Origin of the sequence: Paracoccus amoyensis, assembly GCF_014490725.1 — a bacterium.
Taxonomy (GTDB): Bacteria; Pseudomonadota; Alphaproteobacteria; order Rhodobacterales; family Rhodobacteraceae; genus Paracoccus; species Paracoccus amoyensis.
This window is the reverse complement of the sequence record NZ_JACOQL010000003.1, coordinates 569906-626526: the sequence shown is the minus strand read 5'-3', so window position 1 is coordinate 626526 and position 56621 is coordinate 569906. Positions and strand designations below refer to the sequence as shown.

56 protein-coding genes and 1 pseudogene (2 of these 57 running past the window's edge) are annotated in these 56621 nt (G+C 58.7%); 16 read left to right on the top strand and 41 right to left on the bottom strand.

The window, feature by feature from the left end:
• From H4P12_RS12105 to H4P12_RS12085, 5 genes are all read right to left on the bottom strand, one after another.
• Window positions 1–1283: the 5' portion of a type I secretion system permease/ATPase gene (locus tag H4P12_RS12105; protein WP_187793909.1), read on the bottom strand. Its footprint begins 433 nt before the window's first position; only the first 1283 of its 1716 coding nucleotides appear in the window; its start codon is at window positions 1281–1283; its stop codon lies beyond the left edge, outside the window.
• A 106-nt stretch (window positions 1284–1389) separates the two neighbouring features.
• A complete protein-coding gene (locus H4P12_RS19190; protein ID WP_187793908.1) occupies window positions 1390–3042 on the bottom strand; it encodes a transposase in 1653 nt (550 codons plus the stop codon).
• A 748-nt stretch (window positions 3043–3790) separates the two neighbouring features.
• On the bottom strand, window positions 3791–3982 hold the full coding sequence (locus H4P12_RS12095) for a hypothetical protein (RefSeq protein ID WP_187793907.1): 192 nt from the start codon (window positions 3980–3982) through the stop codon (window positions 3791–3793).
• Window positions 3983–3984: 2 nt separating this feature from the next.
• Window positions 3985–4614 carry an alpha/beta hydrolase gene (locus H4P12_RS12090; protein WP_187793906.1) on the bottom strand — a complete coding sequence of 210 codons (630 nt, stop codon included), beginning with the start codon at window positions 4612–4614 and terminating at the stop codon, window positions 3985–3987.
• Window positions 4615–4709: 95 nt separating this feature from the next.
• Window positions 4710–5546, bottom strand: coding sequence for a hypothetical protein (locus tag H4P12_RS12085; RefSeq protein ID WP_187793905.1), 837 nt, complete (start codon window positions 5544–5546; stop codon window positions 4710–4712).
• Window positions 5547–5598: 52 nt separating this feature from the next.
• On the opposite strand from H4P12_RS12085, the gene H4P12_RS12080 reads away from it, so the two are divergent.
• Entirely contained in the window at window positions 5599–5739 is a 141-nt protein-coding gene (locus H4P12_RS12080) for a hypothetical protein (RefSeq protein WP_187793904.1), read from the top strand.
• A 182-nt stretch (window positions 5740–5921) separates the two neighbouring features.
• On the opposite strand, the gene speB is transcribed toward H4P12_RS12080, so the two are convergent.
• The 3 genes from speB to hppD all read right to left on the bottom strand — a co-directional run bounded on the left by speB (window position 5922) and on the right by hppD (window position 8646).
• Window positions 5922–6962 (bottom strand): agmatinase, encoded by a 1041-nt coding sequence (gene speB, locus H4P12_RS12075; protein WP_187793903.1) that lies wholly within the window; start codon window positions 6960–6962, stop codon window positions 5922–5924.
• Between the two features lie 180 nt (window positions 6963–7142).
• Window positions 7143–7496, bottom strand: a complete 354-nt coding sequence (locus H4P12_RS12070) for a Rieske (2Fe-2S) protein (RefSeq protein WP_187793902.1) — start codon at window positions 7494–7496, stop codon at window positions 7143–7145.
• 37 nt (window positions 7497–7533) lie between these two features.
• A complete protein-coding gene (hppD, locus tag H4P12_RS12065; RefSeq protein WP_187793901.1) occupies window positions 7534–8646 on the bottom strand; it encodes a 4-hydroxyphenylpyruvate dioxygenase in 1113 nt (370 codons plus the stop codon).
• A gap of 134 nt (window positions 8647–8780) precedes the next feature.
• Here hppD and H4P12_RS12060 point away from each other — a divergent pair, with 134 nt between their 5' ends.
• Complete coding sequence (locus H4P12_RS12060; protein ID WP_223115792.1) at window positions 8781–9242, top strand: Lrp/AsnC family transcriptional regulator; 462 nt, start codon at window positions 8781–8783, stop codon at window positions 9240–9242.
• 1 nt (window position 9243) lies between these two features.
• On the opposite strand, the gene H4P12_RS12055 is transcribed toward H4P12_RS12060, so the two are convergent.
• From H4P12_RS12055 to H4P12_RS12025, 7 genes are all read right to left on the bottom strand, one after another.
• Window positions 9244–9729, bottom strand: a complete 486-nt coding sequence (locus H4P12_RS12055) for a MarR family winged helix-turn-helix transcriptional regulator (protein ID WP_187793900.1) — start codon at window positions 9727–9729, stop codon at window positions 9244–9246.
• Between the two features lie 80 nt (window positions 9730–9809).
• Window positions 9810–11120, bottom strand: a complete 1311-nt coding sequence (locus H4P12_RS12050; protein ID WP_187793899.1) for a TRAP transporter large permease — start codon at window positions 11118–11120, stop codon at window positions 9810–9812.
• Complete coding sequence (locus H4P12_RS12045; protein ID WP_187793898.1) at window positions 11117–11632, bottom strand: TRAP transporter small permease; 516 nt, start codon at window positions 11630–11632, stop codon at window positions 11117–11119. Before H4P12_RS12045 ends, H4P12_RS12050 begins: the two co-directional genes overlap by 4 nt.
• On the bottom strand, window positions 11629–12633 hold the full coding sequence (locus tag H4P12_RS12040; protein ID WP_187793897.1) for a TRAP transporter substrate-binding protein: 1005 nt from the start codon (window positions 12631–12633) through the stop codon (window positions 11629–11631). Before H4P12_RS12040 ends, H4P12_RS12045 begins: the two co-directional genes overlap by 4 nt.
• Window positions 12630–13316: a maleylacetoacetate isomerase gene (gene maiA / locus H4P12_RS12035; protein WP_187793896.1), complete on the bottom strand. Its 687-nt coding sequence runs from the start codon at window positions 13314–13316 to the stop codon at window positions 12630–12632. Before maiA ends, H4P12_RS12040 begins: the two co-directional genes overlap by 4 nt.
• The gene (gene fahA, locus H4P12_RS12030; RefSeq protein ID WP_425498217.1) at window positions 13313–14524 is read right to left on the bottom strand and encodes a fumarylacetoacetase; all 1212 of its coding nucleotides are present in this window, start codon (window positions 14522–14524) and stop codon (window positions 13313–13315) included. The genes maiA and fahA overlap by 4 nt, the downstream gene beginning before the upstream one ends.
• A 206-nt stretch (window positions 14525–14730) precedes the next feature.
• Window positions 14731–15162: a MarR family winged helix-turn-helix transcriptional regulator gene (locus H4P12_RS12025; RefSeq protein WP_187793894.1), complete on the bottom strand. Its 432-nt coding sequence runs from the start codon at window positions 15160–15162 to the stop codon at window positions 14731–14733.
• Window positions 15163–15306: 144 nt separating this feature from the next.
• On the opposite strand from H4P12_RS12025, the gene hmgA reads away from it, so the two are divergent.
• Together hmgA and H4P12_RS12015 are read left to right on the top strand one after the other, a co-directional pair.
• On the top strand, window positions 15307–16674 hold the full coding sequence (gene hmgA, locus H4P12_RS12020) for a homogentisate 1,2-dioxygenase (RefSeq protein ID WP_187793893.1): 1368 nt from the start codon (window positions 15307–15309) through the stop codon (window positions 16672–16674).
• 204 nt (window positions 16675–16878) lie between these two features.
• Window positions 16879–18294, top strand: a complete 1416-nt coding sequence (locus tag H4P12_RS12015) for an APC family permease (RefSeq protein ID WP_187793892.1) — start codon at window positions 16879–16881, stop codon at window positions 18292–18294.
• Between the two features lie 68 nt (window positions 18295–18362).
• Here the strand turns inward: H4P12_RS12015 and H4P12_RS12010 are convergent, their stop codons facing one another.
• Genes H4P12_RS12010 through H4P12_RS11995 form a run of 4 tightly spaced genes read right to left on the bottom strand, consistent with a single transcriptional unit; the run spans window position 18363 to window position 21981 of the window.
• Window positions 18363–19877: a tripartite tricarboxylate transporter permease gene (locus tag H4P12_RS12010; RefSeq protein ID WP_187793891.1), complete on the bottom strand. Its 1515-nt coding sequence runs from the start codon at window positions 19875–19877 to the stop codon at window positions 18363–18365.
• A gap of 1 nt (window position 19878) precedes the next feature.
• A complete protein-coding gene (locus H4P12_RS12005) occupies window positions 19879–20310 on the bottom strand; it encodes a tripartite tricarboxylate transporter TctB family protein (RefSeq protein ID WP_187793890.1) in 432 nt (143 codons plus the stop codon).
• The gene (locus H4P12_RS12000) at window positions 20307–21272 is read right to left on the bottom strand and encodes a Bug family tripartite tricarboxylate transporter substrate binding protein (protein WP_246449265.1); all 966 of its coding nucleotides are present in this window, start codon (window positions 21270–21272) and stop codon (window positions 20307–20309) included. The genes H4P12_RS12005 and H4P12_RS12000 overlap by 4 nt, the downstream gene beginning before the upstream one ends.
• A gap of 34 nt (window positions 21273–21306) precedes the next feature.
• Window positions 21307–21981, bottom strand: coding sequence for a GntR family transcriptional regulator (locus H4P12_RS11995; protein WP_187793888.1), 675 nt, complete (start codon window positions 21979–21981; stop codon window positions 21307–21309).
• A 76-nt stretch (window positions 21982–22057) separates the two neighbouring features.
• On the opposite strand from H4P12_RS11995, the gene H4P12_RS11990 reads away from it, so the two are divergent.
• From H4P12_RS11990 to H4P12_RS11975, 4 genes are all read left to right on the top strand, one after another.
• Window positions 22058–23011 (top strand): hydroxymethylglutaryl-CoA lyase, encoded by a 954-nt coding sequence (locus tag H4P12_RS11990; RefSeq protein WP_187793887.1) that lies wholly within the window; start codon window positions 22058–22060, stop codon window positions 23009–23011.
• Window positions 23004–24206 carry a CaiB/BaiF CoA transferase family protein gene (locus H4P12_RS11985; RefSeq protein ID WP_223115791.1) on the top strand — a complete coding sequence of 401 codons (1203 nt, stop codon included), beginning with the start codon at window positions 23004–23006 and terminating at the stop codon, window positions 24204–24206. Before H4P12_RS11990 ends, H4P12_RS11985 begins: the two co-directional genes overlap by 8 nt.
• A gap of 183 nt (window positions 24207–24389) precedes the next feature.
• Window positions 24390–25019, top strand: a complete 630-nt coding sequence (locus H4P12_RS11980; RefSeq protein WP_187793886.1) for a glutathione S-transferase family protein — start codon at window positions 24390–24392, stop codon at window positions 25017–25019.
• Window positions 25020–25164: 145 nt separating this feature from the next.
• Complete coding sequence (locus H4P12_RS11975; protein WP_187793885.1) at window positions 25165–25479, top strand: GNAT family N-acetyltransferase; 315 nt, start codon at window positions 25165–25167, stop codon at window positions 25477–25479.
• Window positions 25480–25578: 99 nt separating this feature from the next.
• Here H4P12_RS11975 and H4P12_RS11970 read toward each other — a convergent pair whose 3' ends face one another.
• The 6 genes from H4P12_RS11970 to H4P12_RS11945 all read right to left on the bottom strand — a co-directional run bounded on the left by H4P12_RS11970 (window position 25579) and on the right by H4P12_RS11945 (window position 31713).
• Window positions 25579–26700: a Gfo/Idh/MocA family protein gene (locus tag H4P12_RS11970; protein WP_187793884.1), complete on the bottom strand. Its 1122-nt coding sequence runs from the start codon at window positions 26698–26700 to the stop codon at window positions 25579–25581.
• A gap of 14 nt (window positions 26701–26714) precedes the next feature.
• Window positions 26715–27461, bottom strand: a complete 747-nt coding sequence (locus H4P12_RS11965; protein WP_246449264.1) for a sugar phosphate isomerase/epimerase family protein — start codon at window positions 27459–27461, stop codon at window positions 26715–26717.
• Between the two features lie 39 nt (window positions 27462–27500).
• Complete coding sequence (locus H4P12_RS11960) at window positions 27501–28577, bottom strand: ABC transporter ATP-binding protein (RefSeq protein ID WP_187793883.1); 1077 nt, start codon at window positions 28575–28577, stop codon at window positions 27501–27503.
• Between the two features lie 12 nt (window positions 28578–28589).
• Entirely contained in the window at window positions 28590–29507 is a 918-nt protein-coding gene (locus tag H4P12_RS11955) for a carbohydrate ABC transporter permease (protein ID WP_343069818.1), read from the bottom strand.
• Window positions 29500–30387 carry a carbohydrate ABC transporter permease gene (locus H4P12_RS11950; protein WP_187793882.1) on the bottom strand — a complete coding sequence of 296 codons (888 nt, stop codon included), beginning with the start codon at window positions 30385–30387 and terminating at the stop codon, window positions 29500–29502. The genes H4P12_RS11955 and H4P12_RS11950 overlap by 8 nt, the downstream gene beginning before the upstream one ends.
• A 111-nt stretch (window positions 30388–30498) precedes the next feature.
• Entirely contained in the window at window positions 30499–31713 is a 1215-nt protein-coding gene (locus H4P12_RS11945; RefSeq protein WP_246449262.1) for an ABC transporter substrate-binding protein, read from the bottom strand.
• 488 nt (window positions 31714–32201) lie between these two features.
• Here H4P12_RS11945 and H4P12_RS11940 point away from each other — a divergent pair, with 488 nt between their 5' ends.
• The 4 genes from H4P12_RS11940 (at window position 32202) to H4P12_RS11925 (ending at window position 35427) form a co-directional block, all read left to right on the top strand.
• Window positions 32202–33269 carry an ornithine cyclodeaminase gene (locus H4P12_RS11940; RefSeq protein WP_187793881.1) on the top strand — a complete coding sequence of 356 codons (1068 nt, stop codon included), beginning with the start codon at window positions 32202–32204 and terminating at the stop codon, window positions 33267–33269.
• Between the two features lie 120 nt (window positions 33270–33389).
• Entirely contained in the window at window positions 33390–34031 is a 642-nt protein-coding gene (locus H4P12_RS11935; protein ID WP_187793880.1) for a TetR/AcrR family transcriptional regulator, read from the top strand.
• Window positions 34028–34435 carry an organic hydroperoxide resistance protein gene (locus H4P12_RS11930; protein ID WP_187793879.1) on the top strand — a complete coding sequence of 136 codons (408 nt, stop codon included), beginning with the start codon at window positions 34028–34030 and terminating at the stop codon, window positions 34433–34435. Before H4P12_RS11935 ends, H4P12_RS11930 begins: the two co-directional genes overlap by 4 nt.
• Window positions 34435–35427: a zinc-binding dehydrogenase gene (locus H4P12_RS11925; RefSeq protein WP_343069817.1), complete on the top strand. Its 993-nt coding sequence runs from the start codon at window positions 34435–34437 to the stop codon at window positions 35425–35427. Before H4P12_RS11930 ends, H4P12_RS11925 begins: the two co-directional genes overlap by 1 nt.
• A gap of 38 nt (window positions 35428–35465) precedes the next feature.
• Here the strand turns inward: H4P12_RS11925 and urtE are convergent, their stop codons facing one another.
• From urtE to urtA, 5 genes and pseudogenes are all read right to left on the bottom strand, one after another.
• A complete protein-coding gene (urtE, locus tag H4P12_RS11920) occupies window positions 35466–36173 on the bottom strand; it encodes an urea ABC transporter ATP-binding subunit UrtE (protein ID WP_187793878.1) in 708 nt (235 codons plus the stop codon).
• A 3-nt stretch (window positions 36174–36176) separates the two neighbouring features.
• A pseudogene (urtD, locus tag H4P12_RS11915) lies at window positions 36177–36916 on the bottom strand (urea ABC transporter ATP-binding protein UrtD).
• On the bottom strand, window positions 36913–38148 hold the full coding sequence (gene urtC / locus H4P12_RS11910; RefSeq protein ID WP_187793877.1) for an urea ABC transporter permease subunit UrtC: 1236 nt from the start codon (window positions 38146–38148) through the stop codon (window positions 36913–36915). Before urtC ends, urtD begins: the two are co-directional and overlap by 4 nt.
• Before the next feature lie 3 nt (window positions 38149–38151).
• The gene (urtB, locus tag H4P12_RS11905) at window positions 38152–40065 is read right to left on the bottom strand and encodes an urea ABC transporter permease subunit UrtB (protein WP_187794002.1); all 1914 of its coding nucleotides are present in this window, start codon (window positions 40063–40065) and stop codon (window positions 38152–38154) included.
• 90 nt (window positions 40066–40155) lie between these two features.
• On the bottom strand, window positions 40156–41442 hold the full coding sequence (gene urtA, locus H4P12_RS11900; RefSeq protein WP_187793876.1) for an urea ABC transporter substrate-binding protein: 1287 nt from the start codon (window positions 41440–41442) through the stop codon (window positions 40156–40158).
• Window positions 41443–41721: 279 nt separating this feature from the next.
• Here urtA and H4P12_RS11895 point away from each other — a divergent pair, with 279 nt between their 5' ends.
• Window positions 41722–42225, top strand: a complete 504-nt coding sequence (locus H4P12_RS11895; RefSeq protein WP_187793875.1) for an isochorismatase family protein — start codon at window positions 41722–41724, stop codon at window positions 42223–42225.
• Here H4P12_RS11895 and H4P12_RS11890 read toward each other — a convergent pair.
• Entirely contained in the window at window positions 42222–44258 is a 2037-nt protein-coding gene (locus H4P12_RS11890) for an NADH:flavin oxidoreductase (protein ID WP_187793874.1), read from the bottom strand. The genes H4P12_RS11895 and H4P12_RS11890 overlap by 4 nt on opposite strands.
• A 115-nt stretch (window positions 44259–44373) precedes the next feature.
• On the opposite strand from H4P12_RS11890, the gene H4P12_RS11885 reads away from it, so the two are divergent.
• From H4P12_RS11885 to H4P12_RS11875, 3 genes are read left to right on the top strand one after another with little or no spacing between them, the layout of a single operon-like run.
• Window positions 44374–45027, top strand: a complete 654-nt coding sequence (locus H4P12_RS11885) for a TetR/AcrR family transcriptional regulator (protein WP_187793873.1) — start codon at window positions 44374–44376, stop codon at window positions 45025–45027.
• Entirely contained in the window at window positions 45020–45823 is an 804-nt protein-coding gene (locus H4P12_RS11880; protein WP_187793872.1) for a pyrroline-5-carboxylate reductase family protein, read from the top strand. The genes H4P12_RS11885 and H4P12_RS11880 overlap by 8 nt, the downstream gene beginning before the upstream one ends.
• Before the next feature lie 35 nt (window positions 45824–45858).
• Entirely contained in the window at window positions 45859–46062 is a 204-nt protein-coding gene (locus H4P12_RS11875; protein WP_187793871.1) for a hypothetical protein, read from the top strand.
• An 18-nt stretch (window positions 46063–46080) separates the two neighbouring features.
• On the opposite strand, the gene H4P12_RS11870 is transcribed toward H4P12_RS11875, so the two are convergent.
• From H4P12_RS11870 to H4P12_RS11825, 10 genes are all read right to left on the bottom strand, one after another.
• Entirely contained in the window at window positions 46081–47370 is a 1290-nt protein-coding gene (locus H4P12_RS11870; protein WP_187793870.1) for a hemolysin family protein, read from the bottom strand.
• 51 nt (window positions 47371–47421) lie between these two features.
• Window positions 47422–48132 (bottom strand): exopolysaccharide biosynthesis protein, encoded by a 711-nt coding sequence (locus H4P12_RS11865; RefSeq protein WP_187793869.1) that lies wholly within the window; start codon window positions 48130–48132, stop codon window positions 47422–47424.
• Window positions 48133–48246: 114 nt separating this feature from the next.
• Window positions 48247–49257 carry a TerC family protein gene (locus H4P12_RS11860; RefSeq protein WP_187793868.1) on the bottom strand — a complete coding sequence of 337 codons (1011 nt, stop codon included), beginning with the start codon at window positions 49255–49257 and terminating at the stop codon, window positions 48247–48249.
• Window positions 49258–49440: 183 nt separating this feature from the next.
• On the bottom strand, window positions 49441–49860 hold the full coding sequence (gene mnhG, locus H4P12_RS11855) for a monovalent cation/H(+) antiporter subunit G (protein WP_187793867.1): 420 nt from the start codon (window positions 49858–49860) through the stop codon (window positions 49441–49443).
• Window positions 49857–50138 (bottom strand): K+/H+ antiporter subunit F, encoded by a 282-nt coding sequence (locus H4P12_RS11850; RefSeq protein WP_187793866.1) that lies wholly within the window; start codon window positions 50136–50138, stop codon window positions 49857–49859. Before H4P12_RS11850 ends, mnhG begins: the two co-directional genes overlap by 4 nt.
• Entirely contained in the window at window positions 50135–50620 is a 486-nt protein-coding gene (locus tag H4P12_RS11845; RefSeq protein ID WP_187793865.1) for a Na+/H+ antiporter subunit E, read from the bottom strand. Before H4P12_RS11845 ends, H4P12_RS11850 begins: the two co-directional genes overlap by 4 nt.
• The gene (locus H4P12_RS11840) at window positions 50617–52257 is read right to left on the bottom strand and encodes a monovalent cation/H+ antiporter subunit D (protein WP_223115789.1); all 1641 of its coding nucleotides are present in this window, start codon (window positions 52255–52257) and stop codon (window positions 50617–50619) included. The genes H4P12_RS11845 and H4P12_RS11840 overlap by 4 nt, the downstream gene beginning before the upstream one ends.
• Window positions 52254–52601, bottom strand: coding sequence for a Na+/H+ antiporter subunit C (locus tag H4P12_RS11835; protein ID WP_187793864.1), 348 nt, complete (start codon window positions 52599–52601; stop codon window positions 52254–52256). Before H4P12_RS11835 ends, H4P12_RS11840 begins: the two co-directional genes overlap by 4 nt.
• On the bottom strand, window positions 52601–55489 hold the full coding sequence (locus tag H4P12_RS11830; protein WP_187793863.1) for a monovalent cation/H+ antiporter subunit A: 2889 nt from the start codon (window positions 55487–55489) through the stop codon (window positions 52601–52603). The genes H4P12_RS11835 and H4P12_RS11830 overlap by 1 nt, the downstream gene beginning before the upstream one ends.
• A gap of 274 nt (window positions 55490–55763) precedes the next feature.
• A protein-coding gene (locus H4P12_RS11825; RefSeq protein ID WP_187793862.1) for an MFS transporter crosses the window boundary here: on the bottom strand, window positions 55764–56621 show its 3' portion. 474 nt of this gene lie beyond the right edge of the window; 858 of the gene's 1332 nt are visible here — the last part of the coding sequence; its start codon lies off the right edge, out of view; its stop codon occupies window positions 55764–55766.

The window sequence follows — 56621 nt, the reverse complement described above, 5'->3', positions numbered from 1 at the left end:
ATGTTCTCGCGAATGGTGCCGGTAAACAGCTCGGTGTGCTGTGGCAGAAAGCCGATCAGATCCGCGCGAGTTTGCGGGGCCAATCGCGACAGTTCGACATCGCCCATTCGGATCTGTCCGTCACGCGGCGACAGGACGCCAACCAGCAGCCGGGACAGCGTGGTTTTGCCGGTCCCGGCAGTGCCGGTCACGACCAGAATTTCGCCCGGCGCAAGGTGCAGGGACAGGCGATTGAAGATGTAGGAACGCTCCGAGGGATGACGATAGCTCATCTGGTCAAGGACCAGTGGCGCATCCTGCGTGCCGTTCAGAACCGAGACCTGAATTGTTTCATCGGGGTCCAGACGCCTTTTCATCGCCTGATAGGCCGTGCGCGTTTCGCGCAGGTTGCGATAATTGCTGATTGCGTCATTGGCCAATGAAAAGCCGAAACCTGCCATGATCCTTGCCGCGAAAATGCCGCCAAAAGTCAGTGAGCCGATGACCACCAGCCAGATGCCCGCTGCAATCATGGCGATGCGCAGAAACTGTCCAATGCCACGGCGCAAGGTCTTGAACAGAATCTGCCGGTCCTGCACGCGCTGCTTTTCCTGCAACCGGGCCGAGGCCGTGCGCCGCCAACGTTCCGTCAGCGTGGCGCCCATGGAAAAGGCACCGACGCTTTCCTTGTTCTGCCCGGCCGCCTGAACAAGGGCAGCCTGTTCGCGATAGGCCGCGCCAGATGCGCGGCGCCCGTCGCGGGTCAGTGAATCGCTAAGGATGCCGACAACCGCCAGCGCGACCAAAGACAACAGGCCAATCACCCCTAGCAATGGATGGATCAGGAAGATTGCGATAAAAAACAACGGCGCGAAAACAACATCCAGCCACGATACCAGCGGCCCCGATACAAAGCCGCGCAGCGTTTCCAGATAACCAAGCGATTCATTGATCTCGGCCGTCTGATCTGATGATCCGTTACCGCCCAGCCCCTGATCGACAAGATAGGGGCCAAAGCGCCGCTCGATCCATATGCCCCAACGAACAAGCATCCGGCGTCGCAAGACATCCAGCGCCATCCCGCAGGCAATGGCAATGACGACCATAACCGTCAACATGACCAGCGTTTCAATGCTGCGGCTGGCAGGCACCCGGTCCAGTGCCTGGATCAGATACAGCGGCATTGCAAATTTCAGCAGGTTGAAGCAGGCAGTGAATATCACCACGACGCCCAGACCGGGGCGAGAGATGCGCCACGCCGTGCTGAGCGCCGAGACCGTGCCTGCTTTTCTTCGTTTTGCCATCGGGCGAATACACTCGCTACATGAACATGCCCAAGCCGGATCAATTCAGGTGAGTAGGCTTGGGCTTTGGTCTGGCCGACAAAGACAGATCGTCGGCCAAAGTCGCTTATTCGGCAGCGGCGATGCTGAACCTGCGCTGAAACGCCTGACCAATGTCAGAGTCAGCATATTCGGCGTCGCCATCCAGATTACCCATCATGCCCGGGGCGCCGTCGAGTATTTCATCTTCGTCCAACCCGTCATATTCTGGCGCGGTGATCATTGGCCAAGGGCTGTCTGCAGTGCGGCCTTGCAGGTTCAGAAGACCGGCATTCGCCATGATGTCGCTGACGGATACCAGCAAATCACCAATGTCGTCATAGCGGTGACGGTGCGTTGTCAGACTGGAAAGCAGCGCCGTTACGGTGGTCTGCAATTCGGTCGGACGCGCGTCGATGACGCCTTTGATCGCGGCCACAGGGGGCGTTGCACGCTGCAGGAAGGCGGGCGTGTAGTCAGTCTTTTTCAAACGCGGGATCTGCAGTTCAATCGTGCCGAAATCCGTGACCCAGTTTTGCAGTCGAATACCATTGCGCCAATCACTGCGCTTTCTGTCGTGCCTGCCATAGGCGACACCACAAATCCTGTTGGCATCGGCCTGCATCACGTGATGCGCGGCAAGGTCAAGGATGTCGCGGGCCAGCGATGCGCCTGTCACAATTGTCCGTTGTCCATCGCCCCTGACAGGCCCCAAGGCAACCATATTGCCCAATTCAATGCTTGCCGGAACAACCGTTTGGGACAGCGTCTTCAGCGACGGCTGATCTGCGCCTTTGGTTGCATAGGCCTTGGCCGCGCGATCGCGAATGGCCGTCATCAGCGCCCCCTCCTGCAACTCCAGGGGAGAGAAAACACGAAGCCCGGTTGTGGTCTCGGCTTCTCTTACGCCCAGAGGCGAACGTCCCAGACAACCGCTGATGCCCAGAACATCGTGACCCGCGCGTGTCAGAAGATCGACACCATATTTCGCGCCCATGGCATCATAGGCGGCGAAGACCGTGCCGATGGTAAAATCCATGATCCGCTGACTGTGGATCAGTTGCGAGGTTTCAAGCTGTTGCAGGCCATCCGCAATCTCGATCACGGCAACATCGCATCCCTGTGCTGCGGCATAGTTCATCAACCGGCAGGCGGCATCTTCGATGTCTGAAATGCCAACCAGATAGGTGCTTGCATGGCCGGCATCCGTGAAATCCAGCGAAATATCGGCACCTGCATCACGAACAATCCACATATCGCCACCGGCACCCGTTCCGGTAATCTTCAGCGCGGCCACCTTGTGCCCCATCCGTTTAAATCCACGCACCAGCGAGGTTGCCGTCAGCGTTTTGCCGGCGTTCATGGATGTGCCCAGCGACAAGACCGCAGGAATGGTCGGCGCGAAACAAGGCGCTGGCACCGCGAATTGCATCACGTTCAACCGCGCGCCATCCGCGTTTCCAAGAATGCCCAAGGGCGTGATCCGGGTCGGCGGTTTCATCCTTTGATGGCGCGACAATTCCAGCGAAGCGATACCACCGGCGGCGACCAGATCGCATGGGCCAAGATCGTTCCCGATCTGCGCTTCGTATTGATCCGGCGCATAGCGGTTGCCAAAGCAGACAATGATTTCATCCCCCGGAAAAAGATGGGCACGGCGACCGTCCGTAAGCTCTAGCTTGGTGTGTTTCCCGATCTCATCAATCCGCGCCAGAACCAGATCGCCGGGTTGGGGGCACACATCGCCTGATATCAATGTCTGATAAGCCTTACGCGGAACCCGACGGGTGCTGAATGCGCGTTTTGCCCGTGAAATACGGGTTTTCCCAATAGCGACATGGACCATAAACCAGTCCCCCTTTTTACAGAATATCGGCCAGAAGCCGCGGCGCTCTCACTGCGTCCTGAATTTGTTAACAAGCGGGATCATGTGAACGCAACACGTCAGAGCAGGCAAAAGAATGCGCGACGCATTCGCTGTCATATAACTGCAATATTCCTGCATTTCCTGTGATTTTCTTGCCAAAACAACGATCTACCAAAGCACTGCAAAACCATCGTTAGAAAAAAAGTGAGGCGCGGTTCCTTGAAGGATTCAAGGGGGTGCTGATGCGTGGCCAGCAGGGCTAAAATGCATTTTTCAGTTGCTAGAGAGAGATCGTTTTTCCCACAATATAAGCCCATAACGCGCCAATCAGAAAGTTGCGCATCGTGCAAAATGTAGGGGAAAAGAAATCCGAAAAGAAAACTTTTCTGGCGCCGATTCTCGCTGAGTTCACCGACGACAATGGGGTGATGTCGGCGGTTTGATCGTTAGGCTGATTTGTGCCATGTGACATTTGTTTATGGGCGATTTTCTGCCAGTGAGGGACTCTGGTTCTGATGTCAATTCCACGCGCCACGCGCGACGCATCGAATTAAGGGGGAAATTGTCCATCGTGGTCCCCGTCGACGAATCAGCACGTCGATTTCGGTAGATCTGTGGCCCTTTAAAAACCCATGGCTTCGGTCATCGCTTCGTTTTGCAGCATGCCCCGGGCGCTGTGCCCCACATCGTCTGCATGCAGAAGCGTCCAGTTGAATGGCCAGCCCCGGTCCGCGGCGACGGCTTTGGCCTCCTCGAAAGTCTGCTGGCCCCGATCAAGGCGGTTGGCCCCCTGACGCGTCGCCGCGTCGGTCATCGTCAGGCTTTTTCGCCCGGTATCTTCATCGCCCAGATAGATGGTGATGGGGGCCGCCAGATAAGCCCGCATCCATTCCTCCGCCTGCTTTGCATCCGGCAACCCGCCATAGCCATAGGGCGCTCCTCATCGTCGGTCGGCAGAACATAGGTGGAAGGATTGGCAAGGATGATCCGCTGCGCCTCGTCCGGAAGGGAATAGGCGGCAACTCTGGACAGAAACTGCGCCCCGGCGGAATGGCCGAACAGATAGACCGGCGCGTCGGGATTGCCATTATCGTCCTGCGCCCAATCGACAAGATCGTCGGCCAGTTCGACGGTCCATTCCTCCATGGGGCGTAATCTGCCATCATGGATCAGCCCGCCCCGGTGGTAGGACCAGTTTGGAAAGCGCTCTTTATCAAACAGCGGCGCATAGAGGGTAAAGCAAGACCGGTCGGCAAGTGGAACCGCACTTTCCAGGTAGGATCTGGCTGACCGGCTATTGCCATGAAATATCATCAGGATCGAAGGAGAGGCGCAGTCTTGTGGGGTATAGGTAAATACCTGCAATTCCTGTCCGCCGATGGTTGCTGTTACCCTGCCAACGCTTGGCGAATCTGCAATCGCAACGGTTGCCCAAGTGGCGGCCACCGATATGGCTATCCCTGCTGCAATGGTTCGGTGTCGCATCTTATGGCCTTGTTCGACTTCGAGTCCGTCCAGGATGGACTGGCCCAAGGGGCAGTTCAAGATTGCGGTCGCGACCGAAAGCCGGGACGACTGATGCGGTCCGAAAAACGGTCCTGATCCGCCGAAGCCTGGTTTTGGCCGGCGCGGTGCAGCCGATTGTCCGAGGAGGCGTCGTCAGGTTCCGGCAGGTCGATGATCTGGATGGCGCGCGACGGGTCCAGCATCGCCTGTGCCGAATGATCAACACCGGGAACAATCTTGATCTGCCAGTTAAAGGCGCATCGAAGCCGCAAAGCTGTCATCGCCCCAAGGTTATATGTTTTCGTGGCCCGCGACAGTCTGTCCGGGCCTTGGCGTTGCGCGGCGGCGCTGCGGGTCAGGCTTGGATCGGTCACCTCACGATCATCAAGCCCCACACAAAGTGTTATCGGGCGTTCAAGATAACGGATCTGCCGCGCTTGCTCGATCCCCTTCGGAAAGATGCTGCCCAGACCGTATGGGGCAGCTTCGCCCGCGGGAAAACGGCCCGTGATCGGCAGAACATGGCTTGATGGGCTGACAATCACGATGCGCTGCGGGGCCGAAACCAGATCCTGAAACGCCGCAACGCGCGATAAGAATTGTGCCCCTGCGGAAAATCCCCACAACCAGTAGGGCGTCGTGTCCGTCGGGCGCAGCAGATGCAGCAACGGTTCCACCAGTCGCGTCGTCCATCGTTTTTCTGGCCGAGGGTGGTGGCGCTTGTCTGTGATATTTGCCCGTTGATACACAGTGGGCGGGAAACGATCTTTATCGAACAATGGCGCGGCGATGGTCAGGCCGCAAAGTTCAGACAGGGGGATTGCAAAGTCCCGAAGCGCAGCGGCATTGGCGCTGTTGCCGTGAAAAAGCATCAATAGCCCCCGGGATCGCCCGATGGGACGGTGGGTAAAGACGGACAGCCGGATGCCCTCAATTTTGACATCCTTTGTGGATGAGCCGCGTGCGATCAAGATGCTGATCCTGCTATTGGTGGTGACGAAGATCCCGATGCCGTCCAGACGACCTGACGCATATTACCGCAAGTTTTCGCTGTCAGTGAATTGAAAATCAACGATAAAAATAAAGCGGCGCATTTCAGCCCAATCAAGGCGTGAGTGGCTGTTTCCACGGTAACGCCTCATGTCTTGAAATAGATAATTGCAATAGGTTCAATAATACGAACCCGAAATTTGATGTCAAATCTTGCTGGCAAAACCCGCCTATTACTGGCGTGGGTTTGCCGAAAACTATCTGGGCTGCGACGCAAGGGCGGGGCTGAACTGCATCAAGCTAAGGATTTCAAACAGAACCTGTGCTGCAATCCGGGCCGTGGCGTCCGTTGTGTCATATTGCGGTGCGATTTCGACAACGTCGCCCCCGACAAGATTGATGCCTTTCAATCCGCGGATCAGTTCAAGCGCCTCACGCGGGGTCAGGCCGCCGACCTCTGGTGTGCCGGTGCCGGGGGCAAAGGCGGGGTCGATGGCGTCTATATCGAATGACAGATAGGTTGGCCCATCACCCACGACCTGTTTTGCGCGGGCGATGATTGCCGGGATGCCAAACCCGTCAATTTCTTCGGCATGAATGACGGTCATGCCCGAGGCGTATGAAAACTCCCACAGATACTCGGCCGCGCCGCGAATGCCGATCTGGATGGTGCGCTCGGGGTCAAGCACGCCGTCCAGAACGGCATTGCGCATTGGCCCGCCGTGGTGGAATTTCGTGCCGTCCGTGCGCCCGCCAGTGTCGCAATGCGCGTCGATATGAATCAGCCCTACGGGGCGGTCACGGCCAACGGCGCGCAGCACCGGGTGCGTGATCGAATGATCGCCGCCAACGGAGAGGGGCAGGGCGCCCGCATCCATGATCGCGGCGATATGGGCTTCGATATCATGGTGGCTTTGTTCCAGCTGATACCGGCTGGTGAACGGGCAATCGCCGATGTCAGCCACCGCCATATCATGCAGCGGCAGGCAGTCCAGAACATGGTTATAGGGACCAATCCGATCGACCATCCGCACGGCGCGAGGGCCAAAGCGCGTGCCTGCGCGGTTGGTGACGCCCAGATCCATCGGTAGACCGGTCAAGGCAACCTGCAAGCCATTGGCATCCTGATGATGCGGCGCACCCAAAAGCGTAGGCACCCCTGCCCAGGGCATCGCCCGCTTGCCACCCTTGAACAGTTTTTTCCCGACCCGGGCAAATCGCGGGTCATAGATTTCGCTGCTGTTTTCACCGTCAAACTGTTCGCGCAGTTTTGCCAGTCGGTCTTGATCGAACGCCATTGCATGCTCCTGCGGCAAGGATATGGGCAAAGTGCGAATGCTGGGTTGGTGGGCTGCACCCTGACCTTGCCGTTTCGGCAATGATCCATGATATTCGTGCCGCTGGCGATCCCGAAATTGCAGCCCATCGTGTTTGGCGGGCGAATGCGTCGATCCGGTGGGCTTGCGGCCTATGGACGTTTAGCCGTCCACAACCAGCATCGTGCCGTCGATCCGAACCGGAACGCTGTCCAACCCGCAATCTGCGCCCTCGACCACATGCCCGGTGTGGATATCGAAGCGCGCACCATGCGCGGTGCAAAGCAGTTTTGTGCCGTCCGCAGAAAGCATTTGATCGCCGCGATAATTCAGCGGCAGATATTGATGCGGGCAGGCGTTGACATAGGCGCGAATGCCCTGATCTGTTGCGACCACAAGCAGGGGGAATTGCCCCTTGTCCGTGTCAACCGTCAGGGCGCGGACGCCCTGAACCTGATCTTTCGGGCAGATGACTGTGCCCGGCACCGGGGCCGTGCTGTAATCGGTCCAACTCATCGGTGAACGGCCCCGCCGGTCGACGGGGCTTTCCTTGTCAGTTGGCCGGATCGGCGGTCAGCACGCCACGGCGAATCTGGTCTTCCTCAATGGATTCAAACAGTGCGCGGAAGTTGCCTTCACCAAAGCCATCATCCCCCTTACGCTGAATAAACTCGAAAAAGATCGGACCGATCACAGTTTTCGAAAAGATTTGCAGCAGGATGCGCGTTTCGCCCCCGCCGACCACGCCTTCGCCGTCGATCAGAATGCCGTGCTTCTTCATCCGGTCGATCGGCTCTTCATGGCCGGTGACGCGTTTGCGCGACATTTCGTAGTAGATATCTGGCGGGCCGGGCATGAAATCCATTCCTGCTGCCGAGATCTGGTCGGTGCCCGCATAGATGTCTTCGCTGGCGATTGCGATGTGCTGGATACCTTCGCCTTTGTATTCCTTCAGATATTCCTCGATCTGGCTGTGATCGTCGGTCGATTCATTGATTGGGATGCGGATCTTGCCATCGGGCGAGGTCAAGGCGCGGCTGACAAGACCGGTCTGCTTGCCCTTGATGTCGAAATACTTGATTTCGCGGAAGTTGAAGGTGTCGTGATAGAATTTATACCACGTATCCATATTTCCACGAATGACATTGTGGGTCAGGTGATCCAGATAGTAGAAGCCAAAGCCAGTCGGTTTCGGGTTCGGTTCACCCAACCAGTTGTAATCCGCATCATAGGCGCTGCCCTCGCTGCCATAGATGTCGATGAAATACAGCAAAGAACCACCGATCCCATAGACCGCAGGCGCGTCGATGGATTTGCCATCGCCTGTATATTCCGTTGCCCCCAGATCAAGCGCACGCTTCAACGCCGCCTGTGCATCAACGACGCGCCAAGCCATCGCCGGGGCGCACGGGCCGTGTTCCTGAACAAAGCCGGCGGCGTGGCTGTCTGGATCGGCATTCAGGATGTAGTTGATGTCGCCCTGACGATACAGCGTGATGTTCTTTGTCTTATGCTTCGCGACCGGGACGAAACCCATCTGCCGAAAGATGGTATCCAGCTTTTCAGGCTGCGGATGGGCATATTCGACGAATTCGAAACCATCCGTGCCGGCCGGATTGGCGGCGCTGATGGTGGCTTTCGGGGCGTTGTGCGGGAAAGGGCCCATATTCTGCTCCTCAGGGTGCATGTCTCGTGTCGATGACAGAATATCACCCCGCGAATGCACGATGCTTGCGAACTGGGTCGAAAAGATGTCAATATTGCATGACATCTGCATGAATATTGAAGATTGTGCATGAAATGCAGCTTGATAGCTTCGATATCGCGATTCTTGTTGCATTGCAGCATGACGGATCAATCACCAATGCCGCATTGGCCGAGGTTGTGAACCTGTCAGCCTCGCAATGTTCGCGTCGCCGCGCGGCATTGGAACAGGCTGGCGTGATCGAGGGATATTCGGCGCGGTTAAGCGCGGTCAAACTGGGTTTCGGTTTGCGGGCCATCATCCGGGTGAACCTGTCCAGCCACGGGCAGGGCAAGGAAAGCGATTTCGCCCGCTTCGTCGCCAGCCAGCCGCAAATTCGGTCGGCCTTTTCCGTGTCGGGCGATGCGGATTATGTGCTGGATATCCGCGCCCGCGATCTGGAAGCCTTTGCCGATTTCGTGCACCGGCATCTGTTGCCGCACCCGCAGGTCGCGCAGGTCCGATCCGAGATTGTGCTGAAAACGCTGAAGGACGATGCGGGCGTCGGGCCGCTGTGACTTATTTCCGGGATCGACCGGGACGGGGGAAGGGCGTGCCCCGACCTTCATCGGGGGACGTGACCGTTGCGATCGCTTGATCCAGCGCCGCTATTCCGCGTTCCAGCGCCGCCCGGTCGCGTGCGGGCATGGCATCCAGTATTTCCTGCGCCCGTGCCTCGACCTCGTGAAGGGCGCTTTGGAACAAGTCGCGCCCGGCATCGGTAATGGCATAGTTCCGCAAGCGCCGGTCCGACCCCAGAATATCGCGGGTGATCAGGGCTTTTTCCTCTAGCCTGCTGGCCGCGCGACTGACCTGAACCTTGTTCAGCGATGTGCGCTGCGAGAGCTGCAGGGAATCCAGCCTGCCTGCGTCATCCAGCAAGAACAGCAGACGCCACTCCTCACGGGACAGGCCGTGTTGTCGGCCATAGGCTACGGCCAATTGCCGTGAAAATGCTTCGGCGGTGACGGCAAGACGATAGGGAAAGAATGTTTCAATGCGCATATCAGGGCTGTCTGTTTTGGGTTTGCGAGTTGGTCTTCAGGCCCTGCCAGCGCATGACGGCCGGTGGCGGGGCGGTGTCGTCAGGTGACCAGATAAAGCGACAGGACCGGCAGGCCGATGATCAGGGCAAGCCTGACAATATCTGCTACCCAAAACACGAAGACACCACGAAAGATCGTTGCAAGTGACACATCGGGCAGCACGGATCGCAGGACAAAGACGTTCATGCCAATGGGCGGCGTGATCAGGCTGATCTCGGTTACGACCACCACGATGATCGCGAACCAGATCAGCACGGCGTCGGGATCCTGAAGAATTTTCAGCCCAAAATCCAAATCTACGACCAGCGGATAAAAAACCGGAACCGTCAGCAGGATCATCGACAGGCTTTCAAGGAAGCAGCCAAGAACGATGTAGATCAGCACGATCACCAACAGCACCGTCCACGGCGACAGACCCAGATTTTCAACAATATCTGACAGGCTGTCGGGCAAGCCGGCGAAGGTGACGAAATTGCTGAAAATCTCGGCCCCCATGATAATGGCAAAGATCATCGCGGATGCGGTCGCGCTGTCCAGAAATGCCGTCCAAAGCGCCTGTCGGGTCATCCCGCCAATCGCGAATGCGATCAGCAGCGCGGCGGCGGCACCCATGCCGGCAGCCTCGATCGGGGTGAAAAAGCCGCCATAGATGCCTGTCATGATAAAGACAAACAGACCCATCACGGCGAAAACGCTGACGGCATCGCGGCGGGTCATTGCGTGAACCTCGCCCACCTTCGGGGCAAGTTCGGGTTTCAACCGGACGGCAACCATGACCGCCAAAAGGTATCCGATGATGCCCAGAATGCCAGGCAGGATGCCTGCCAGGAACAGCTTGCCGATGTCCGCTTCGGTCAACAGGCCAAAGATGATCAGAACCACCGAGGGGGGGATCAGAATGCCCAGCGTGCCACCCGCCGCAATCGCGCCGGTGGCAAGGCTGTCGGAATAGCCAAAGCGCCGCATGGACGGCATCGTGACCTTGGACATGGTGGCGGCCGTTGCAAGCGAAGATCCGCATACGGCTGAAAAGCCGCCGCAGGACAGAACGGTTGCCATGGCCAGCCCGCCACGCATGCGCCCGAAAATCCGGTCTGCCGCCGAAAACAGACCCTGTGCGATGCCGGATCCTGCCAGCACGTTGCCCATGAAGATGAACAGCGGAACGACCGACAGCGAATAATTCAGGCCGGTTTCAAAGACGGCGTTGCCAACCATTGCGCCCGCCGGTCCCCAGCCACGCAGCAGCGCAAAACCGACACCGCCAACAATGGCCATGGCAAAGGCGATCGGAACCCGCACGAATATCATCGCCAGAAGGATGGTAAAGGCGATCAGGGAAATGGTCATGGCGCCTCCTGCCGGAACAGCATGATGATGGCTGACAGAGCGCAGCTTGCCGCCGCCAGAAAGGCCAGCGGTGCCAAGGGCAGCGCAAGCGAGGATGTGCGCGTTCCTTCATGCCACTGATCCAGGCCGATGATGGCCAGACGCCAGGTGAAATATGCCAGCGCAACGGCCGAGATGACCCCAGCCAAACGACCCATCAGACGTTGCACACCGCGTGGGAACAGATGCAGGGCCAGATCAACCTCGACATGGCCGCCGTCAGCCGTGGTCAGCGGCAGAGCCACAAAAACCAGCGCTGCCAACAGAACCTGCGTCAATTCGTATGCGCCACCGAACGGGCGGTTGAACAGATAGCGGCCAACCACATCGAGGCACGTGACCCCGATCATCAAAAGGATCAGCAGCGCCGCAATGCCCGCCATGACGCGATACCATGTCGCATTCTTATGCGGCACCCGGCCCGGAATCCTATCCGGGGGCGTTTCATCAGCATTGTGGGCGGGCGTCGTCATTCGACCTTGATCCCGGTCATGCCGCGAAATTCGGCCAGCGCCGCCGTGCCATCATAATCTTCGCCAAGGCTTTCCGACCATGCCTGTTCCAGTTCGGACGCTTGGGTGCGCAGGGCGCCCACGACTTCCGGCGTGGCTTCATAGAATTCGACCTTGTCGCCGATTTCTTCTATGGCGGCTGAATCTGCGTCATTCCATGCCTGACCGACACTTTCTGCAAAAGCCTCGCCCGAGATCGCGTCGATGGCCGCGCGGTCTTCCTCACTCAAGCTTTGCCACTTGTCCTCATTGATGACAAAGAACCATGTCGTGTTATAAATCCCGCCGGGAACGGTCATGGAATATTTGATATCATCGACCAGATTGAAGGCTGTCATCGCCTCATAGGTGAAGGCCACACCGTCGATCACGCCGCGAGACAGCTTTTCGTAAACCTCGGGCGATGACATGAACAAGGGTGTCGCGCCAAGGGCTGAAAGCAGGTCGGCAGCGTAGCCGCCGGGCACGCGGATTTTCAACCCTTGCATGTCGGCGACGGTTTCGATCTTGCGCTTGTTATTATGCAAAAGGCCGGGGCCGTGCATGAACAGCCCAAGGATATGGGTGCCCGGATGTTCATCTGCCGCGTTCAGCTTTCCGCTGTAAATGTTCCAATACGCTTTGGAATTTGCGATGGCATCGTCACCCAGAAAGCTGAACTGACCAAGCTGGGCGCGGGTGAAGCGATCATCCTCGGTAAAGGAATGCAGGCCATAGGTGATGTCGGCCACGCCGTCGCGGGCCATGTCAAAATGCGCAGGCGGGCTGCCAAGCGGCTTGCCCATGATGCGCACGGTGACACGGCCATCGGTGGCGGCTTCAACCTGCTCGGCCCAAGGCTCGAACGCATTCACGACGATCGGATGCTTGGGCGGCAGCCAGGATGACATGATCAGTTCCTGCGCCATCAACGGCGCAGATGACAGCAGCAATCCGGCAAGCGCCAGTTTCAGTGATTTCATGGTCTCTCTCCCCAAGGTTCCTTCGCCTCCCGCGAAGGGTCGAAATTGTCTGGATGGGCCTGTTGAAAGGCGGGGTGTGTGTGGCAGCTTTGTGCAACTGTCGTGATCCGGGGCAGGTGATCAAAAACCACGCCCCACCGTGTTGCATTGTAAAGCTGCGGGATCAGGGTGCAGTCGGCCATGCCGGGTTGATCGCCGTGGCAGAACCGGCCGATGTAGCCGGGATGATGCAGCAAACGCTCGACCACTTCCAAGCCCGATGCGATATTGTCGCGGTTCCATTCGGCGCGTGCTTCCGACCCGCCGATGGCCTGAACGCGTTCCAGCACATTCAGGTTTGAAAGGGGATGAATTTCACAGGCGATGGTCAGCGAGATTGCCCGAAGATGTGCCCGTGCGGCGACATGCCGGGGCAATAGCGCAGGTTCGGGGCGCGTTTCCTCCAGATATTCCAGAATGGCCAGGGATTGCGTCAGAACCTGCCCGTCTATTTTCAGCGCGGGCACCAAGCCTTGCGGGTTGACCGCACGGTGTGCTGCACCGCGCTGCTCGCCCGCGACCAGATCGACCGGCACACGCGTGTAAGCCACGTCTTTCAGCGCCAGCGCGATCCGCACGCGATATGACGCGGAAGAGCGCCAGTAATCATGCAGGATGATCGCGTCTGCCCCAGAACAGCTCATTTCAAAGCGGGAAGAATGGTGCCGATGCAGGGGCCAAAGCCGATGCGATAGCCGTCACCAGTCGCATAGGCATACAGCCCGATTTCATCGCCATCTTCGATAAAGGTCCGGCTTTCCCCATTGACCGTGACCGGGTTCTTGCCGCCCTGCGTCATCTCCAACAATGCGCCCGTCTGCTCACTGCTGGCCCCCGAAATGGTGCCGGATCCCAGCAGGTCGCCCACACGCATCGGGCAACCCGATACGGTGTGATGGGCCAGTTGCTGAGCGCTGGAATAATACATGACGTTATAGTTGGTCTGGCCCATGCGTTGCCCGTTCATGGTCCAGCCTATCGTCATATCGTAAAAGCCCGGACGGCTTTCTTGCAGATAGGGCAACAGCGGGTTCACACGGTCGGCGCCCTTGCACCGAAACGGTTCCAATGCAGCCTGCGTCACGATCCACGGGCTGATGGTGGTGCCGACCGCCTTGGATTGGAAGGGGCCAAGCGGCTGATATTCCCACGCCTGAATATCGCGTGCCGACCAGTCGTTCAGCAGGACGTAGCCAAAGATCATCTGCTCGGCTTGTTCGACACTGATACGCTGGCCCATCTTACTGTCGGCCCCGACAATGGCGCCCAGTTCCAGTTCCAGGTCAAGGCGGCGACAGGCCGACCAGAGCGGCCCGTTGTCACCTTTCACCTGACCCATCGGGCGATGAATGTCAGTCCCCGACACGACGACCGAGGATGCCCGTCCATTATAGCCGATGGGCATATGCGTCCATTGCGGCGGCAGGGCGTTTTCAGGTCCGCGAAACAGCACGCCGACATTGAAGGCGTGGTTCTTCGAGGCGTAGAAATCGGTGAACTCGGTCACCCGGATCGGAAGATGCAAGGTTGCGGCGTTCATCGCGACCAGCGGCGTGTTTTCATCACCCCCTTCGGCCAGCAGGCCGGTCAGGCGGGCGCGAACCTCGTCCCATTTCGCGCGGCCAAGGGCGATGAAGTCATTCAGCTGAGGCTGGGAAAAAGTCCCACCGGCGTCCAGCAAACCGCGTTCTTCGCATAGGGCCAGATCAACGATCATATCGCCAATCGCGACGCCGCAGCGCGGTGCAATATCGCGTGTCGAAAAGACGCCAAAGGGCAGGTTTTGAAGGGGAAAGTCGCAATCTTCCCTGTTCGCAGCCGATATCCAGCTGCGGTATGGTTGTTCAACCATCGGCATCAAGCCCCCTGTTGTTCTGATAATCTTCCAATCACGCCAAGGCGGCGCGATGACACATTCTCTTCTTCGAAAATTCGTAACAGATTTCGTTGCAAATGCAACTATAATTTTGCGAAAATAATTTCTTTTGAAACCAATATTGTGCGCGTGAAATTTCTAATATTTTGTTATAAAAACATTTTTCATGCACCCGCCTCTGGCTATTCCATGTGCTGCGTTGTGATCAAGCGGTCAAGGACACGGCTCATCGCGGGCGCATCCTCTCCAATTTCTGCCAGCAACTCGGTCTGAAAATCCTCGGCAATCCGGCCAAGGCGTTGCATCAGCGTTTTCCCCTGCGACGTCAGCTCAAGTGATACAAGGCGCCGGTCTGCCTCATGCCCCGATTTGCGGACCAAGCCTGCCTCTTGCAATCTGGTGGCAGCGCGGCTGATCATGGATTTGTCCAGGTTGACCCTATTGTGGATATCGCGAACGCTGACGGTCCCGGAATGGTTCAGATGCGCCAGGACGCGCCATTCGGGAATGGTTAGACCGGCCTCTTCGGCATATCGCGCCGCGAATCTGCGGCTGATCTGGGCGGCGGCTACCGACAGGCGGTAGGGCAGGAAATCATCCAGGTGAAAGGTCATTGGCGTTTCCTTTTCGCACATAACATCAGAGCGTCGTTGCATTTACAATAAAGCCTGGGGCGCGCCCAGTCTGACTTGACTTTGTTGCAATGACAACGATATTGTCATTGCAATCGCAACGATTTCGCGACGGAGGAGTTTCGCATGACCACGCAAGAACTGCCCACGGAAATGATCCGCGCCACGAATACGACAGGAACGCATGACGGCTACATGCCGGGGTTCGGCAATGATTTCGAAACCGAGGCATTGCCTGGTGCGCTGCCGCAGGGGCAGAACAGTCCGCAAAAATGCGAATATGGGCTTTATGCCGAACAACTTTCGGGCACGGCTTTCACCGCGCCGCGCGGTCAGAATGAACGGACGTGGTGCTATCGCATCCGTCCCTCGGTCCTTCATACCGGACGTTTCAGTCCGATCCAAATGCCATACTGGCAAACCGCACCGAATATCCTTCCGGGCGTGACCAGCCTTGGCCAGTATCGTTGGGATCCGGTTCCCATGCCCGGCCCGGAAGAAGATTTGACATGGATCACCGGCATGCGCACGATCACGACGGCGGGCGATGTCAATATTCAGATCGGAATGGCCAGTCATATCTATCTGGTCACACGGTCGATGCAGGACGAATATTTCTTCTCCGCCGACAGTGAATTGCTGGTCGTTCCGCAAGAAGGCCGTCTGCGTTTCTGCACCGAACTGGGTGTGATCGACCTTGAGCCAAAAGAGATCGCCATCCTTCCGCGAGGGCTGGTTTATCGTGTCGAGGTGCTGGAAGGCCCGGCCCGTGGTTTTGTCTGCGAAAATTATGGTCAGAAATTCGATCTGCCGCATCGCGGGCCGATTGGCGCGAACTGTCTGGCCAATCCGCGTGACTTCAAATGCCCGGTCGCGGCATTCGAGGATCGCGAAGTGCCCAGCCGGGTCGTCATCAAATGGTGCGGTCAGTTTCACGAAACCCATATCGGTCACAGCCCGCTGGATGTCGTGGCATGGCACGGCAATTACTGTGCCTATAAATATGACCTGCGCACCTATAGTCCCGTCGGTGCGATCCTGTTCGATCACCCCGACCCGTCGATCTTTACTGTCCTTACCGCGCCTTCCGGGCAGGAAGGCACAGCGAATATCGACTTTGTCCTGTTCCGCGAACGCTGGATGGTGGCCGAACACAGCTTCCGACCGCCATGGTATCACAAGAACATCATGTCCGAACTGATGGGCAATATCTATGGCATCTATGACGCCAAGCCGCAGGGGTTCATCCCTGGCGGGATGAGCCTGCATAACTGCATGTTGCCCCACGGTCCCGACCGGGATGCCTTTGAGGGCGCGTCGAATGCCGAACTGAAGGCGGAAAAGCTGGACAACACCATGTCCTTCATGTTCGAGACCCGCTTTCCCCAGCATCTGACCGAATTTGCCGCGAAAGAGGCCCCCATGCAGCAGGAATATATCGAAGTCTGGGACCAGCTGGAAAAGAAATTCGACGGAACGCCGGGGGTGAAATAGCAAAAAAGGCGGGGTCGACACCGGGGCGGGGTCGACACTGGGCCGGTAAGCCGCCGGTATCACTCCGTCGAAAAGCGGACTTCGGTCCGGCCGCGCGGCATCTTGCTGTGCTGGGGCCTGAACATCGACATGGCGTGATTATCCCGCATAATGTCTCCACAAATTTGATCGGATTTGGTGGAGGCATATCAGATGGGGGATAGGATGGCCGACGGAAAATTTGATAAGGTTCTGGACAGCAAAGAGGTTCTGGCCCTGGCCTTTGGCGCGATGATCGGCTGGGGATGGGTGGTTCTTGCCGGAGGCTGGGTCAATTCCGCGGGGGCGCTTGGCGCGATGCTGGCATTCGCCATCGGCGGGGTGGCCGTGGTGCTGATCGGGCTGACCTATGCGGAGCTGGCCGCCGCCATGCCGCTGACGGGGGGCGAACATGTCTATAGTCATCGGGCCTTTGGTATGGGCGGTTCTTTCATTTGCACCTGGGCGATCATTCTTGGCTACATCTCGGTCGTTGCGTTCGAAGCCGTGGCGCTGCCGACCGTGATCGAAGAGCTGTTTCCGAATTACAAGGTCGGTCTGCTGTGGAATGTCGCGGGATGGGACGTCTATTTTTCGTGGGCAATGGTGGGGGTGGTTGGCGCGATCATCATGACCTGGATCAATATCTTGGGCATCAAGTCATCCGCCCTGCTGCAAAAGGTGGTGACTTTGCTGATTATCGTCGTCGGCCTGATGCTGGTCACGGGGGCGCTGTTCAATGGCGACGCCGCGCATATGGAGCCGCTTTTTGCAAACGGTGCCAAAGGCATGCTGGCGGTGCTGATCATGACGCCCTTCATGTTCGTGGGGTTTGACGTGATCCCGCAGGCGGCCGAAGAAATCAATTTGCCGGCCAGAAAGATTGGCCGCATCCTGATCCTTTCGGTCGTGATGGCGGTGGCTTGGTATATCGGCGTTATCCTTGCCGTTTCGTTGGCGCTCTCCGCCGAGGATTCTGCCGCGGCGTCCCTGCCGACCGTCGATGCCATGAGCGTGGTTTTCGGCGGGGCATGGGCGGGCAAGCTGTTGATCCTTGCGGGGATCGGCGGCATCATCACCAGCTGGAATGCCTTTCTTGTCGGGGGCAGCCGCGCGATCTATGCGATGGCGCAAGCAAAAATGCTGCCGGAATTTCTGGGCAGGCTGCATCCGAAATACAAAACCCCCGTCAATGCCATTCTGATGGTTGGTGCGCTGTCATTCATTGCGCCACTGTTTGGCCGCAAGGCGCTGGTCTGGCTGGTCGATGCAGGTGGGTTGGGCATCGTTGTCGCCTATGCCGCGGTCGCCGCATCCTTCCTTGTCCTGCGCAGGAAAGAGCCTGACATGCCGCGCCCGTTCCGTGTCGCCAACGGCAATCTGATCGGCTGGGGCGCGCTGATTTTGGCACTTGGGATCGTCGTGCTTTACATGCCCGGCAGTCCGGCTGCGCTGATCTGGCCCTATGAATGGGCTATTGTGGGCGTTTGGGCGATACTGGGGCTTGGCTTCTATCTATGGAGCCGCGCCAAATATCCCGGAGAATCCGATGCCATGATCCAGCAAGAGCTGAGAGCCGTGCGCACCGAAGTGGCTGGTTGAACCGGCAGCAAAACAAAAAGGGCCAGGGCAATAAGCAGCCCTGACCCTTTGGAATGCATGCGATTGGCTTAATCCTCGGCCTGTTCGGCATGCAATGGGGCAACCACGCCGCGCCGTGCAAGCCACAGGGACAGTGCCAGAAAAGCGGCTGTCAGCGCATAGATGAAAAGTGCAATCGGGCTTTGGACCAGAACGGTGAAGTCACCGCCCGAAATTGACAGCGCACGACGCAGGTTGTTTTCCATGTCCATGCCCAGCAGCAGCCCAAGCACGATCGGCACTAGCGAAAAATCCAACTTGCGCAAGACGTAGCCCAAGATGCCGAAGCCCACCATGATCAGCAGATCAAAGGCCGCATGCGTGATCGCATAAACACCCAGATAGCTGATCGCCACGACCAGCGGCATAAGCCCCCATGCAGGCAGGCCCAGAACGCGGGTGAACATCCCGATCAGCGGCAGGTTCAGGATCAGCAGCGTGAAATTCGCCAGATACAGCGCGGCGACCAGTCCCCAGACCAGATCGGGGCTGCGCTCAAACAGCAATGGTCCCGGCTGGATGTTCAGCGAAATCAGCATGGCCAGCATCACCGCGGTCGTTCCAGACCCCGGCACGCCCAGCGTCAGCATCGGGATCAGGGCACCGCCGCTGGCTGCGTTGTTCCCCGCCTCGGGGGCGGCGACGCCACGCGGATCGCCATGGCCAAAAGTGCCTTTCTTGTCGCTGATGCGCTTCTCGAAGCTATAGGACATCACCGCGCCCAGGGATGCGCCCGCGCCGGGCAAAATGCCCGCGATAAAGCCGATCAGCGACCCTCGCAGCGAGGCGCCAAGTCCTTCCTTCACGCGGGTCAGGCGTGGAAACACGCGCCCCGGCGGGACCATACTGCCGCCATGGGCCTTTTCCTCAAGAAAGAACAGGATTTCGGAAATGGCGAATAACCCGACCAGCGCCACGATGGGATCGAAGCCGTCATACAGATTGAAGCTGCCAAAGGTATAGCGTGCCACGCCCGTTGACGGGTCCAGCCCGACAGTGCCCAGCATCAGGCCCAGCAAGGCAGCCAGCAGGGTCTTGCGCGGGTCCGCGCCGGTAATGCCGCCAATGGTGGCAAATGCCATGACGTAAAGGGCAAAGTAATCGGCAGGCCCGAAATAGATCGCGGCCTTGGCCAGCATGGGTGCGAACAGCGTCAGCCCAATCGTGGCCAGCGTGGCACCAATGAACGAGGCCACCCCGGAAATCGCCAGCGCATCGGCGGCTTGTCCCTGTTTGGCCATTGGATAGCCGTCCAGCGTGGTCATGATCGCCGGTTCATCGCCCGGAATATTCAGCAGGATCGCCGAAATCCGGCCGCCATACATGCAGCCGTAATAGACAGCCGACAACAGGATCAGCGACGATGTCGCATCCAGCCCGAAGGCAAAGGTCAGCGGGATCAGGATGGCGACGCCGTTGACCGGACCAAGGCCGGGCAGGGCGCCGATCAGCGTGCCGGCAAAGCAGCCGACAACGATCAGCAGAAGGTTGATCGGCAGCGCGGCGACGGCAAAACCGTCCCAAAGAAGCGAAAGGGTTTCCATGTCAGCTAATCCATGTTCCCAGAAGCGGCAGCGGCAGGCCCATCAGCCGGTCAAACAGCAGGTAGAGGCCCGGTGCCGCCACGACCGCGACCAACAGGCCGGGCAAAGGCGGCGCACCCATCAGCAGGCCAAGACCCAAGACGGCGATGAAGGTCATCGGAACAAAGCCGACAGGCTCCAGCAGCAGCGCATAGGCCAGCAGGATCGCAACGGCGACCCCCTGCCGCATCAACCCGGCAGGTCCGGCCCATGTCGCGTTGTGACGGGGCCAGATGACCAGCGACAGGCTTAGCAGGATCGCCGGAATTCCGATGATGCGCGGAAAGATTGCCGGTCCCAACGGATCCCCGAAGCTGGTTGTGTATCCCGCCGACAACCAGACATAGCCGGTCGCCAGCAGGAAAAAGGCAAATCCTGCCAGCCGGTCGCTCACTGAATGACCCCGATCTGACGCGAGATTTCGGCCATCTGTTCATTCTGCTCGGCCACATATGCACTAAATTCCTCGCCACCGCGCCAGATGGGTTCCAGACCACTGGCCTTGGCCGTCTCTTGCCAACCCTCGCTGTTATAAAGCTTTTGCAGACGATCGACCCAGGCGGCGTAATCTTCGTCACTGACGCCGCCCCCGGTATAGAAGCCGCGCCAGTTATAGCCGGTCACGTCATAGCCTTGCGATTTTGCCGTCGGCAGGTCGGGAAAGGCCGAGATCGGCTCATCCGACAGCACCGCCAAAACCCGGATGTCGCCGGATTCGACAAAACCCTTGATCTCGCCCAGATCGGTTGAAACCACGCCAACCTGACCGCCCATCATCTGCGTCACCGCCGGACCGCCGCCATCGAACTGCACCCAACGGATGGATCCGATATCCTCGATCCCTGCGGCCTGCGCCAGCATCATCAGGCGGATATGATCCCACCCACCTGCGCCCGTCGATCCTGCCGTCACGACCGAGGCAGGGTCGCCTTTCATTGCACCCATCAGATCATCCAGCGACTGATAGGGGCTGTCGTCGTCAACGGCGATAACGCCGACATCGGCACCCAGCATGGCCAGCCAGCGCATCGTTTCAACGCCTGCCGGGTATTTGCCCTGCGCAATCTGTGTGACGCCAACGGTCGAGGTCGCGACCAGCAATTCGGGATCGTTGGCACGCTTGCTGGCGACATTGGCAAAGGCCACGGCACCAACGCCGCCGGGCATGTTCGTGACCTGAACATTGCCATCGACCAACCCTTCTGCGGACAGAAGGCGCCCCACCTCACGGCAGGTGAAATCCCATCCACCCCCAGGATCTGCCGGCGCAATACATTCCGCTGCCGTGGCGGGCATCGCAAACAGCAATCCAACGGCCAGCCCTGCCGCATATGCGGTATTCAGTTTCAAGATCATCATTCTCCTCCCTAAGTGATGATGTTTCTTATTCTTAAACGACCCCGCGTTTTCCGACGAAGCGCCTGGCGTTTTCGATCGCCTCAAGCGCCTCCGTGCGGACAGAAGCAGAATGGGTCAGCGCGGCGCGGGCTGCCCCCTCACCATCGCCTGCGTCGATGAGGCTTAGAATTTCGCTGTGTTCGCCATGGGTCACGCGCCGTGCAGCAGGTGATGCAAATGTCAGCCAGCGCGCCCGCAGCGCCCGCAGTGTCACGTCCTGCATCGCCGCGACGATACAGCGATTGCCCGACAGCGCAGCGCAGCGAACGTGGAAGTCCAGCCCCATTTCCAGCCAGCGTTCGGGCGTGAATTCATCATGGCTGAAATCGATGCTTTGGCGGATTGCAGCAATTTCGTTGGGTGTTGCCAGCTTGGCGGCCATCCGCATCGCTTCCGGTTCGACAATGTCGCGAAAGTCAAAGGCCTCTTGGATTTCGGCGATATCGAACGGCGCAATCGCATAGCTGCGGCCGTCGCGAATAACCAACCCGTCGCGCATCAGATGAAACAGCGCCTCGCGGATCGGGGTGCGGGAAACCTGAAACTGCTGCTCAAGCGCGCGTTCGCTGACCGGTTCGCCGGGAACCAGTTCCAGCGACAGGATCGCGAAACGCAGCCGGGATAGAATATCCCGATCATCGCTTTGATCCGCCTGTGTTGTGGTCATTGACGCCTCCCAGATCATTGGTATACCAATTCGGCATTCAGTTGCAACGCCGTTTATCACCAAGGGGGAGGGTGGAATGGTTGGCAGGATCGCGGGGTTTCCCGACAACGCCGTCATCACAGAAGTTGGACCACGGGACGGGCTGCAGTCCGAGCCGGCCTTTGTGCCGACCGCGCAGAAAATCCAACTGATCCAGTCACTGTTGGATGCGGGGCTGCGGCGTTTCGAAATCACCTCATTCGTGTCACCCCGTGCCGTTCCACAGATGCAGGACGCGGTTGAGGTGATCGCCGCATTTCGGGATCGTTCCGACGCGCATCTGACAGCCTTGGTGCCGAATATGCGTGGGGCCGAAGCTGCGATAGAGGCGGGGGTGGATGCCATGGTGCTGTTCGCTTCGGCCTCGGAAAGTCACAATCTGAAGAATGTGAATCGCACCCGGTCAGAATCGTTTCAGGGCTTTGCCCAGATTGCAAAACGTGCCGAAGGAACCGGCGTCGCGCTGCAAGGTGCCATTGCCACCGCCTTTGGCTGCCCGTTCGAGGGCGAGGTTGCCCTGAAAGCCGTCGTCGATCAGGCCAAGGCGTATCGCGATCTTGGCATGGATTACATCACGCTGGGCGACACGACCGGTATGGCAACACCAATGCTGGTGATCCAGCGGGTGCAAGCCTTGGCCGAAGCCGTCCCGACGGTCGATATCGCGCTGCATTTCCACAATACGCGTGGGGTTGGGCTGGCTTGCGCCTATGCCGGACTGTCGCAGGGGATCACGCATTACGAATCCAGCATCGGTGGGCTTGGCGGCTGCCCATTTGTGCCGCGCGCGACCGGCAACGTCGCGACCGAAGACCTTGCCTATCTGTTTGCCGAATCCGGTGTTCAGACGGGGACCGATCTGGGCAGGCTGATCGAGGCTGCGCAACTGGCCGAACGGATCATCGGGCGTGAACTGCCCGGTCAGATCATGAAGGCCGGGCCGCGTCTGCAAACGGCATCCATGGACAGCGTAAGGACCGCCAATGGTTGAGATGAATAAGGGCCCGCTGGACGGGCTGCGCGTCATTGACCTGACCCGCGTGCTGTCAGGTCCGTTTTGCACCATGATCCTTGGCGATCTGGGCGCGGATATCATCAAGATCGAACCGCCCAAGGGCGATCCGGTTCGTGCGCAGGGCACGATGACTGACGGGCACTCGGGCTATTTCGCGGGGTTCAACCGCAACAAGCGATCCGTCGTGCTGAATCTTTATAGCGATGCGGGCAAATCGGTTCTGCGCCGGATGCTGGCCGATGCCGATGTGCTGGTCGAGAATTTTCGCCCCGGCACGTTGGACAAGCTGGGGCTGACCGAAGCGGCATTGAAGGATATGAACCCCCGGCTGATCGTCGCCAGCATCAATGGCTATGGCAGCACCGGCCCCTATGTCGATCGCCCGGCCTTCGATTTCATTGCCCAGGCGATGAGCGGTTTCATGGGCGTGAACGGCGAAGCTGATGGCCCGCCGATGCGCGCAGCCCCGCCAATCAGCGATCTGGTTGCGGGCATCTACGCAGCGGTCGGTATCCTGGGCGCGGTCATCGGACGCGAGAAAACGGGGCAGGGCCAGACGGTCGAGGTGGCGATGGTCAATGGCCTGCTCAGCCTGATGGCCTATATCTCATCCGAATATTTCGCGACGCAAAAGGTTCCGCAGCGGACCGGGAACGATCATCCGCTGGTCTATCCTTACGGATTGTTCCGCTGCGCTGATGGGCAGATTGCCGTGGCGAATTCGCATGATCAGATTTTGCAGCGGTTCCTGGATACGCTTGATCTTGGCTGGGTGATGGCCGATCCGCGATATGACACCAATTCAAAGCGAATGGCGGCGCGAGAGGAACTGCGTGAGCTGATTGACAGCCGCATGGCAGGCAAAAGCCGCGATCATTGGCTGCAGGCATTGAACACAGCGGGGGTTCCCTGCGGGATCGTTCAGGATCTGTCACAGGTCGTCGCCGATCCGCAAATCGCGGCACAGGACATGGTGATCGAGACGCCATGGCAGGATGGTCCATCGCTGCGCGTTCTGGGCTTTCCGATCAAGCTGGGGGCCACGCCCTGCACCATTCGCAAGCCGGTGCCCAAACTTGGCGGTAATACCGGAAATGTTTTGGCCGAATTGGGCTATACACCTGATGAAATCGCGAAGCTTGCAGAAGGCGGAACGGTCGTTCTTGGTTGAGGGGGTGATATCCAGAGATCAATTCAACGGCGAAGCTAAAGATGGCTGTTCCAACTGGCAATGCGTTGCTTGGGGGGTGATCGCCGGGCCGTGTGCATGCCGTTGTGCATCAGGATCACAAAGGGCATGATCAAACCATCATTCGGCCCTTTGCGGGGCAAAAACCAAGCTGAAAGGGATTCCATGACTACGCTTTATTATGCGACCGGTGCCTGCTCTTTGGCACACCATATCGTTCTGGAATGGATCGGCGCGCCTTATGAAACGGTCAAGGTTCAGTTCGGATCAAAGGAACTGCTGGCCGTAAATCCTTCGGGTGCGGTGCCGACATTGCAGGAAGATGATGGCTGGCTTCTGACGCAAGCGGGGGCGATCATCGACTACCTGGCGCATAAGCATCCCGAAGCCGGGCTGACGGGCGGCGATTCCCTGCGTGAAAGGGCCGAGGCGCATCGCTGGTCGGCGTTTCTGACCAGCGACATGCACGCGGCTTTTTGGCCGGTCTTCACGCCCGCCCGCTACACGACGGACCCAAGCGATGACGCCAAAAAAGCCGTGGTCGCTGCGGGGCTGAAGCTGGTCCAGAAGCAGATGACGGTTCTGAACGATCATCTTGAGGGGCGCGATTGGATATTGGGTGACGGGCGTGGCCTGCGGTCTGTGATTGACGCCTATGCATTTCCGATGATCCGTTGGGGCATCAAGATGCTGCCGAACGGTATTGCGGATTATCCGAACGTGCAGGCATTGTATGATCGGCTTGCGGCGGATCCCGCAGTGCAGCGGGTCATCGCACGTGAAACCGGGAAATAATTCCAACTTTATCGCCAAGTCGTGACTGTTCGTTTTCGTCGAATACGGTATTTTGTGATATCGGACTGAAAATGAACTGTCTCTACCGCTTCATGGGCGGTAAGGTGCAATCTGCAATTTTTGTTTTTGTGGAAGAGGTTAGAATATGGCCGAGCTGACGATTGCCAAAGAAGATGGCGCCCTTCGCGGCCGCTATGTCGCCCGCATCGACGGGATTGATGCCGAAGGGGAAATCACTTTCACGCATCGTGGGCCGGGGGTGATCAGCGCGGATCACACGGGCGTCCCGGATGCGATGGGCGGACAGGGCGTTGCAAAGGCATTGTTGAATTACATGCTGGAAGACGCGCGCCAGAACGGTTTTCGCATTATTCCGCTGTGCCCCTATGTGCGCGGGCAATATGCAAGACATGCAGAATGGTCTGACTTGTTCACCACCAAACCAGGCGAAGATCCCTGACACAGAAGCCGGTGTTGACGGCATTGATATTAAATCATTTTGACGGGGCGCAAGGAAGTTGCGCCCCGTCTTGTTCGTATCTGCGCAACGCTTTGACCTTCAGGCCAACAGCGCCGCTGCTTCGGCTGGTCCAAGCGCGGCCGGGCGTTCGCAGGTTGTGCTAATTTCGAGGAATTGCCCGATTTCGCCTGATTTCAGGATCGAGGTCATGACATCCACGACGTGCAGTGCGAAGTCGTTGTTGCAGCGATGCGGACGCCCCTCGATGATGGCAAGCGCCATGTCGGCCAGACCGGCCGCGCGATAATTGGCACGGCCATTGTCGTTATCCTTCAGGAAAGGATGGTCCCAATCGACGCCGATGGTGGCAAAGCTACCGCGTCGGGTCATCCGCAACTCTCCGCCAAAGAAGTTGGGATCGGGAACATACAGCGTGCCTTCGCGGCCATAAAGCTCGATATTGTTATGGGCTTGGTGCCAGACGTCCCAACTGGTGATATAGGCAATTTGCGCGCCAGATGCGAATTCCAGAATGGCGTGGAATGTCGTCGGCGTTTCGACGGGGATCACCTCTCCGTTCCGGGGCAGCGATGTGATGATGCGGGTTGGGCTGGCCATGCCGCTGATCGCGGCCACGCGGCGCACCGGGCCAAGTAGCTGCACCATTTCAGAGATATAGTAGGGGCCAAGATCCAACACCGGCCCGCCCCCCGCCTGGAAGAAGAAATCGGGGTTGGGGTGCCACATTTCCATCCCCGGACTTTGCACAAAACACGTCCCCGAGGTGATTTGTCCCACTGCGCCTTCATCAATCAGATGCCGGGCAAGCTGGTGGCTGCCGCCAAGGAATGTGTCAGGCGCCGATCCAATCCTCAGGCCTTTTGCGGCGGCGATCCGGTCCAGATCCTGTCCTTCCTCCAGCGACAGCACGAAGGGTTTTTCGGAATAGACGTGCTTGCCCGCGTCCAGAATGCGCTTTGACACCTCGTAATGCGCAGCCGGAATGGTCAGGTTGACGACGATATCGATGTCATCAGCGGCCAACAGCCCATCCACGGTTTCAGCCCGCAGCCCAAATTCTGCGGCGCGGGCCTTTGCGGCATCTTCGTTCAGATCGGCCACCGCGCGCATCTCGATGCCTTTGAACATGGGCGCAAGTCGCATATAGGCGGCCGAGATGTTACCGGCACCGATCACGCCGACCCCTAAGGTCCTGATCATATTTGCGATCCTTTTCAGAAGCTGCGGATGCTGGCGATGCTTTGACGCGCAAAGCGATCAACATCGGACGGATTGTCATGTTCGACCACGAACAGGTCGCAACCCGCCTTGCGCAGCGCGGCCATCAGCTCGGCCCATGGAAGCGTGCCATGACCGACATCCGCCCAGCCGTCCTGATCCAGATTGTCGCCATCGGGGGCAATATCCTTGACATGGGCGGCGGTGATGCGGTCGCCATGACGCGCGATCCAGTCCATCGGATCGGCCCCGCCACGGACGATCCAGGCAATGTCAGCCTCCCATCCGATATCGGGGGCGTTGTCCAGGATGATCTGCATGGGGATGCCGCCGTCCTCCAGCACTTCAAATTCGAAATCGTGGTTGTGCCAGCCAAAGGGATAGCCGGCGGCGCGGACGTTTTCGCCCACGACCGCCAGGCGCTGCGCGAAATCAGCCCAGCCTGCGCTGTCGGTCGGGCGTTGGTCGGGCATCAGATAGGGGCAATAGATCCGTTTCATCCCCAAGGTTTTGGCGATGCTCAGCGCGGTGGGCAGATCGTTTTCCAGCATGTCTATGGAAAAATGCCCGGACGCCATGCTTAGCCCGACCGCATCCAGATTTGCCCGGAACCCGGCGGGGTCTTCATAGACACCGCCAAAGCCTTCGACCTGCGTATAGCCCAGATCAGCCAGTTTGCGCACCACATCTTCCCATGGGGTAAAGTTGCGGGCCGAATAAAGCTGGAAGGAAATATCCATCATGTCATTCCTTTAAGATGCGTGTTGATTGGTTGGGTCGGGCTACAGGCGTTCTTCGCTATCCTTGTCGAAGATCGAGGCCCTTGCCGGATTGAAGCCGATTTGAATCTGGTCACCGATTGCGGGCTTGGACCGCCCGTCCATGCGCACCCATATCAGCCGGTCGCCCACGCGCAGTCGGACCAGCGTGTCAGAGCCAAGCGGCTCGACCAGATCGGCGGTGCCGCTTAGGCGGACCGGGCGCGTCTCGGCCTCGGCACCGGTCAGGATATGTTCCGGGCGGATGCCAAACCACGCCGGGCCGTGCTTGCGGCCATTCGCGAAGTCATAACCATCGACGGTGAAGTTGATATCCTTGGCGGTGAAGCCGCTTTCGTCCAGATGCCCGTCGAAGAAGTTCATCGAGGGTGAGCCGATGAATTCCGCCACATATTTGTTCGCGGGGCGGGTATAGATTTCGTCCGGCGTTCCCAGTTGCAGGATCAGACCGCCGCGCATGATGGCGATACGGTCGGCCAGCGTCATCGCCTCGATCTGGTCATGGGTGACGTAGATCATGGTATTGTCCAACGTCTGATGCAGCTGCTTGATCTCGACCCGCAGATCGGCACGCAGTTTGGCGTCAAGGTTGGACAGGGGTTCGTCGAACAGAAATACGTCCACATCACGGACCAGCGCGCGACCAATGGCAACGCGCTGTCGCTGGCCGCCGGACAAGGCGGCGGGTTTGCGGTTCAACAGCGGCTCTATCTGCAGGATCTTGGCGGCGCGTGCCACGCGCTGGGCGATCTCGGTCTTGGGGACGCCTGCATTTTTCAGGCCAAAGGTCAGGTTCCCTTCGACCGTCATTTGCGGATAAAGCGCATAGCTTTGAAACACCATGCCGATGCCGCGCTTGCTGGGTTCTTCCCATGTCACGTTGCGCCCGCCGATGAAGATCTGGCCGTCGGTGATGTCCAGCAAACCGGCGATGCAATTCAGCAGCGTGGATTTGCCACAACCGGACGATCCCAGAAGCACCAGAAATTCACCCTGACCAATATCCAGGTTCAGGTCTTTCAGCACACTTACCGCGCCAAAGCTAAGGTCCAGATTGCGGATTGAAATGCTTGGTTCCATTTTGCCCTTCCCTCAGCCCTTGACCGCGCCGGCGGCGATGCCGCGCACGAACAACTTGCCCGAGATGAAATAGATGATCAGCGGCACCAGCCCGGTCAGCAGGGTGGCGGCCATGTTGACGTTGTATTCCTTGACGCCTTGAACCGAGTTGACGATATTGTTCAGCTGCACCGTCATGGGATAGTTTTCAGGCCGGGTGTAGACGACGCCGAACAGGAAGTCGTTCCAGATGCCCGTCACCTGCAGGATCATCGCCACGACAAAGATCGGTAGCGACATAGGCAGCATGATGCGGAAATAGATGCCCCAGAAACCCGCGCCATCCACGCGGGCGGCCTTGAACAATTCCTCGGGGACCGAGCTGAAATAGTTGCGAAACAGCAGCGTCAGGATGGGCATGCCAAAGATCGTATGCACGATGATCAGCCCGGTCAGCGATCCATAAAGACCCGCCTCGCGCAGCAGGATCACAATGGGATAAAGCATCACCTGATAGGGAATGAAGGCGCCGATGATCAGGATGGTGAAAAAGATGTTGGCGCCCTTGAAGCGCCAGTTCGCCAGCGCATAGCCATTCAGCGAGGCGATGGCGATCGAGAGAAAGACGGATGGCACCGTGATCTGAACCGAATTCCAGAAGCCGCGTGAAAGGCCATCACAGTTCAGGCCCGTGCAGGCCTCGGCCCATGCTTTGACCCATGGCTGGAACGTGATCTCGACCGGGGGGGCAAAGATGTTGCCCATGCGGATTTCCGGCATGCCCTTCAGTGATGTGACGACCATCACGTAAAGCGGCAGCAGATAATACAGCGCCACCACGATCAGCGTGCCATAGATCATGATGTTGCGCCCTGACAGCGCGCGGGTTGGTTTGCGGCCACGCGGGCCATCGATGATGCGGGGGGCCGGATTGGTTGTCACGTCAGCCACGGCGCTTTCCTCCGAATTCCAGATAAGCCCAGGGGATCAGGATGATGATGACGCTGACCAGCATCATGGTCGAGGCGGCAAACCCCTGACCCAGGTTCTGCGCCTGAAACATCATGTCATAGACGTATTTCGCCGGAACCTCGGTCGCGATGCCGGGCCCGCCGCCGGTTTGTGCCACGACCAGATCATACAACTTGACGATGCCCGCCGTGATGATGACCAGTGTGGTGATGAAAACCGGGCGCATCATCGGGATAACGATGAACAGATAGGTTTTCCATGCCGGTATTCCGTCGACCCGCGCGGCTTTCCATATGTCTTCGTCAATACCTCGCAGACCTGCCAGCATCAGACACATGACCAGCCCCGTGCCCTGCCAAAGCCCGGCAAAAAGGATGCCGTAAATCGCAAGATCGGCGTCATAAAGCGGGTCAAAGGTAAAGCTTTCAAAACCGATGCCGCGAATGACATTTTGCACCCCGAAATCGGGGTTCAACAGCCATTGCCAGACCAGTCCGGTCACGATGAAAGACAAGGCGAAGGGATACAGGAAGATTGTTCGAAACACATCCTCGAACCTGATTTTCTGATCCATCAGCGCGGCCAGAACAAAGCCGATCACCAGACTGAAAATCAGCGACAGAACGCCGTAGATCGCCAGATTTTCAATCGAGACAAGCCAGCGGTTCGTTCCCCACAATCTTTCATACTGATCAAGGCCGACCCATTTTTCGCGCGGGAGCAGTTTCGAGTCGGTGAATGAATAAACGACCGTCCAGATGCTGCCGCCCAAAAACACGACCATTGCGGTCAGCACCATCGGGACAGAGGCGATTTTGGCGTTCATATTGTGAAACAGACGGGAGGGACGGGTAGACATGCGTCAGCCTCGCGGGGTTGTGCCCTGCGCGGGGCAGGGCAGGGTTGCGATATGCCTTTCCTGACGGCTGCCGTCGAAATGGCGGCAGCCGTGCGTTCGTTGTTCGTCAGGTCAATCTGCGTCGGCGATGATTTCCGCGAAGCGCGCCTGTGCGTCTTCGGGCGTCATGTTCATGTCGCTGACAAATTGGATCATCAGATCCTGAATTTGGGTGTTGGTATCCGGGCTGATCAGCTGGTCCGTATCGGCAACGATGTTACCTTTGGCCAGAATATCCAGACCTTGACGCATGCAATCGTTGGCTTCTGCAAGGTCAAGATCTTTGCGAACCGGAAGTGAACCCTTTTTTGCGTTAAAGGCAAGTTGCGCCTCTGATGAGAAAAGGACCGATGCCAGCTCTAGCTGCGCGGCGGATTTCGCATCATCGCTGAGAAGTGGGAAATAGATCGCATCACCGGCCGTTGACAGATAGGGCTGGTCGCCCAATCCGGGCAGGCAGGTGTAATCGGTGCCAGCGACTTGATTTGCCATCTGGAATTCACCTTGCGCCCAATCGCCCATGATCTGGCCACCAGCCTGGCCGGTGATGACAAGATTGGTGGCCTGGTTCCATTCCTGAACATTCGATCCCGCCGCCAGCTTGCGCATTTCGTCGGCGGCCTGCCAGATCGGGATCATGTCGGCACCTGCGGCGACCTCTGAATCCTTCTCGTCATAGACCTTTGTGTAAAGCTCGGGGCCGCCCAGACTAAGCACAAGCACTTTGAACGCGCCTGCCGCCTGCCAAGGCTGCTTGCCCATCGCCAGCGGCACTTTTCCCGCCTCTTGCAACTTGGGCCCAGAGGCCACGAATTCGGCCCAATTCTTTGGAACGGGGATGCCTGCTTCTTCATATGCCTTGTTCGACAGCCACAACCATTGCCATGAGTGGATGTTGACTGGCACACAATAAAGTTCGTCATCCAGCGTGCAGCTTTCCAAAAGGCCGGGCGCCGCGATGGCATTTGCCCAGCCCTCGGCCTCTGCAACTTCGGTGATCGGGCGCATCAGGCCAGCTTCCACCAGCTCTTCGGCCTGACGACCGTGGTTGAACTGCGTCGCAGCCATGGGATCGCCGCCGGTGATACGGCTGATCATGATGGGGCGTGCCGTATTGCCCGAACCGGCAATCGCACCGTCGACCCATTTGTTCCCCGTCGCATCGAATGCCTTGGCAAATTCCGCAACCGCTGCGGCTTCGCCGCCAGAGGTCCACCAATGCGTGATTTCCAGGTCTTCGGCCCACGCGCCACCTGCAATTCCGATTGCGGTGCTTGCAGCCAACATCATACGCATCATTTTCATTCTGTCATTCCCCTCCCCTGACTGGGCGTTCAGACGCCCGATAGTGCAATGCGGCCTCCTCAAACCGCATTGGATCGTCTTCTGGTCACTTTCTCCAATTGGTAGAAAGAGGTTTTATGAAAACGATTACATGCATCTTTGAAGCGAAGGGATTGGTTGTCAAGCGACTTGGTTGACCATAGGCAAACTTGCGTCAGGAACCGTCAATTTCCCCAGAAAAATGCCGTATTGAACCTTTTTAGAAGGGGGTAAAATGAAGGGCGGAGTGATCTCCAAAGCGACGACAGCCAGGATTCATATGAATGCTCGAATCATCGTGCTGGCCTGCGTCCGCTTCCTGAGGCAGCAGGGTTGGGCCAGCTTTACTGGCGGGACTCGAATAGCCGGGCCATTCTCGGTAATAGATATCTAGATATTTTATTACCGCACGCGGCCCCGGAAATCTGCGGCTGCAGTTACAGGAGTTTATGATGTCGCTTCCAAAGCCGGGCCCGATGAGCCTTGTTCCCTTTGTCAGCGTCGAGGGCATGATGCAGCTGATCCTGCAGCAGGGCGTCGAGGGGATGCTGGTAGATCTGGCGGCGTATATCGAAGACGATTTTCGTCGGTGGGAGCAGTTTGACAAAACACCTCGCATCGCGGCCCATTCGCCCGAAGGCGTGATCGAACTGATGCCGACATCCGACGGGCGCAGTTATGGCTTCAAATATGTGAACGGTCATCCCAAGAACTTCCAATCAGGTCGGCAGACCGTGACGGCCTTTGGCGTTTTGTCGGATGTTGATACCGGATATCCGGTCCTGATCACGGAAATGACCTTGTTGACCGCGTTGCGGACGGCGGCGACCTCGGCACTGGTGGCGAAATATCTGATGCCGAAGGGCGCCAGGACAATGGCAATGATCGGCAATGGCGCGCAGTCCGAATTTCAATGTCTGGCGTTCAAGGCGATCTGCGGTATCGACACCATTCGGCTGTATGACATTGATCCGAATGCGACCCAAAAGGCTGTGCACAACCTGCAAGGCAAAGGCTTGACGGTCGTTGCCTGTAAAACGGGGGAAGAGGCGATCGAGGGTGCCGATATCATCACCACTTGCACAGCCGACAAGCAATTCGCGACGATTCTGACCGACAACATGGTCGGCTCTGGTGTCCATATCAACGCCATCGGCGGCGATTGCCCCGGCAAGACAGAATTGCACCGCGATATCCTGACGCGTTCAGATATTTTCGTCGAGTTTCCGCCCCAAACCCGGATCGAGGGTGAGATTCAGCAACTGCCCGAAGACCATCCCGTGACCGAGTTCTGGCAGGTCGTGACCGGCGCGACCAAAGGGCGGACCAGTGATCGTCAGATCACGCTGTTCGATTCCGTCGGTTTTGCGACCGAAGATTTCAGCGCCTTGCGTTATATCAATGAACTGGTCCGCCAAAGCGATGCTTTCCAGAAACTTGACCTGTTGGCCGATCCCGATGACCCGCGTGATCTGTTTGGCATGATCGAGCGTTATGGCAGGGGCATGGATGCCGCCTAATGAAGTTCCGCACCGGGTTTGATGCCCGGTGCGGAAAACGGTCTTGCTGCTGATCGGTCCGTCAAAAATTTTTTGTCCAACATGACTTGCGCTTATAGACGACCGGTCTATTTTAATGGAATGACGCAGATCGAACTTACATCAAAGGCCAAGGCGACGCGGCAACATATCTTGGATACTGGCTATACGCTTGTGTTGCACAAGGGTTTTGCCGGGATCGGCCTGCAGGAAATCCTGCGCGCTGCGGACGTGCCCAAGGGGTCTTTCTATCACTATTTCGCATCGAAAGAGGCCTTTGGCGTCGCGTTACTGCAGGATTACGTTGAACGCTGCATGGTCAAGTTGAACGACCTGCTGGAACAACCCGGAACCGGCCGCGATCTTTTGATGCGTTATTTGCATGCTTGGAGCGGTGATCCGGATCGCGACAGTGAACCCGGTTGGAAGCAGGACTGCTTGGTCGTCAAGCTGGCAGCCGAGGTCGCGGATATGTCGGAAGATATGCGATTGGTTCTGACCCGTGCCACCGACAGTCTGGTCGCCCGGATCGCCGGTCTGATCGCAGAGGGCCGGTCCGACGGCTCGATACCGCAAGGCGCCGATGCGCAGGCCTTGGCGCAATGTCTTTACCAAATGTGGCTGGGGGCGGCGCTGCTGTCCAAACTGACCCGCACGGATGAACCGATGCGGCGGGCAGTTCTGGCCACAGAACACCTGCTGGCCTGCACGACCGGCAGCAATCCCGAAAGGATGACTCCATGAAAATTTTCTATAAAACCCGCGCGACCGCGACCGGTGGCCGTTCTGGCCATGCCGAGCTGGATGATGGCTCGCTGGGCTTTGATCTGGCGCAGCCGGGTAGTGACAAGACCGGGACGAACCCTGAACAGTTGTTCGCGCTTGGCTATGCTGCCTGCTTTGACAGCGCCTTGTCGATGGTGGCCAAGCAGATGAAGCTGGACACGAGCAGCAAGACCTCGGTTCAGGTGGGGATCGGCCAGCGTGACGAGGGGGGCTATGCGCTGGACATTGATATTTATATCGAAACGACTGGCATCACCGAGGACGAGGCCCGGAAGCTGATCGAAGCCACGCATCAGGTCTGCCCCTATTCCAACGCCACCCGCGGCAATGTCGATGTGCGCCTGCACGTCACCGCGCTTTGATGGCGGAGAATATGATGCGCAGCGCGATACATCACAGATTTGGCGAACCGGCCGATGTGCTGGCCGTGGAAGATGCTCCGATCCCCGACCCCGGTCCGGGCCGGGTGCGGATCAAGACCATCCTTTCGCCGATCCACAACCACGATATCTGGACGGTTCGCGGCAGCTATGGCTACAAACCCGAATTGCCCGCGATTGGTGGCAGCGAGGCTGTTGGCATCGTCGATGCGCTTGGCCCCGACGTGACCGGCGTTCAGATTGGTCAGCGCGTTGCCGTCGCAGGCGTTCATGGATCTTGGGCGGAATATTTCATCGCCTCGGCCAAGGGGCTGTTGTCCGTGCCAGATGCGATTTCGGACGAGGCGGCTGCCCAACTGATCGCGATGCCGTTCAGCGCCATCACGTTGCTGGATTTCCTGAATGTTCAGGCTGGTGACTGGGTTGTGCAAAACACGGCCAACGGTGCGGTTGGCAAGATGCTGGCCATGCTGGCCAAGGCACGGGGCATCAATGTCATCGGGCTTGTGCGTCGCGACGCTGGTGTCGATGAACTCGCAGCGCTGGAGATCGGCAATGTCGTGTCCACGGCGACCGACGGCTGGAAGGATCACGTGCGACAGATCGCGGGTGGCGCGCCGATCAAGGCGGCGGTCGATTCCATTGGCGGCAAGGCCAGTGGCGACCTGGTGAACATGCTGGGTGAAAATGGCCTGCTGGTCAGTTTCGGCAGCATGGAAGGTGCCCCCATGGAAATCCCCTCGGGCGAGTTGATCTTCAAGCAGGCCACCGTGAAGGGGTTCTGGGGAGCAACCGTCAGTGCCCAGATGGACCCGGACAAGCGCGTGGCGTTGTTGACCGAGGTGGTAAAGCTGGCTGCCGATGGCGTGCTGAAACTGCCCGTCGAGGCTGTGTTCGGGCTGGATCAGGTGTCAGATGCGATGCATGCGTCGCTGACGCCGGGCAAGGCCGGCAAGGTGTTGCTGCGCCCCTGAATGGCAAAGGCCGCAGCTTGGGCTGCGGCCTTTTTGGCTCATGCGGCCGCATGGCCCGCCAGACGCGCATGCAGATCTGCGCGACGCAGTTCGGCCTTGCTGCCCTGCGTGACGGCGCGGCCCCGTTCCAGCACCAGAAACTGATCCCCAAGATCCCAGGCAAAGTCGAAATACTGTTCGACCAGCACGATCGCCATATCCCCACGATCACGAAGGACTGCGATTACGCGGCCAATCTGGGCGATGATGTTTGGCTGAATCCCCTCGGTTGGTTCATCCAGCAGCAACAGGCGCGGCTTGGTGATCAGGGCACGGGCAATCGCAAGCTGTTGTTGCTGGCCGCCTGACAGATCGCCGCCACGCCGATGCGCCATTGTTGCCAGCACCGGGAAGTTGTCGAATATTTCGTCCGGTATGCGACGTTCGCCACGGGGCAGGCAGGCAAAACCGGTCTCCAAATTCTCGCGCACGGTCAGCATCGGAAAAATCGCGCGGCCCTGCGGCACATAGCCTACGCCCCTTCGCGCCATCTGCTGCGCGGTCATGCGCCCCAGTTCCTCGCCATCGAACCTGATCGTGCCGCCGGAACGCGGATGGCGCCCCGCAAGCAGGTTCATCAGCGATGTTTTACCCACACCGTTATTGCCCATGACGCAAGTGACAGCACCCGCGTTGGCCTGAATGTCGATCCCGTTCAGGATCTGGCTGCCGCCGTAATGCAATGTCAGGTCTTTCGCGTCCAGCATGGTTCAGCGTCCCAGATAAACTTCGATGACTTCACGGTTTCGGGTAACATGATCCAGCGAGCCTTCGGCCAGCACCGACCCCTGATGCAGAACCGTGACCTTGCAATCCAGACGGCGCACGAAATCCATGTCATGTTCGACAACAACCACGGCCCGCGTTTCGGCCAGACGGCATAAAAGGGTTGTCGTCTGTTCACGCTCGGCCAATGTCATGCCGGCGGCTGGTTCATCAACCAGCAGCAGACGCGGTTCCTGTGCCAACAGCATGCCAATTTCCAGCCATTGTTTCTGACCATGGCCAAGCTCTCCGGCCTTGCGGTCGATTTGATCGGCCAGACCGACTTCGGCGGCCAGTTCCGCCACACGCCGATCCGACGCGGGCGACGGCCTCCACGTCAGGACCGGAAACGGACTACGATTGGCTTTCAGGGCCATGGTCAGGTTGTCCGCGACGGATTGATCCTCGAACACGGTCGGGCGTTGGAATTTACGACCGACACCTGCGCGGGCGATCTGCGCCTCATTCATTTTCAGCAGGGATCGGGAATGGTCACCGAATTTAACCTCGCCTTCATCCGGGCGGGTCTTGCCGGTGACGATGTCCATGAAGGTCGTCTTGCCAGCGCCATTCGGCCCGATCACGGCACGCAATTCTGCCGCGCCGATGTCGAAGGACAGGTTGTTGATGGCCTGAAGCCGTCAAAGCTGACCGAAACGCCTGAAACCTCTAGAAGTGCGCTCATGCCTGCGCCTCTTGCTCTGTCAGGGATCCTTCGCCGGGGCCAAGATCCTTGCCTTGCCTGCGCGGCGATACGGCGCCCCCCAGCCAGTCGAAAATGCCCGCGATACCCTTGGGTGCGAACAGCGTGACCAGCACGAAGGACAGGCCCAGAACAACCTGCCACCAGTCAACCCAACTGACGGTATAGCCCGGCAGGTGCAGATCGGGCGCGCGTCCGCCAGTGAACCAACTGGACAGCAGCGACACGACGATCGCGCCGATCATCGCACCATACAGACGCCCGCGCCCGCCGATCGCAACCCAGACGGCCAGATAGATCGAGGCGATGGGCGCCAGCTCGGCGGGATTGATGATCCCGGCTTGCGGGTAGTAAAGCGCCCCCGCGATGGCGGTGATCATCGCGGCCAGCGTGAAGACGACCAGCTTGAAACCCTCGACCGGGTAGCCAAGGAACCGCACACGGGTTTCATCATCGCGAATGGCGCGGATCACGCTGCCGAACTTGCCGCTGACCAGCCACGCCGCCAGCAGATAGCACAGCGCCAGCACCGTCGCAGATGCCCACAGGAACCAGACAGACAGCCGCGCTTGCGCGACATGCTCCAGACCGGGGATGTTTTGCAGGCCTGACAGGCCGTTATTCCCGCGAAAACCGCTGTCGTTCTGGAATAACCAAAGCGCCAGCGCCAGCGTCATCGCCTGGGTCAGGATTGACAGATAGACCCCATTGACCCGCGACCGGAATGCCAGCCAGCCAAAGATCAGCGCCAGCAGGCCGGGCACAGCAACCATAAGGACCAGTTGCGCTGTCAGTGAATGGGCGAAGGACCACAGCAAGGGCAGGTCTGCCGCCCCTACGACACCGAAAATCTGACTGGCCACGGCTTGTTGCAGTTCGTTCGGGGTTGGCGGGATCGGGTTGTTGGCCATGCTGGCCGCAACGATGGTTTCGGTCCGGGCATACATCAGCCATTGCCCGATCATATAGCCGCCAAGCGCGAAGAACGCCATTTGCCCAAGGCTGAGGATTCCAAGATAGCCCCAGACCAGATCCATCGCCACCGCTGCAAGGGCCAGACACAATGTCTTGCCCAATACCTTGACCATTGACGTGGGGATTGCACCCGTCCCGTAGGCCTGACTCATCAACGTGACAATGACTGTAAAGACCGCCAACACAGCCAGCACCACAAGCACCGAGGGGTTGCGCAGAATAAAGGGTTTGCGTGCCATACCTTATACCTCGGCCGCGCGGCCTTTTTGCGGGATGATTCCGCGTGGCCGGAACTGGATGAAAATGACGATGAACAGGATCATGAAAGTCTGGGCCGCCAATGTGTTCGACGGGTTGAAGGACTCGATCACCTTGGACAGAATGCCGATCAGGCCCGCGCCCGCCAGTGTGCCCCAGATGTTGCCGACGCCGCCGACAACCACGGTCATGAAGCTTTGCACGATGTAGTTCTGGCCCAGTTCTGACGTGACCTGCGCGAACAGCCCGATGGCCACGCCCGCGATACCTGCGATGCCCGACCCCAGACCAAAGGTCATCATCGCGATCCGGTCGGGATTGATGCCCATGCTGGCCGCCATGCCGGGGTTTTGCGTGACGGCGCGAACCTCTAGCCCCAGCCGGGTCTTTTTCATGATGAACAGAAACAGCCCCAGAAACAGCAGCGCCAGCGCAAAGATTGCAACCCGGATGGTCGAGATCGAGATGACATCGTTGATGGTAATCGCGCCCTCCAGCCATTTCGGCGCCGTCAACGGGCGGGCCTGCGTGCCGAAGATGTTCTTGGCCAGTTGCTGCAATGCGATCGACACGCCAAAGGTCGCCAGCAGCGTTTCCAATGGGCGTTTCGCCAAGTGCCGGATCACCAGCCGCTCCAGCAGGACACCGGCAAGGAAGGTGACGATGAACGCGGCGGGCAGGGCGATGATCAGCGACCCCGTTCGGTCGGGGATCATCGTTTGCACGACATAGGCGGTATAGGCGCCCATCATGATGAATTCACCATGCGCCATGTTGATGACGCGCATGACACCAAAGGTGATGGCCAGCCCGATGGCCGCCAGAAAATATATCGACGCCAGCGACAGCGCATCCAGCCCCAGATCGACGCCCTTCATCGCCATAAGCCGTGTTTCTGCCGCACGTTGCGCGGCACGGGCGGCATCGGTCACATCACTGTCGGGTTCATTGTAGACATCGAAATAGCGATGGGCGTCGATGGCGTCGTCAGCCTCGGCATCGGTTGCTGCGGGGGAGACGGTGCCCGCTGCCTCTAACGCCTCATAGGCCCGATCGCGACCCACGGTGGTGCTGAGTTCTGCAACCGGCACGCCGGCTACGGCACCGTCTTGAAGGTGCGCAGCCAGCGTGTCACGCTGTGCTGTCGGCGTCAAACGCGCCTGGGCAACACCTTCGGATTTCAATATGTCATAGGCCGTGTCGCGGGAAAAATCATCGCGGCCCGGCGTCAGCTCGCGGGCGATATTCTGATCGGCCGGTGCGCTTGTCGCCACGATACGATGCGTTGCCAGCAACGGATTCAATGCGGCGCGGAAATCAAGCCCGACATCGCCGGACATGTCCTGAATTGCGGCGATCCGTGCGGCGGAATCGTCGTCGAACCGGATCGTCAGCAGTTTTTCCAGCCGGGCACGGCGTGCAGCCAGTGCGGGGTCGGTTTCCGGTGGCGCGTCGCGCAAAGCCACCAGATGCTCTGCGCTGCTGGATCGCGCCATGCTGTCCAGCGCAGCCGCCCGGCGGGCCATGTCGGGCGACGCGATCTCACCCGCGACCAAGGCGGATTCGATCAGGCCGCGCACCCCCGAATTCGGCCGCAGCATCTTTGGCTCCGCCCCCGTGACAACCTGCCCGGTGATCGCATCGGTTGTCGTCTTGCCGCTGGTGATCAACAACTGTCCGTCATCGGTCAGGCCAAGATTGCGGTTCGCCCATGCCGACAGGAACGCCAACCCTTCCGGGCCGGTTGCCGCGATTTGGGCAATCAGCGGCTGAACCGTGCGGCGCGAAGGACGCTGGATCTGCTCCAGATTATTGGTGACGATCTGTTCCAACGCGGTATTGGCTGTCGCAGGCAAGGCCGTCGCCAGCAGGGCCAGCACAAAGATCAGGGCGGGCAGGTGGCGCAGCAGGGCATGCGGGCGTGTCACGATGCGAATGTCCTTTGAAATCGGGGAAGCGGCGGCATGCAGACGCCGCCGCACGGCTCATCAGTAATTCGACTGAACCTGAACGCAGGTCTGGGTTTCGGTGTTGAACATGCCGCAATCCCTGGCCGACCAATCGGCGTCCAGAACCGCGGATTCCGGCAGAAAATCGGTCCATGCGTCCCCCGAAACCGGCTCGGTCTGGCTGACAATGTCGAACTGCCCGTCTTCGCGGATCTCGCCGATCAGGACCGGCTTGGTCAGGTGGTGGTTCGGCAGAACCTGCGCCGTGCCGCCGGTCAGGTTCGGAACCTCGACGCCGACAATGCTTTCCAGAACCGGATCGACATCGGTGGTGCCAGCCTTTTCGACGGCTGCGACCCAGGCGTTGAAGCCAATCATGGTGGCCTCCATCGGGTCGTTGGTCACGCGCTTGTCGTCACCGATGAACTTGTGCCATTCCGAAATAAATGCAGCGTTTTCGGGCGTGTCGGCGGTTTCGAAATAATTCCAGGCCGCCAGATGGCCGACAAGGTTCGCTGTATCCAGACCGGCCAATTCTTCTTCGCCGACCGAGAAGGCCATGACAGGAATATCGTCCGCCGACACGCCCGCCGCCGCCAGTTCCTTGTAGAAGCCCACATTCGCATCACCGTTGATGGTGGAGACGACACCGACTTTCTTGCCATCGGCGCCAAGGGCCACCACATCCGCGACGATCTTGGACCAGTCCGAATGACCGAACGGCGTATAATTGACGAAGATGTCGTCGTCGGAGACACCCTTGTCTTTCAGATAGGCGTCCAGAATATTGTTGGTCGTGCGCGGGTAGACGTAATCCGTGCCCAGCAGCGCCCATTTTTCGACGCCCAGCTCATCGGTCATGTAATCAACCGCAGGGATCGCCTGCTGGTTCGGTGCGGCGCCGGTATAGATGACGTTCTTCGAAGATTCTTCGCCTTCGTATTGGACCGGATAGAACAGCAGGCCGTTCAGTTCTTCGATCACGGGCAGAACCGATTTGCGGCTGACGCTGGTCCAGCAGCCAAAGATCACGTCCACATCCGACACGGTCAGCAATTCGCGGGCTTTTTCAGCAAATAGGGGCCAGTCCGATGCCGGGTCCACGACAACCTCTTCCAGCGGGCGGCCCAGTAGGCCGCCTTTGGCGTTTTGCCGTTCCACCATCATCAGCACAGTGTCTTTCAGTGTGGTTTCCGAAATTGCCATCGTGCCGGACAGCGAATGCAGCACACCGATCTTGATTGGTTCACCTTCTTGCGCCCTTGCGGTTCCGGCAAGACTAACCGTGATTGTGAGTGCGGCAAATGTGCTGGAAAATCTTTTCATCCGTGTTTCCCTCTTTGTTATGCGCCGCACTGCGGCAAAGGGAATTAGATTTCATCCGCAAGGGGCTGCCAGTTTTCTGACCATGTTTCTGCGCAAATACTCACCGTGCATCAATTTGATGCAATTTTCCGGGGGGTCTCCTGTTCTGCACGCAAACCAGAGTCGGCGGATGCGCGATCACCCGGCAGGCACGGCGCAGCCTGAAAAACGGGTTGCACGGCATCACGCCGCACGGCTTATTCTTCGATAAGGATCTGCGGCGTTAGAAAGGGGCATGTGATGGCACGCGCATTAATCGTGATCGATATTCAGCAGGATTATTTTCCTGGCGGTGTGCTGCCCCTGTGGCAGACCGACGAAACCGAGGCACGCATCATTGCTGCGATGGGCAAGGCAAGGGCCGCTGGCGACAAGATCATCCTGATCCGCCACGTTTCTACCCAGAATAGCGGGTTGTTTGCGGATGGTGGGACGGGAAATGCCATCCGACCGGCAATCCTTGAGGCATCTGGGGACGCGCCGGTGGTCGTGAAACATTTCGCCGACGCCTTTCAGGATACCGATCTGGCGACACATCTGGATGGCGTCGATGACCTGTTGATCTGTGGAATGATGACCCAGAACTGCGTCGTATTCACCGCCCTGTCCGAGGCCGCAAATTCATATGAAATACAGGTGATCGGCGATCTTTGCACGGCCCCGCTGGAAGTCGTGCACCTGATCGCATTGAACGCCATTGGTTCCAAGCGTCGGGTGGTCAATGCCTCTGACGTTTGGTCCTAAAGCACCTTTACCAGTCTTAGCGCATCATAGATTGCGGCATGTGTATTGCGTGCCGCAACGGCGTCCCCGATACGGAAAAGCTGAAAGGCGCCATCGGGATTGGTCACGACCGATTGCGGCCGGCCATGGATAAACGCATCATAATCGACCTGGCCACTATTGGTCGAGATCGGGCGCAGGTCGAAATACAGATCGTCCAGAGGGCGGGTTCCGTGATTGACGACGACCTGATCGACACGCCGTTCCTTTGTGGCGCCGCCATAGTCGCTGCCAATCGTTGCCAGCAATTCGTTGCCGTCGCGGCGCACCTGATCCAGCTTCCATGTGACCGTGAAAGTCGTGTTCAGCTTTTGCAGTTCTCGCATTGATGGCGTCAGCGACATGGCCATCACCTCGGGGGCAAAGCTGCGGTCGCGTGTCATCACCTCGACCTTCGCGCCGGTCGCGGCGATCTTTTCGGCGGCCTGAAGCGCCGCATAATCGCCTGCATCGTCATAGATCAACACGTTAGACCCCGGGCGCGCATCGCCCGACAGGATGTCCCATGTCGACACGACCAGATCATTCCCCGCGGGCAATATCTCTGTATGGGGCAGGCCGCCCGTGGCGATGATGACCACGCAGGGATCATCAGCCTGAACCGTTTCTGCGTCGGCAAAGCTGTTGAAGCGAAAATTCACCCCCATACGTTCGCATTCGTCAAACCGCCATTGGATCAACTGGATCATTTCCTGCCGCCGAGGCGTCAAAGCAGTCAGGCGGACCTGACCGCCAGGTTTGTCCGCGGCCTCGTGAACAATGACGTCATGCCCGCGTTCGGCAGCCACCCGGGCTGCTTCCATTCCGGCAGGGCCGGCACCGACAATCACGATCCGGCGGTGTCGTTCGGCCTTGGGCACGATATGGGGCTGCTCCAACTCTCGGCCGGTTGCAGGGTTGTGCAGGCACAGCGCCATGCCGCCCTGATAGATGCGGTCCAGACAGTAGTTCGCACCGACGCAGGGGCGGATACGATGTTCTTCGCCGCGCATGATCTTGGCCACGATATGCGGATCGGCAATATGGGCACGGGTCATGCCAACCATGTCCAGCTTGCCAGTGGCAATCGCGTGGCGTGCCGTTGCCACATCCTGAATTTTTGCTGCGTGAAAGGTTGGAAAATTCGTCGCGGCCCTGATGTCACCCGCAAAGTCCAGATGCGGCGCACTGCGCATTCCCTGAACCGGGATGACATCGGTCAACGCCGCGTCGGTGTCGATATGGCCGCGAATGACGTTCAGAAAATCCACCATGCCACTGGATTTCAGACGGTGAGATATGTCCAGCCCGTCCTGTCTTGTCAGGCCGCCAACCGTATTTTCATCGGCTGTATAGCGAATGCCGACAATGAATTCAGGGCCGACGCGGTCACGGATCGCGCGCAGCACGTCAAAGGTAAAGCGCAGGCGGTTGTCCAGGTCTCCGCCATAGGGCGCATCAAGATCATTGGTCAGCGGCGACCAGAACTGATCCATCAGATGACCATAAGCTTCCAGCTCGACGCCATCCAGCCCTGCGGCTTTCATCCGTTCGGCCGCGTCTGCGTAATCCTGGATGATGCGGGCAATATCCCAGTCTTCCACCTTTTTGGGAAAGGCACGGTGGGCGGGTTCGCGTTCATGGCTGGCCGACACGGCAGGTAGCCAGTCGCCCTTGTCCCAACGGGTGCGGCGGCCAAGGTGCGTCAGTTGGATCATTACCGCGCAGTCATGGTCATGGCATTCATCGGTCAGCTGCTTCATCCAGCCGACGACCTCATCCTTCCAGGCCAGAATATTGTTGAAAACGGGCGGGCTGTCCCGTGCAACCGATGCCGAACCCGCTGTCATGGTCAGCGCCACACCCGCCCGTGCACGCTCCACGTGATAGGCGCGATAGCGATCCTTGGGCATCCCGTCTTCTGGATAGGCGGGTTCATGGCTGGTCAGCATCAGACGGTTTTTCAGCCGCAGATGCTTTAACTGATAGGGCTGAAGAAGGGGATCAACGGACATCTAAACCTCCCTTTGGCTTGGTCAAACAGGCACGAAATGTTCATAAGTGTCAAGTTTAAGTTCATAGGCGTCAATTATTATTGTGCGACAGGGTGGTGCAGGGTAATCTTGGCTGATGGAAACGGCTGATGCGGACATTAAAGAGACCGGCTGGCGGGGATCGCATGCCTTATGGTTGGGGGCGGCAAAAGCCGCCTTTCTGGCCGGAGGGGTCGATGCGGTGAAGATTCAGCCCTTGGCCAGCGGGCTGGATCTGTCGCGGACCAGCTTTTATTGGTTTTTCAAAGACCGCGCCGCAATTTTGGACGCGCTATTGGCCGACTGGGATGCGACCAATACCCAGGCTTTGGTCGATGCGACGGACGCTTATGCCGAAACCATTCCCGAAGCGATCTTGAACCTGCTAAGCGTTTTTCTGGATGACGCAGCATTCGATTCCCGGTTCGATTTCGCCATGCGTGGCTGGGCGCTGCAGTCCGACGCCGTGATGGCGCGCGTGACCGCAGCGGATGAGCGTCGGCTGGCGGCAATCCGGCGCATGTTCGGCCGTTTTGGGTTCACCCCCGCCGAAGCAGATGTTCGGGCGCGCACGGTCTATCTGGTCCAGATCGGCTATATCTCCATGCAGGCACAGGAAAGTCTGACGACCCGGATGGCGCGGATACCGGCCTATGTGAAAACCTATTCTGGACAGATGCCGACGGATGCCGAGTTGGCACGCTTCTACGCACGGCATCGGTTTGACGGCGATGGAGGGCAGAATGACTGACGGGTTACAGCAAAGCATCGCTTTGATCGGGGCATCAGGTTGGCTGGGCCGGTCTGTCGGTCCGGCATTGCTGCGTCAGAAACTGGTCGCTCCGCAGGCTTTCATCGCCGCGAACCGCTCTGGCAGAAGCCCGCACTATGACGATTGGCCTGATCTGCGCTGGACAGTCGATGCGGGCAAAGCTGCACAGGGGGCGGAAATTGTGATCCTTTCGGTCCTTCCGCAGGATTTTGGGAAACTGTCGCTGGATTGCACAGGGAAGCTGGTCATTTCCTTTATGGCTGGTGTGTCTTGCGCGGAAATCGCACGACGCACGGGTGCAGATCGCGTGGTTCGCACATTGCCCAATGCCGCGGTTCAGATTGGCCGATCCTATTCGCCATGGTTTGCGACAGATACTGTGACCGTGCAGGATAAAGAAACGATCTCTGCCATCCTTTCATCCGTCGGTGAGACTGATCAATTGCAAGATGAAAGCGATCTGGCCGCCATCACCATTTTGTCCGGGGCCGGACCGGCCTATGCGGCGCTGCTGGCCAAGGCATTTCTGGATGCCGCTTTGGCACAGGGACTTTCCCCCGATATCGCAGCAAAAGCGGTAAAGGCGATGGTTTGCGATGCGCCGGTGCTGATGGCTGATCGGATCGATCGGGCAGGAGAAATTGTGCGCGACTATATGGATTATCGCGGGACAACGGCGGCGGCACTGTCAGCCGCGCAAGAGGCTGGTTTTGAAGTGGCGGTTCACGCCGCCGTTCAGGCCGGGATGGATAAGGTCAAAGCCATGTCGAACTGACCGCCTTGGCATAAGCCCCGGTTAGCGAGGCTTTCATGCGTGCCGTCCGGTCGGGCGTCGCGCCCCGCGATTTCTGGGCGGATGATGCATTGACCGATGGCTTGCTGGACCTGTGGTTCGATGATGGCACGCATACCAGCAAATATGGTTCTTACCTAAGTGCTCTGACCTTCATCGGAACGCTGACCGGGTTGGCCATTTTGACGCGCTTCAGCAAGCGCAGCCGCAAGACCGCCTGAAGGCATCCCGAAGCCGCGCTATTCCGGCACGGCTTCGCGCAGACGAGAGACCAGAACCTTGTCGATACGACGGCCGTCCATATCGACCACTTCGATCCGCCAGCCGCCGATTTCAATGCTGGAGCCAAGTTCAGGCAACACCCCCGCATGATCCAGAACCAATCCCGCAACGGATTCATAGCCGCGATCTTCGGGCAGGCTCAGTCCGATCATATCGGCAAATTCATCGGCAGGCATCCAGCCCGCGACCAGCAAGCTGCCATCTTCGCGCGTGACGGCCTTCGGCTCATCATCGCCGGGTTCGGGGAAGTCGCCCGCAATCGCCTCCAGCACATCCATCGAGCTGACGACGCCTTCGAAATGGCCGTATTCGTCAAATACCAGCAGCATTCGCGATGGGCTGGTCTTCAGCTGTTCGATCACGTTCAGGGCCGGCAGCCCCTCTCGGATGACTGGCACCGGTTGAACCAATGTGCGGATGTCGGGCGTGTCGTCGTCTTTGTGGCCCAGCAAATCCTGACTGATCAGAATGCCGATGATCTCGTCATCCGATCCATCGCGGACCAGCAGGCGCGACCGGTTCAGTTTCTTGAACTCTTCCACCACCGACGCAAACGATGCGTTGACATCGACCGTTTCCACCTCGTGTCGCGGCGTCATCAGGCCGCGCGCGGTTCTGTCAGCTATTCGCATGACGCCCGCGATCATGTCGCGTTCGGCATCCTCGATCACGCCGGCAAGCCGCGCTTCCGAAATGACGACCTTGATTTCTTCGTCCGAGATCGAGCGATCACTTTCACCCGATTGCCGCAACAGGGCAAGGACGGCTTTTCCCGATTTGTCCAAAAGCCAGACAATCGGCGCCGCGATGCGCGAGATCCACAGAATGATCGGCGCAACCCGTGCCGCCACGCCCTCGGGGGACCGCAGGGCGATCTGCTTTGGCACCAATTCACCGATAATCAGCGACAGATAGGTAATCACGACAACAACACCGCCGACGGCCACGGTTTGCGCCATTGCCGCCGACATTCCGGTCTGAACCAGTGCCGCCGCAACCCGTGTGCCCAGTGTTGCACCGGAAAACGCACCGGACAGCACGCCGACCATCGTAATGCCGATCTGCACGCTGGACAGGAAACGGCCAGGCTCGGCCCCCAACTCCAAAGCAATTTGTGCGCCCCTGTTACCCTGATCCGCCATGACCTTCAGCCGCGCGGGGCGGGCTGAAACGATGGCCAGTTCGGACATGGCCAGCAGGCCATTGAACATGGTCAGAAGAAGAACGATCGCGATTTCTAGAATCATGGCTCAATGTTTGGGTAAGGGCACGGGGAACGATGTATATTGAGGTTCATGTCAGCTGAACGCCTGGGCCAAAAGGTATGCGACAGTCTTTATCAGGACCACGAACACACCCCAGACGATGATGATCGACACGATGCCGACACTGACGCCCGCGATGATCCATGCGCCATCGCGTTCGACGACACCAAGGGCAATCATGCTGATGGCAAGTGCGGGAAGCATGTTGCCCAATGGGATTGGCAGCACGACAAGAAGGGCCAGAAAGGCGCAGAACGCGCCAAGCGCACGTTCGGCTGCCCGTGTTGTCAAAGGCAGAAGCCGGGGACGCAGATACCGCTCGGCGCGTTGCAGGATCGGACCCATCCGGCCCAGCAGGGCAGAAAAATCCTCTCGCGCCATCGACCTTTCACTGATGATTTTCGGTAGCCACGGCGTGCGTGCAAAAGCCATCTGAATACACAGATACAGCAGTGGCAGGCCAAGAATGGCGGAAGTGCCGGGCGGTGTGGGCAGGGCATTGGGCAGCGCGAACAACAGGATCAGCGCTCCGGCCGCACGCAGGCGCGTCGCCTCCATCAGGTCGGCGATGGAGATGCGATCACGGCTATCGTCGGCTGCAATTTCCAGCAGAACTTCAGACAGTTTCTTGCGGCGCTTCGGATCCTTGGACGACGATCTTCGTCGGTCACCCTCGGAACCATCGCCGGTATCGTCAGTCCGATACGATGAGACGGGTTCGCCTCGGGGGTCGTTGTCCTGCATTATCCTGTTCTGACTCATAGAGAACCTGACAGCCAACGCCGCCAAGCTTACTTTGGTTCATGCTGGTGCGACAGTTCAACCCGTCGCACCATGTTTTTTTTGTGAACCGTGCAATTAGCTGTGACTTTCGGCGCTGTTACGCCCAATTTGCGGCGGTTCATCGTCGTCGCGGGTTTTCCAAAGCGAGAACAGGACGCCCGCGCCAAGGATTGCAAAGGTGATGCCCAGCGACCATTCCGGCGGAAACTTCGGCCAGCCCATCGCATCGGCGATGAAGATCTTTGAGCCGATGAACACCAGCAACAGCGACAATGCATACTTAAGATAAGCAAAGCGGTGCAGGATTGCTGACAGGGCAAAATACAGTGCTCGCAGGCCAAGGATGGCAAAGATGTTCGACGTATAGACGATGTAGGGATCGGTTGTGATCGTAAAGACAGCCGGGACAGAGTCGACAGCGAAAACGATGTCCGCAATCTCGATCAAGACCAGCGCCAGCAGCAGGGGCGTCGCGTAACGGGCGATCTTGCCGGTCTTCGGGTCAGGCTGCTTGACGATGAACGCATTGCCGTGAAATTCATCCGTCACGCGAAAGCGTTTGCGCACGAATTTCAGGACGCGATTCTCCGACAGGTCGTGGTTTTCCTCTGATGTGAACAACATCTTGATGCCGGTAAAGACCAGAAACAGCGCAAAGATATACAGCACCCAGTGATATTGTTCGACGATGGTCGCACCCAGTGCGATCATGATACCACGCAGAACGATCACGCCCAGAATGCCCCAGAACAGCACCCGGTGCTGATATTTCCGCGGGATGGCGAAAAAGCTGAAGATCAGCGCCATCACGAAGATATTGTCCATCGCCAGCGTCTTTTCGACAACGAATGCCGTCAGATATTGCGCCGTCGCCTCGCCGCCCATCTGCCAGAAGATGAAGCCCGAAAAGCCCAGCCCAAGCGCGATATACATCGCCGACAGTTTCAGGCTTTGCGCCACGCCGATTTCATGGTCGCCCTTGTTCAGGACGCCCAGGTCAAGCACCAGCAAGGTCACGACCAAGCTGATGAACAGCAGCCACATCCACACAGGCTGTCCAAGAAATGTCAGAAGAAGAAGTTCCATTTGCCCTCGCCAATCCAGTTGAGTGCTGAGAGGTCAGACGGAAGATCAGGGTCGGGCCGTATGACATCGAGCACGCTCGATGCGGTCCGACATCACGACAGTTGCTGTCGTCAGAGGGGCCCGGTCCCGCAGGTTGCAATTAGGAAGCGGCTTCGGAGGTTACAAGGCGCGCGCAGATAATTTTCACGCGGAAGATTGTTTTGCGCGTTCCTCTGCTTCCTGTTCTTGTTGGGCGGCATCTTCTGCATCAAGGCTGTTGCGCATCTTTTCGGGCAGGGCGGTCGGGTTTTCGGTCCGGTCACGCAGCAGCGCCGTCCGACCCAGCAACATCAGTGTGACAGGGATCGTGACAAGAACACAAAGCCCGATGACCAGTTCATGCACAACCAGTCGCTGTTGCAGATATGTAGCCAGAATGGAGGACGCCAGAATGATGGCGCCGGTGCCCCAGCTTGCGCCCAGCGTTGGCGCATGCAGGCGGTCGTAAAAGCTGGACAGCTGTACAAAGCCCAAAGCACCGATGAGTGTCAGCGTCGCCCCCAGCATCACCAACAGTGCGACGGGAATGGAAATCCACAGCGGCAAGCCTTCAAAGCCGTTCATTCGATCACCTCACCCCGGAACAGGAATTTCGTCAGCGCGACCGTCGCGACGAAGCCCATGACGGCAATAACCATGGCGGCTTCGAACAGAAAAACCGATCCAAGCCGCATGCCGGTGATCAAAAACAGAAGCATCACCGTGAGATACAGCGTATCCAGCGCAAGAACACGGTCCTGCGCCCGCGGCCCCAGCAAAATCCGTGATCCGGCAAGGCAGGCGGCGATTGCTATCACAAGCTGCGCATAGCCGAGGGCGAAGGTCAGAATCATACCGCTCATTCAAAGATCTCCATCAGCATGGGTTCGTAAACGTCGCTGAGGACGTGATGATAGTGGTCTGCGCGGGTCGCATCAAAGATGTGCAGGATCAATCTGTTACTGGCGGAACTGTATTCAACCCATGCCGTGCCGGGGGTCGAGGAGACGATGATCGCCAGCGCGGCAAGTGCGTTCGGGTTCTTCAGCTTCAGATCGATAAAGATGAATGCAGAGCGGCGGTTATTGCGTCCATTGGTGAGGATGAGTTTGGCGACATCAGCATTGGATTGTAGGATATCGAAAAACAACGTCCAGATCAGTTTTGGGATGACCGACCAGCGGCGGATGTGAATGCTGGGCGGATGCAGTGCCGCCATGGCCCATCCTGCGAACAATGCGATTGCCGATCCCAGCAGAAAGTGGCCCGGCGAAAATGCGGTCAGCATCATCCAGATCACCACCAGACAAACCGACAACAGCGGGTGCGGGATAAGGCGGATCATTCCGACGCCCCTCGCCGTTTGGTGGTTTCGCGGTCGGCGGCGCGTGGCGTGGCAAAGACGCCATAGGCATAGCTTGCGGTCTGATGCAGCGCACTGGCGGTGCTGGTGGTATAACGCAAGGTTGCCTCGGCCTTGACAGTCATCAGACCGACGACCAGCAGCAATACCGCGATCGGAATAATCTCTAACGCCAGAACGCGAGGCGGGGCGTCGTCCTGCGCCCAGAAGGTCTGGATGCCGATTCGGGCCAGTCCGACCAGCGTCGCAAAGCCCGACAGCATCAGCAGGCCGATAAGTGTCCAGTTCAGACCGGGCGGCAAGCCGTTATTCTGCAGCAGTTGCTGGATCATGGCGACCTTGCCGATAAAGCCCGGCAGTGGTGGCATTCCGGCCAGAACCAGCAGACACAGACCAAAGCATATCCCCAGAACCGTCATGGTGGCAGGAACGCTGAAGCCTGGGTCGGGAACCTCATCAATTTCGGAGTCGTCGACGCCATACACATCGGCGGTCAGCGCCAGCATGGCCGCGATGCCGCCATCCTGCCGATTCATCGGCTCGATCAGCAGGAACAGGGCACTGGTCGCCAGTGTCGATCCGATCATGTAGTAAAGGGCGGCGGCCAACAGCGCTTCTCCTCCACCGGCGACGGCGAAGCCGGTCACGGCCAGCACGGTGCCCGAGGAAATCAGCACTGAATGCGCCGCCATCCGGCCAAGCGTCTGCGATGCCAACAGGCCCAGCAGCCCAAAGATCACGGTCGCCAATCCCAGCAGGATCAGCATGCCCGCGCCGAAGCCGGTTGAAGCGCCCGCACTGGGGCCGAAGACCAGCATCGTCAGGCGCAGGATCGAATATACGCCAACCTTGGTCATGATCGCGAACATTGCCGCCACTGGCGCCGCCCCGGCCATATAGGCCGTGGGAAGCCAGAAAGACAAAGGCCAGCTGCCCGCCTTGACCAGAAACGCCACTGACAGGATCGCAACGCCAGCATGCAGGAAGGACCGATCTTCCGGCGCGATCGAGGAGATCATGTTGGCCAGATGCGCCATGTTCAGCGTGCCGGTCACGCCATAGATCAGGCTGACCCCGATCAGGAACAGCAGCGACGCCGTCAGGTTCATGGCGATATAGTGCATCCCCGCCCGAACACGCAGCTGCCCCGATCCGTGCAACAGCAGGCCATAGGACGCGGCCAGCAACACCTCGAAAAAGACGAACAGGTTGAACAGGTCACCCGTCAGGAACGCGCCGTTCAGCCCGACCAGCAGGAATTGGAACAAAGAGTAGTAATGCGGACCCTGACGGCTGACATTGGTCGAGGCATAGATCAGCGACGGGATCGCCAGCAAAGAGGTCAGAACCAGCATCATCGCCGACAGCCGGTCGATCACCAGCACGATGCCAAACGGAGCCTGCCAGTCGCCCAGCAGATAAAACCCGATGCTGCCGCTGCCATCCGCGCCGCCTGCCTTGGCCCGCAAGACCAGCGCAACGGCGACCAGAAGCTGCAACACGGTCGAACCCATGCTGAGCCAGAATTTCGCCCGACGCTGCCGGTCATCATATAGCAGCATCAATGCGCCGACGATGAACGGGATCAGGATGGGGGCGATGATCAGATGTTGGCTCATGATTGATCACGCTCCTTTCCGTCGACATGGTCGGTGCCCGTTAAGCCGCGCGATGCCAGCAGAACCACCAGAAACAGCGCGGTGGTGGCAAAGCTGATGACGATCGCGGTCAGCACCAGGGCCTGCGGCAGCGGATCGGCATAAATGGTGGGATCGACAAAGCCGCCCTTGGGCATGATGGCCGGGCGGCCGGGGGTCAGCCGACCCATCGAAAAGATGAACAGATTGACGGCATAGGACAGCAGGCACAGGCCGACAATGACCTGAAAGCTGCGTGGGCGCAGCAGCAGCCAGATGCCAGATGTCGCCAGCACGCCGATGGCTATGGACAGGATCAGTTCCATCAGGCGGCCTCTTTCTTGTCGGCTTTTTCTTCTTCGATTTCACGCAATCGGTTGGCGCGCAGCGACTGGTGCGCGATGGCAACCAGCATCAGAACCGTGGCCCCCATGACCAGGGCAAAGACGCCCAGATCGAACAGCATCGCGGTCGCTGCGGGAACCTGCCCGATCACCGGAAGGTGGACGTATTGGGCATAGGCCGTCAGGAACGGATAGCCGAAGATCCAGGCCCCAAGCCCCGTCGCCGTGGCGATCAACAGGCCAAAACCCATCCAGCGGATCGGCAGAACCGTGATCCGCGCCTCGACCCAACGAACATTGGTGGCAAGGTATTGCACCAGAAACGCAATCGCCATGGTGACGCCCGCCGCAAAGCCGCCACCGGGCAGGTCGTGACCGCGAAAGAAGAAATATGCCGACACAAGGATCAGCACCGGGAACATCCACAGCATGATGACGGAAGGCACATACAGATAATCTGTCGCGTTTTGCGCACTTGTTTGCATCTGTTGTGCGGGCGTCTCGACGCTTTCGGCAGAGGGTCGGAAACGACGCAGCAGCGCATAGACAGTCAGGGCGACGATCGCCAGAACGCATATTTCACCATAGGTATCAAAGGCGCGGAAATCGACAAGGATCACGTTGACGACGTTCGTGCCGCCGCCTTCGTAATAGGCATTGCCAAGAAACCAGTCGCCGATATTGATCACCAAGGGCCGCGTCATGATCGCATAGGCCAGAACCGCAATTCCGGTTCCGCCTGCCAATGCGATGATAAAATCGCGAAAACGACGGATCTTGGCAGGCAGCAGTTTATCTTCGGCGATTTCTTCGCGGCGTTTGGGCAGCCAACGCAGGCCAAGCAGCAGCAGGACAGTCGTCACCACCTCGACAAGCAGTTGCGTCACGGCCAGATCGGGGGCGGACAGCCATGCAAAGGTCAGGCAGGTGATCAGCCCCGCACCGCCCAGCGACACCAATGCGGCAAAGCGGTGATACTTGGCTTGCCACGCCGCAAACATCGCGCAAGCCGCGCCAACTGTCCACATCAGCAGGAAGGCAGGCGGCGGTTGGTGCAGGCGTGGGGTGTTGGAGATGTTGAACGAACCCCACAAAGATGCCACAGCAAACAGCAACGCCGTCAGTACCAAAACCCGCAGCTGCGGCTGTAACTGTTCTGTGCTGATCCGTTTGAAGATCGCGCGCGGCCAACGCCAGCTGAACTGCAACTCCAGCCAGTCATAAATTTTCGCGGCACGCAGATGGTGGAATATCGGTGGCCCCTCGGGACCGAAGGGGATCGAGCGCGCGGTCGCAAGGAAAAGATACGTCCCGACCAAGATTGCAATCACGCTCATCAGCAAGGGGCCATTGATGCCATGCCAGATCGCGATATGGACCGCCGGGGCACCGGGGCCAATGACCGCGCGCGTTGCGATGTTCAGCGCGGGTTCGATGGTTATCGCGGGCAGGATGCCGACGATGACGCAGACAGCAACCAGAAACGCGACCGGCAGGCGCATGGCGTTTGGCGGTTCGTGCGGCGTCTTGGGCAGGTCCGTCGGTGTGGGGCCGAAAAAGACGGTGACGATCAATCGCCATGAATATGCGACAGAAAACGCTCCTGCAACGACCGCCAGATAGGGCAGCGCGTCATCCAGCCATGTCCCGTCATGCCATTCGACGGCTTCGGCAAAGAACATTTCTTTCGACAGGAACCCGTTCAGCAGTGGCAGGCCAGCCATCGCCGCCGTCGCCACAATCGCCAGAACCGCGGTCACGGGCATCACCCGGATCAGACCGCCCAGCTTGCGCATGTCGCGTGTGCCGGTCTCATGGTCGATAATCCCTGCGGTCATGAACAGCGACGCTTTAAAGGCGGCATGGTTGCAGATGTGGAAGATCGCAGCAAAGATGGCTGCCGGGCCACCGAACCCGGCCAGCGCCGTGATCAGCCCCAGATGGCTGATCGTGGAATAGGCCAGCAGCCCTTTCAGATCGTGGCGGAACAGCGAAATGACAGCGCCCGTCAGCAGGGTCAGCATCCCCACGCCCGCCACGATATAGAACCATTCCGGCGTGCGGCCCAAGGCTGGCTCAAACCGGATCAGCAGAAAGACCCCGGCTTTGACCATCGTTGCGCTGTGCAGATAGGCCGATACGGGGGTCGGTGCGGCCATCGCCCCCGGTAGCCAGAAATGAAACGGAAATTGCGCCGATTTCGTGAAAGCCCCCAGCAGGAACAGGACCAACGTCACTTCGTAAAGGTGATGGGAGCGGATCACGTCACCCGAGGCCAGAACCTGCTCCAGATCATAGCTGCCGACGATGTAACCGATCAGCAGCATCGACAGAAGCAGGCCCAGCCCGCCAAGCGCCGTGATCAGCAGCGCGGTTCGTGCACCGTCCCGCGCTGCCGCACTTTGATGCCAGAAGCCGATCAGCAGGAAGGACACGATCGAGGTCAGTTCCCAGAAAACCACCAAGATCAGGATATTGCCCGACAACAAGATACCCTGCATCGCACCGGTAAACGCCATCAGCAACGCATAAAAGCGCGGCATCCGATCCTGACCGTCCATGTAGGATCGCGCATAGATCACCACCAGAATGCCGATGCACAGCACCAGCGCGGCGAAAAGCCAGCTAAATCCGTCCAAACGGAAACTGATGTTCAGTTGCAGCGACGGGATCCATTGAATATTGGCGCGGACGCTTTCACCTGATTGGATCAGGTCGCGGAACCCCAGCAGGATCAGCAGACCAGCGGTCAGCGTCAGGCCCGATGTCCACGCCGCCGCTCGTAATGCGTTATGAGGATAGGTCAACAGAAGCAGCGACGCGGCAAAAGGGGCAAGTGCCAGAATTGTCAGCAGGTTCTGTTCGGCCATTTTCCTGGTCGTTCTCCGATAATCGTCGTGTCAGCCGGCACAATAAAAGACCCTGGATCGAGATACGACAAGAGTGACGATGTGATGGCTTGGAATATCTACCGATTGCCGTTTGATTGGCTTGGGATCAAGGGGATATTCAGACAACAGCGGGATTTGGCGCAGTTTTATGGCTCACGACTGCGTGTGGCGCGTCGCAGTGCAGCATGGGCCTCAAATGAAAAACGGCGCTCGTTGCCGAGCGCCGTTTTGTTTGTTGTCGCAGAAGGCGGAGTTATTCCACGCCATCGCCCGCCTGAAACTCAAGCTGCCGCACAGCCCAAAGTGCAAGAACCGTGGCGATTGCCCCGGACAGCAGATACAGCCCAGCCGCATAGAGGCCCAGCGATGTGGAGAGGAACAGTGCGGTAATGGGCGCGAAGCCTGCACCGAACAACCACGAGAAGGCCGAGACAAAGGCCGACGCAGTATAGCGATTGCGATTGTCGAACATCGAGGCCACCGCACCCGAGGATTGGCCAAAGCTGATCCCAAGGATAATGAAGCCGATGATCAGATAACCGGCCTCGCCCAGAATACCGCCGCGCAACATCAGGGGGGCGACAAGGCTGAAGACGCCAATGGCGACAGCACCGATCAGCAGCACACGCCAGCGACCGATCTCATCCGAAAGAAAGCCGGACAGAATGACTGACAGCACGCCAACCGCGGCGGCAAAAGCCAGCAGGTTCAGAAAGGTGGACAGGGCCTCTTCACTGTAAAGATAGATCCATGCCAGCGGGAAAACCGTGACCATGTGGAACATGGCGAAGGTTGCCAGCGGCACGAAAATTCCGACGGCGATGGCGCGGCCATCTTCGGCAATGGTTTTGCGAATGCGGGTGGGCTGCAATTCTTGCGATTCGAAGGCACGCAGAAACTCTGGTGTCACAACGATGCGCAGACGGGCGAACAGTGCCACCACATTCACGGCAAAGGCGACAAAGAACGGATAACGCCAACCCCAGTCAAGAAATTCCTCGGCCGACATGCTGCTGACAAGATAGGAAAACAGGAATGCCGCCACGATCAGGCCCAGTGGTGCGCCAAGCTGGGGAACCATGGCGTAAAAGCCGCGGCGACGCTTGGGTGC

Excerpts from the sequence above, each read along its gene's own strand:
- H4P12_RS12095 (WP_187793907.1), bottom strand. The coding sequence starts at position 3,982 with ATGACCGACGCGGCGACGCGTCAGGGGGCCAACCGCCTTGATCGGGGC.
- H4P12_RS12085 (WP_187793905.1), bottom strand. The coding sequence starts at position 5,546 with ATGCTTTTTCACGGCAACAGCGCCAATGCCGCTGCGCTTCGGGACTTT.
- H4P12_RS12080 (WP_187793904.1), top strand. The coding sequence starts at position 5,599 with ATGCCCTCAATTTTGACATCCTTTGTGGATGAGCCGCGTGCGATCAAG.
- speB (WP_187793903.1), bottom strand. The coding sequence starts at position 6,962 with ATGGCGTTCGATCAAGACCGACTGGCAAAACTGCGCGAACAGTTTGAC.
- H4P12_RS12070 (WP_187793902.1), bottom strand. The coding sequence starts at position 7,496 with ATGAGTTGGACCGATTACAGCACGGCCCCGGTGCCGGGCACAGTCATC.
- hppD (WP_187793901.1), bottom strand. The coding sequence starts at position 8,646 with ATGGGCCCTTTCCCGCACAACGCCCCGAAAGCCACCATCAGCGCCGCC.
- H4P12_RS12060 (WP_223115792.1), top strand. The coding sequence starts at position 8,781 with ATGCAGCTTGATAGCTTCGATATCGCGATTCTTGTTGCATTGCAGCAT.
- H4P12_RS12055 (WP_187793900.1), bottom strand. The coding sequence starts at position 9,729 with ATGCGCATTGAAACATTCTTTCCCTATCGTCTTGCCGTCACCGCCGAA.
- H4P12_RS12050 (WP_187793899.1), bottom strand. The coding sequence starts at position 11,120 with ATGACCATTTCCCTGATCGCCTTTACCATCCTTCTGGCGATGATATTC.
- H4P12_RS12045 (WP_187793898.1), bottom strand. The coding sequence starts at position 11,632 with ATGACGACGCCCGCCCACAATGCTGATGAAACGCCCCCGGATAGGATT.
- H4P12_RS12040 (WP_187793897.1), bottom strand. The coding sequence starts at position 12,633 with ATGAAATCACTGAAACTGGCGCTTGCCGGATTGCTGCTGTCATCTGCG.
- maiA (WP_187793896.1), bottom strand. The coding sequence starts at position 13,316 with ATGAGCTGTTCTGGGGCAGACGCGATCATCCTGCATGATTACTGGCGC.
- fahA (WP_425498217.1), bottom strand. The coding sequence starts at position 14,524 with ATGGTTGAACAACCATACCGCAGCTGGATATCGGCTGCGAACAGGGAA.
- H4P12_RS12025 (WP_187793894.1), bottom strand. The coding sequence starts at position 15,162 with ATGACCTTTCACCTGGATGATTTCCTGCCCTACCGCCTGTCGGTAGCC.
- hmgA (WP_187793893.1), top strand. The coding sequence starts at position 15,307 with ATGACCACGCAAGAACTGCCCACGGAAATGATCCGCGCCACGAATACG.
- H4P12_RS12015 (WP_187793892.1), top strand. The coding sequence starts at position 16,879 with ATGGCCGACGGAAAATTTGATAAGGTTCTGGACAGCAAAGAGGTTCTG.
- H4P12_RS12010 (WP_187793891.1), bottom strand. The coding sequence starts at position 19,877 with ATGGAAACCCTTTCGCTTCTTTGGGACGGTTTTGCCGTCGCCGCGCTG.
- H4P12_RS12000 (WP_246449265.1), bottom strand. The coding sequence starts at position 21,272 with ATGATCTTGAAACTGAATACCGCATATGCGGCAGGGCTGGCCGTTGGA.
- H4P12_RS11995 (WP_187793888.1), bottom strand. The coding sequence starts at position 21,981 with ATGACCACAACACAGGCGGATCAAAGCGATGATCGGGATATTCTATCC.
- H4P12_RS11990 (WP_187793887.1), top strand. The coding sequence starts at position 22,058 with ATGGTTGGCAGGATCGCGGGGTTTCCCGACAACGCCGTCATCACAGAA.
- H4P12_RS11985 (WP_223115791.1), top strand. The coding sequence starts at position 23,004 with ATGGTTGAGATGAATAAGGGCCCGCTGGACGGGCTGCGCGTCATTGAC.
- H4P12_RS11980 (WP_187793886.1), top strand. The coding sequence starts at position 24,390 with ATGACTACGCTTTATTATGCGACCGGTGCCTGCTCTTTGGCACACCAT.
- H4P12_RS11975 (WP_187793885.1), top strand. The coding sequence starts at position 25,165 with ATGGCCGAGCTGACGATTGCCAAAGAAGATGGCGCCCTTCGCGGCCGC.
- H4P12_RS11970 (WP_187793884.1), bottom strand. The coding sequence starts at position 26,700 with ATGATCAGGACCTTAGGGGTCGGCGTGATCGGTGCCGGTAACATCTCG.
- H4P12_RS11965 (WP_246449264.1), bottom strand. The coding sequence starts at position 27,461 with ATGATGGATATTTCCTTCCAGCTTTATTCGGCCCGCAACTTTACCCCA.
- H4P12_RS11960 (WP_187793883.1), bottom strand. The coding sequence starts at position 28,577 with ATGGAACCAAGCATTTCAATCCGCAATCTGGACCTTAGCTTTGGCGCG.
- H4P12_RS11950 (WP_187793882.1), bottom strand. The coding sequence starts at position 30,387 with ATGTCTACCCGTCCCTCCCGTCTGTTTCACAATATGAACGCCAAAATC.
- H4P12_RS11945 (WP_246449262.1), bottom strand. The coding sequence starts at position 31,713 with ATGTTGGCTGCAAGCACCGCAATCGGAATTGCAGGTGGCGCGTGGGCC.
- H4P12_RS11940 (WP_187793881.1), top strand. The coding sequence starts at position 32,202 with ATGTCGCTTCCAAAGCCGGGCCCGATGAGCCTTGTTCCCTTTGTCAGC.
- H4P12_RS11935 (WP_187793880.1), top strand. The coding sequence starts at position 33,390 with ATGACGCAGATCGAACTTACATCAAAGGCCAAGGCGACGCGGCAACAT.
- H4P12_RS11930 (WP_187793879.1), top strand. The coding sequence starts at position 34,028 with ATGAAAATTTTCTATAAAACCCGCGCGACCGCGACCGGTGGCCGTTCT.
- H4P12_RS11925 (WP_343069817.1), top strand. The coding sequence starts at position 34,435 with ATGGCGGAGAATATGATGCGCAGCGCGATACATCACAGATTTGGCGAA.
- urtE (WP_187793878.1), bottom strand. The coding sequence starts at position 36,173 with ATGCTGGACGCGAAAGACCTGACATTGCATTACGGCGGCAGCCAGATC.
- urtC (WP_187793877.1), bottom strand. The coding sequence starts at position 38,148 with ATGGCACGCAAACCCTTTATTCTGCGCAACCCCTCGGTGCTTGTGGTG.
- urtA (WP_187793876.1), bottom strand. The coding sequence starts at position 41,442 with ATGAAAAGATTTTCCAGCACATTTGCCGCACTCACAATCACGGTTAGT.
- H4P12_RS11895 (WP_187793875.1), top strand. The coding sequence starts at position 41,722 with ATGGCACGCGCATTAATCGTGATCGATATTCAGCAGGATTATTTTCCT.
- H4P12_RS11890 (WP_187793874.1), bottom strand. The coding sequence starts at position 44,258 with ATGTCCGTTGATCCCCTTCTTCAGCCCTATCAGTTAAAGCATCTGCGG.
- H4P12_RS11885 (WP_187793873.1), top strand. The coding sequence starts at position 44,374 with ATGGAAACGGCTGATGCGGACATTAAAGAGACCGGCTGGCGGGGATCG.
- H4P12_RS11880 (WP_187793872.1), top strand. The coding sequence starts at position 45,020 with ATGACTGACGGGTTACAGCAAAGCATCGCTTTGATCGGGGCATCAGGT.
- H4P12_RS11875 (WP_187793871.1), top strand. The coding sequence starts at position 45,859 with ATGCGTGCCGTCCGGTCGGGCGTCGCGCCCCGCGATTTCTGGGCGGAT.
- H4P12_RS11870 (WP_187793870.1), bottom strand. The coding sequence starts at position 47,370 with ATGATTCTAGAAATCGCGATCGTTCTTCTTCTGACCATGTTCAATGGC.
- H4P12_RS11865 (WP_187793869.1), bottom strand. The coding sequence starts at position 48,132 with ATGCAGGACAACGACCCCCGAGGCGAACCCGTCTCATCGTATCGGACT.
- H4P12_RS11860 (WP_187793868.1), bottom strand. The coding sequence starts at position 49,257 with ATGGAACTTCTTCTTCTGACATTTCTTGGACAGCCTGTGTGGATGTGG.
- mnhG (WP_187793867.1), bottom strand. The coding sequence starts at position 49,860 with ATGAACGGCTTTGAAGGCTTGCCGCTGTGGATTTCCATTCCCGTCGCA.
- H4P12_RS11850 (WP_187793866.1), bottom strand. The coding sequence starts at position 50,138 with ATGAGCGGTATGATTCTGACCTTCGCCCTCGGCTATGCGCAGCTTGTG.
- H4P12_RS11845 (WP_187793865.1), bottom strand. The coding sequence starts at position 50,620 with ATGATCCGCCTTATCCCGCACCCGCTGTTGTCGGTTTGTCTGGTGGTG.
- H4P12_RS11840 (WP_223115789.1), bottom strand. The coding sequence starts at position 52,257 with ATGAGCCAACATCTGATCATCGCCCCCATCCTGATCCCGTTCATCGTC.
- H4P12_RS11835 (WP_187793864.1), bottom strand. The coding sequence starts at position 52,601 with ATGGAACTGATCCTGTCCATAGCCATCGGCGTGCTGGCGACATCTGGC.
- H4P12_RS11830 (WP_187793863.1), bottom strand. The coding sequence starts at position 55,489 with ATGGCCGAACAGAACCTGCTGACAATTCTGGCACTTGCCCCTTTTGCC.